Source organism: Janibacter cremeus (assembly GCF_013409205.1).
GTDB lineage: Bacteria > Actinomycetota > Actinomycetes > Actinomycetales > Dermatophilaceae > Janibacter > Janibacter cremeus.
This window is the reverse complement of the sequence record NZ_JACCAE010000001.1, coordinates 226,839-283,032: the sequence shown is the minus strand read 5'-3', so window position 1 is coordinate 283,032 and position 56,194 is coordinate 226,839. Positions and strand designations below refer to the sequence as shown.

At 69.5% G+C, this 56,194-nt stretch carries 54 protein-coding genes (2 of these 54 only partly in view); 24 read left to right on the top strand and 30 right to left on the bottom strand.

The window, feature by feature from the left end; translation table 11 throughout:
* A protein-coding gene (locus BJY20_RS01355) for an LTA synthase family protein (protein WP_185989876.1) crosses the window boundary here: on the top strand, window positions 1–307 show its end. The gene continues 1,400 nt to the left of window position 1, outside the view; the window shows 307 of its 1,707 coding nt (coding positions 1,401–1,707); the start codon falls outside the window, past its left edge; it ends in the stop codon at window positions 305–307.
* Here the strand turns inward: BJY20_RS01355 and BJY20_RS01350 are convergent.
* From BJY20_RS01350 to BJY20_RS01335, 4 genes are all read right to left on the bottom strand, one after another.
* A complete protein-coding gene (locus BJY20_RS01350; RefSeq protein ID WP_185989875.1) occupies window positions 208–984 on the bottom strand; it encodes an NAD-dependent epimerase/dehydratase family protein in 777 nt (258 codons plus the stop codon). The two genes, BJY20_RS01355 and BJY20_RS01350, sit on opposite strands and share 100 nt — an antisense overlap.
* Window positions 985–1,067: 83 nt before the next feature.
* On the bottom strand, window positions 1,068–2,264 hold the full coding sequence (gene lhgO / locus BJY20_RS01345; RefSeq protein ID WP_185989874.1) for an L-2-hydroxyglutarate oxidase: 1,197 nt from the start codon (window positions 2,262–2,264) through the stop codon (window positions 1,068–1,070).
* A 113-nt stretch (window positions 2,265–2,377) separates the two neighbouring features.
* Window positions 2,378–3,013, bottom strand: a complete 636-nt coding sequence (locus tag BJY20_RS01340; RefSeq protein ID WP_246297080.1) for a carboxymuconolactone decarboxylase family protein — start codon at window positions 3,011–3,013, stop codon at window positions 2,378–2,380.
* Between the two features lie 96 nt (window positions 3,014–3,109).
* Entirely contained in the window at window positions 3,110–3,745 is a 636-nt protein-coding gene (locus BJY20_RS01335; RefSeq protein ID WP_185989872.1) for a TetR/AcrR family transcriptional regulator C-terminal domain-containing protein, read from the bottom strand.
* Window positions 3,746–3,834: 89 nt separating this feature from the next.
* On the opposite strand from BJY20_RS01335, the gene BJY20_RS01330 reads away from it, so the two are divergent.
* Window positions 3,835–5,022: an acyl-CoA dehydrogenase family protein gene (locus tag BJY20_RS01330; RefSeq protein ID WP_185989871.1), complete on the top strand. Its 1,188-nt coding sequence runs from the start codon at window positions 3,835–3,837 to the stop codon at window positions 5,020–5,022.
* Between the two features lie 141 nt (window positions 5,023–5,163).
* Here BJY20_RS01330 and BJY20_RS15775 read toward each other — a convergent pair whose 3' ends face one another.
* On the bottom strand, window positions 5,164–6,420 hold the full coding sequence (locus BJY20_RS15775) for an integrase catalytic domain-containing protein (RefSeq protein ID WP_185989870.1): 1,257 nt from the start codon (window positions 6,418–6,420) through the stop codon (window positions 5,164–5,166).
* Window positions 6,421–6,688: 268 nt separating this feature from the next.
* Between BJY20_RS15775 and BJY20_RS15770 the strand changes: the two genes are divergently transcribed.
* On the top strand, window positions 6,689–8,443 hold the full coding sequence (locus tag BJY20_RS15770) for a SpoIID/LytB domain-containing protein (RefSeq protein ID WP_185989869.1): 1,755 nt from the start codon (window positions 6,689–6,691) through the stop codon (window positions 8,441–8,443).
* A gap of 121 nt (window positions 8,444–8,564) precedes the next feature.
* Here the strand turns inward: BJY20_RS15770 and BJY20_RS01315 are convergent, their stop codons facing one another.
* Window positions 8,565–9,947, bottom strand: a complete 1,383-nt coding sequence (locus tag BJY20_RS01315; RefSeq protein ID WP_185989868.1) for an NAD-dependent succinate-semialdehyde dehydrogenase — start codon at window positions 9,945–9,947, stop codon at window positions 8,565–8,567.
* A gap of 271 nt (window positions 9,948–10,218) precedes the next feature.
* Here BJY20_RS01315 and BJY20_RS01310 point away from each other — a divergent pair, with 271 nt between their 5' ends.
* Entirely contained in the window at window positions 10,219–10,677 is a 459-nt protein-coding gene (locus BJY20_RS01310) for a MarR family winged helix-turn-helix transcriptional regulator (protein WP_185989867.1), read from the top strand.
* Between the two features lie 271 nt (window positions 10,678–10,948).
* Here BJY20_RS01310 and glnA read toward each other — a convergent pair whose 3' ends face one another.
* Window positions 10,949–12,373 carry a type I glutamate--ammonia ligase gene (gene glnA, locus BJY20_RS01305; protein WP_185989866.1) on the bottom strand — a complete coding sequence of 475 codons (1,425 nt, stop codon included), beginning with the start codon at window positions 12,371–12,373 and terminating at the stop codon, window positions 10,949–10,951.
* A gap of 209 nt (window positions 12,374–12,582) precedes the next feature.
* On the opposite strand from glnA, the gene BJY20_RS01300 reads away from it, so the two are divergent.
* Together BJY20_RS01300 and BJY20_RS01295 are read left to right on the top strand one after the other, a co-directional pair.
* On the top strand, window positions 12,583–12,990 hold the full coding sequence (locus tag BJY20_RS01300; RefSeq protein WP_185989865.1) for an RDD family protein: 408 nt from the start codon (window positions 12,583–12,585) through the stop codon (window positions 12,988–12,990).
* Window positions 12,990–13,784, top strand: coding sequence for an SGNH/GDSL hydrolase family protein (locus BJY20_RS01295; RefSeq protein ID WP_185989864.1), 795 nt, complete (start codon window positions 12,990–12,992; stop codon window positions 13,782–13,784). The genes BJY20_RS01300 and BJY20_RS01295 overlap by 1 nt, the downstream gene beginning before the upstream one ends.
* A gap of 102 nt (window positions 13,785–13,886) precedes the next feature.
* Here the strand turns inward: BJY20_RS01295 and BJY20_RS01290 are convergent, their stop codons facing one another.
* The 7 genes from BJY20_RS01290 to BJY20_RS01260 all read right to left on the bottom strand — a co-directional run bounded on the left by BJY20_RS01290 (window position 13,887) and on the right by BJY20_RS01260 (window position 21,356).
* Window positions 13,887–14,303: a hypothetical protein gene (locus tag BJY20_RS01290; protein WP_185989863.1), complete on the bottom strand. Its 417-nt coding sequence runs from the start codon at window positions 14,301–14,303 to the stop codon at window positions 13,887–13,889.
* 168 nt (window positions 14,304–14,471) lie between these two features.
* Window positions 14,472–15,749 carry a M18 family aminopeptidase gene (locus BJY20_RS01285; protein WP_185989862.1) on the bottom strand — a complete coding sequence of 426 codons (1,278 nt, stop codon included), beginning with the start codon at window positions 15,747–15,749 and terminating at the stop codon, window positions 14,472–14,474.
* Between the two features lie 45 nt (window positions 15,750–15,794).
* On the bottom strand, window positions 15,795–16,517 hold the full coding sequence (locus BJY20_RS01280; protein WP_185989861.1) for a DUF4191 domain-containing protein: 723 nt from the start codon (window positions 16,515–16,517) through the stop codon (window positions 15,795–15,797).
* A gap of 36 nt (window positions 16,518–16,553) precedes the next feature.
* Entirely contained in the window at window positions 16,554–17,594 is a 1,041-nt protein-coding gene (gene lipA, locus BJY20_RS01275) for a lipoyl synthase (RefSeq protein ID WP_185989860.1), read from the bottom strand.
* Window positions 17,595–17,687: 93 nt separating this feature from the next.
* Window positions 17,688–19,823, bottom strand: a complete 2,136-nt coding sequence (locus tag BJY20_RS01270) for an acyltransferase family protein (protein ID WP_185989859.1) — start codon at window positions 19,821–19,823, stop codon at window positions 17,688–17,690.
* A gap of 112 nt (window positions 19,824–19,935) precedes the next feature.
* On the bottom strand, window positions 19,936–20,601 hold the full coding sequence (gene lipB, locus BJY20_RS01265; RefSeq protein ID WP_185989858.1) for a lipoyl(octanoyl) transferase LipB: 666 nt from the start codon (window positions 20,599–20,601) through the stop codon (window positions 19,936–19,938).
* Between the two features lie 23 nt (window positions 20,602–20,624).
* Window positions 20,625–21,356 (bottom strand): Type 1 glutamine amidotransferase-like domain-containing protein, encoded by a 732-nt coding sequence (locus BJY20_RS01260; protein ID WP_185989857.1) that lies wholly within the window; start codon window positions 21,354–21,356, stop codon window positions 20,625–20,627.
* 87 nt (window positions 21,357–21,443) lie between these two features.
* Here BJY20_RS01260 and BJY20_RS01255 point away from each other — a divergent pair, with 87 nt between their 5' ends.
* On the top strand, window positions 21,444–23,090 hold the full coding sequence (locus BJY20_RS01255; protein ID WP_185989856.1) for a serine/threonine-protein kinase: 1,647 nt from the start codon (window positions 21,444–21,446) through the stop codon (window positions 23,088–23,090).
* Between the two features lie 3 nt (window positions 23,091–23,093).
* Here the strand turns inward: BJY20_RS01255 and BJY20_RS01250 are convergent, their stop codons facing one another.
* From BJY20_RS01250 to lpdA, 3 genes are all read right to left on the bottom strand, one after another.
* Complete coding sequence (locus tag BJY20_RS01250; RefSeq protein ID WP_185989855.1) at window positions 23,094–24,002, bottom strand: TIGR01777 family oxidoreductase; 909 nt, start codon at window positions 24,000–24,002, stop codon at window positions 23,094–23,096.
* Window position 24,003: 1 nt separating this feature from the next.
* On the bottom strand, window positions 24,004–25,848 hold the full coding sequence (sucB, locus tag BJY20_RS01245) for a 2-oxoglutarate dehydrogenase, E2 component, dihydrolipoamide succinyltransferase (protein ID WP_185989854.1): 1,845 nt from the start codon (window positions 25,846–25,848) through the stop codon (window positions 24,004–24,006).
* Window positions 25,849–26,068: 220 nt separating this feature from the next.
* Window positions 26,069–27,469, bottom strand: a complete 1,401-nt coding sequence (gene lpdA, locus BJY20_RS01240; RefSeq protein WP_185989853.1) for a dihydrolipoyl dehydrogenase — start codon at window positions 27,467–27,469, stop codon at window positions 26,069–26,071.
* A gap of 136 nt (window positions 27,470–27,605) precedes the next feature.
* Here lpdA and BJY20_RS01235 point away from each other — a divergent pair, with 136 nt between their 5' ends.
* A complete protein-coding gene (locus BJY20_RS01235; protein WP_185989852.1) occupies window positions 27,606–28,643 on the top strand; it encodes a hypothetical protein in 1,038 nt (345 codons plus the stop codon).
* Window positions 28,644–28,714: 71 nt separating this feature from the next.
* On the opposite strand, the gene BJY20_RS01230 is transcribed toward BJY20_RS01235, so the two are convergent.
* A complete protein-coding gene (locus BJY20_RS01230; protein WP_221935206.1) occupies window positions 28,715–30,241 on the bottom strand; it encodes a leucyl aminopeptidase in 1,527 nt (508 codons plus the stop codon).
* Between the two features lie 56 nt (window positions 30,242–30,297).
* Between BJY20_RS01230 and gcvT the strand changes: the two genes are divergently transcribed.
* Window positions 30,298–31,407 (top strand): glycine cleavage system aminomethyltransferase GcvT, encoded by a 1,110-nt coding sequence (gene gcvT, locus BJY20_RS01225; protein ID WP_185989851.1) that lies wholly within the window; start codon window positions 30,298–30,300, stop codon window positions 31,405–31,407.
* Window positions 31,404–31,616, top strand: a complete 213-nt coding sequence (locus BJY20_RS01220) for a hypothetical protein (RefSeq protein WP_185989850.1) — start codon at window positions 31,404–31,406, stop codon at window positions 31,614–31,616. The genes gcvT and BJY20_RS01220 overlap by 4 nt, the downstream gene beginning before the upstream one ends.
* 69 nt (window positions 31,617–31,685) lie before the next feature.
* Here BJY20_RS01220 and BJY20_RS01215 read toward each other — a convergent pair whose 3' ends face one another.
* A complete protein-coding gene (locus tag BJY20_RS01215) occupies window positions 31,686–32,258 on the bottom strand; it encodes a DUF3043 domain-containing protein (RefSeq protein WP_185989849.1) in 573 nt (190 codons plus the stop codon).
* 65 nt (window positions 32,259–32,323) lie between these two features.
* Here BJY20_RS01215 and BJY20_RS01210 point away from each other — a divergent pair, with 65 nt between their 5' ends.
* Together BJY20_RS01210 and BJY20_RS01205 are read left to right on the top strand one after the other, a co-directional pair.
* The gene (locus BJY20_RS01210; protein WP_185989848.1) at window positions 32,324–33,691 is read left to right on the top strand and encodes a M20/M25/M40 family metallo-hydrolase; all 1,368 of its coding nucleotides are present in this window, start codon (window positions 32,324–32,326) and stop codon (window positions 33,689–33,691) included.
* Window positions 33,692–33,779: 88 nt separating this feature from the next.
* The gene (locus BJY20_RS01205) at window positions 33,780–34,277 is read left to right on the top strand and encodes an O-acetyl-ADP-ribose deacetylase (protein WP_185989847.1); all 498 of its coding nucleotides are present in this window, start codon (window positions 33,780–33,782) and stop codon (window positions 34,275–34,277) included.
* On the opposite strand, the gene BJY20_RS01200 is transcribed toward BJY20_RS01205, so the two are convergent.
* Window positions 34,253–35,263, bottom strand: coding sequence for a zinc-binding dehydrogenase (locus BJY20_RS01200; RefSeq protein ID WP_185989846.1), 1,011 nt, complete (start codon window positions 35,261–35,263; stop codon window positions 34,253–34,255). The genes BJY20_RS01205 and BJY20_RS01200 overlap by 25 nt on opposite strands.
* A gap of 85 nt (window positions 35,264–35,348) precedes the next feature.
* On the opposite strand from BJY20_RS01200, the gene BJY20_RS01195 reads away from it, so the two are divergent.
* A complete protein-coding gene (locus tag BJY20_RS01195) occupies window positions 35,349–36,386 on the top strand; it encodes a glutathione S-transferase family protein (protein ID WP_185989845.1) in 1,038 nt (345 codons plus the stop codon).
* Between the two features lie 286 nt (window positions 36,387–36,672).
* Window positions 36,673–37,608: a hypothetical protein gene (locus tag BJY20_RS01190; protein WP_185989844.1), complete on the top strand. Its 936-nt coding sequence runs from the start codon at window positions 36,673–36,675 to the stop codon at window positions 37,606–37,608.
* Window positions 37,609–37,727: 119 nt separating this feature from the next.
* On the opposite strand, the gene nadA is transcribed toward BJY20_RS01190, so the two are convergent.
* Window positions 37,728–38,921, bottom strand: coding sequence for a quinolinate synthase NadA (nadA, locus tag BJY20_RS01185; RefSeq protein WP_185989843.1), 1,194 nt, complete (start codon window positions 38,919–38,921; stop codon window positions 37,728–37,730).
* A 40-nt stretch (window positions 38,922–38,961) separates the two neighbouring features.
* Here nadA and BJY20_RS01180 point away from each other — a divergent pair, with 40 nt between their 5' ends.
* Both BJY20_RS01180 and BJY20_RS01175 read left to right on the top strand, forming a co-directional pair.
* Window positions 38,962–40,128 carry a glycerate kinase gene (locus tag BJY20_RS01180; protein WP_185989842.1) on the top strand — a complete coding sequence of 389 codons (1,167 nt, stop codon included), beginning with the start codon at window positions 38,962–38,964 and terminating at the stop codon, window positions 40,126–40,128.
* Between the two features lie 115 nt (window positions 40,129–40,243).
* Window positions 40,244–40,609: a HesB/IscA family protein gene (locus BJY20_RS01175; protein WP_185989841.1), complete on the top strand. Its 366-nt coding sequence runs from the start codon at window positions 40,244–40,246 to the stop codon at window positions 40,607–40,609.
* An 83-nt stretch (window positions 40,610–40,692) separates the two neighbouring features.
* Here BJY20_RS01175 and BJY20_RS01170 read toward each other — a convergent pair whose 3' ends face one another.
* Window positions 40,693–41,241, bottom strand: a complete 549-nt coding sequence (locus BJY20_RS01170) for a hypothetical protein (RefSeq protein WP_185989840.1) — start codon at window positions 41,239–41,241, stop codon at window positions 40,693–40,695.
* Window positions 41,238–41,582: a PadR family transcriptional regulator gene (locus tag BJY20_RS01165; protein ID WP_185989839.1), complete on the bottom strand. Its 345-nt coding sequence runs from the start codon at window positions 41,580–41,582 to the stop codon at window positions 41,238–41,240. The genes BJY20_RS01170 and BJY20_RS01165 overlap by 4 nt, the downstream gene beginning before the upstream one ends.
* Before the next feature lie 109 nt (window positions 41,583–41,691).
* Between BJY20_RS01165 and BJY20_RS01160 the strand changes: the two genes are divergently transcribed.
* Together BJY20_RS01160 and aat are read left to right on the top strand one after the other, a co-directional pair.
* Window positions 41,692–42,681: a PfkB family carbohydrate kinase gene (locus tag BJY20_RS01160; protein WP_185989838.1), complete on the top strand. Its 990-nt coding sequence runs from the start codon at window positions 41,692–41,694 to the stop codon at window positions 42,679–42,681.
* A 16-nt stretch (window positions 42,682–42,697) separates the two neighbouring features.
* Window positions 42,698–43,426 carry a leucyl/phenylalanyl-tRNA--protein transferase gene (aat, locus tag BJY20_RS01155; RefSeq protein ID WP_185989837.1) on the top strand — a complete coding sequence of 243 codons (729 nt, stop codon included), beginning with the start codon at window positions 42,698–42,700 and terminating at the stop codon, window positions 43,424–43,426.
* Between the two features lie 79 nt (window positions 43,427–43,505).
* On the opposite strand, the gene BJY20_RS01150 is transcribed toward aat, so the two are convergent.
* Window positions 43,506–44,699 (bottom strand): cysteine desulfurase family protein, encoded by a 1,194-nt coding sequence (locus BJY20_RS01150; RefSeq protein WP_343062732.1) that lies wholly within the window; start codon window positions 44,697–44,699, stop codon window positions 43,506–43,508.
* Window positions 44,700–44,801: 102 nt separating this feature from the next.
* Here BJY20_RS01150 and ctaC point away from each other — a divergent pair, with 102 nt between their 5' ends.
* The 4 genes from ctaC (at window position 44,802) to BJY20_RS01130 (ending at window position 49,164) form a co-directional block, all read left to right on the top strand.
* Window positions 44,802–45,704, top strand: a complete 903-nt coding sequence (gene ctaC, locus BJY20_RS01145; protein ID WP_185989836.1) for an aa3-type cytochrome oxidase subunit II — start codon at window positions 44,802–44,804, stop codon at window positions 45,702–45,704.
* Window positions 45,704–47,428, top strand: a complete 1,725-nt coding sequence (gene ctaD / locus BJY20_RS01140; RefSeq protein ID WP_425484106.1) for an aa3-type cytochrome oxidase subunit I — start codon at window positions 45,704–45,706, stop codon at window positions 47,426–47,428. The genes ctaC and ctaD overlap by 1 nt, the downstream gene beginning before the upstream one ends.
* Window positions 47,425–47,826 (top strand): cytochrome c oxidase subunit 4, encoded by a 402-nt coding sequence (locus BJY20_RS01135; protein WP_185989835.1) that lies wholly within the window; start codon window positions 47,425–47,427, stop codon window positions 47,824–47,826. Before ctaD ends, BJY20_RS01135 begins: the two co-directional genes overlap by 4 nt.
* A gap of 129 nt (window positions 47,827–47,955) precedes the next feature.
* Window positions 47,956–49,164: a L,D-transpeptidase gene (locus BJY20_RS01130; RefSeq protein WP_343062731.1), complete on the top strand. Its 1,209-nt coding sequence runs from the start codon at window positions 47,956–47,958 to the stop codon at window positions 49,162–49,164.
* 6 nt (window positions 49,165–49,170) lie between these two features.
* Here the strand turns inward: BJY20_RS01130 and BJY20_RS01125 are convergent, their stop codons facing one another.
* The 6 genes from BJY20_RS01125 to ctaE all read right to left on the bottom strand — a co-directional run bounded on the left by BJY20_RS01125 (window position 49,171) and on the right by ctaE (window position 55,250).
* Entirely contained in the window at window positions 49,171–49,551 is a 381-nt protein-coding gene (locus tag BJY20_RS01125) for a metallopeptidase family protein (protein ID WP_185989833.1), read from the bottom strand.
* A 2-nt stretch (window positions 49,552–49,553) separates the two neighbouring features.
* Window positions 49,554–50,819, bottom strand: coding sequence for a multidrug effflux MFS transporter (locus BJY20_RS01120; RefSeq protein ID WP_185989832.1), 1,266 nt, complete (start codon window positions 50,817–50,819; stop codon window positions 49,554–49,556).
* A 121-nt stretch (window positions 50,820–50,940) separates the two neighbouring features.
* Window positions 50,941–52,653: a cytochrome bc1 complex cytochrome b subunit gene (gene qcrB, locus BJY20_RS01115; RefSeq protein WP_185989831.1), complete on the bottom strand. Its 1,713-nt coding sequence runs from the start codon at window positions 52,651–52,653 to the stop codon at window positions 50,941–50,943.
* 2 nt (window positions 52,654–52,655) lie between these two features.
* On the bottom strand, window positions 52,656–53,768 hold the full coding sequence (qcrA, locus tag BJY20_RS01110; protein WP_185989830.1) for a cytochrome bc1 complex Rieske iron-sulfur subunit: 1,113 nt from the start codon (window positions 53,766–53,768) through the stop codon (window positions 52,656–52,658).
* A gap of 40 nt (window positions 53,769–53,808) precedes the next feature.
* Window positions 53,809–54,591, bottom strand: a complete 783-nt coding sequence (gene qcrC, locus BJY20_RS01105; protein WP_185989829.1) for a cytochrome bc1 complex diheme cytochrome c subunit — start codon at window positions 54,589–54,591, stop codon at window positions 53,809–53,811.
* Between the two features lie 53 nt (window positions 54,592–54,644).
* Window positions 54,645–55,250, bottom strand: a complete 606-nt coding sequence (gene ctaE, locus BJY20_RS01100; protein ID WP_185989828.1) for an aa3-type cytochrome oxidase subunit III — start codon at window positions 55,248–55,250, stop codon at window positions 54,645–54,647.
* Window positions 55,251–55,397: 147 nt separating this feature from the next.
* Between ctaE and BJY20_RS01095 the strand changes: the two genes are divergently transcribed.
* On the top strand, window positions 55,398–55,859 hold the full coding sequence (locus tag BJY20_RS01095; RefSeq protein ID WP_185989827.1) for a response regulator transcription factor: 462 nt from the start codon (window positions 55,398–55,400) through the stop codon (window positions 55,857–55,859).
* Window positions 55,859–56,194, top strand: partial view of an anthranilate phosphoribosyltransferase gene (trpD, locus tag BJY20_RS01090; protein WP_185989826.1) — the beginning only. 723 nt of this gene lie beyond the right edge of the window; the window shows 336 of its 1,059 coding nt (coding positions 1–336); it begins with the start codon at window positions 55,859–55,861; the stop codon falls past the right edge of the window. Before BJY20_RS01095 ends, trpD begins: the two co-directional genes overlap by 1 nt.

Here is a 56,194-nt window from a genome sequence, read left to right as displayed (position 1 = left end):
CCACCAGCCGTGGGGCCACGTCGCCGGCGAGGAGGCCGGCCACGACGTCCCGGTGTCGCTGATCACCGGGGACCCGGCGGTGCGGGACGCGATGGCGTGGTGGTTGTGGACCCCCGGGCTCGTGCCGCAGGAGCAGTCGCCGCAGTGGCGGATGGACATCGTCCGGGACCACTTCCTGCGGGCGTTCTCGACGCCACCCGCCGTAGGTCACGACCCCTTCGGCCAGCTGTCCGGGACGTCCACGCCACCCGTGACGACCGGCTCGCCCTCGGGGGCGAAGTCGGCCCACGAGTCCCGCGGACGGTAGCCGAGCTCGAGGTTGGTGTTGGTCATGCTCCAGCGGCGGTTGGGGTTGTCGGAGATCGCGTAGTAGATCCCGAAGTCGACGTCCGCCTCGATGGCGCACCGCACGACCTGGGCGGTGTCCGCCTCGCTGAGCCACATCGCGTGCAGCACGTCGACGCCGGTGATCGTGGGGTCTTGGGCCACCCAACCGATGCGCAACGCGATGACCGACAAGCCGTACTCGTCGTGGTAGTAGCGCCCGAGCGTCTCGCCGAAGACCTTGGACACCCCGTAGAACGAGTCCGGGCGCGGGGGAGTGTCCGGGTAGACCGGCCACTGCTCGTAGCGGTCGTACATGCCCATCGTGTGGTTGGACGAGGCGTAGACCACCCGCTGCACGCCGGCGTCACGCGCTGCCTCCAGCACGTTGCGGGTACCGATGATGTTCGCGTCGAGCACCGCCTCCCACGGTGACTCGGGGGAGGCGGCACCGGCGAGGTGGACGACCGTGTCGATACCGTCCATGAGACTGCGCACGGCGTCGTAGTCGGCGAGGTCGGCGCCGAGGACCACCGGGTCGGCGTCCGGTCGGGTGGTCCGGTCGTGGCCGGTGACGTCGTACTCGTCCTTCAGGCGCTGCGTGAGGATCGAACCCACTCCGCCCGTCGATCCGGTGATGAGGATGCGTCGATGGCTCATGCCACCCACTGTGCTCCCATTGGGGGTTGCCGCCAAGGGGTCCCCTTCGCCCCGACGGGGTCGACCCCCGTCCCGGCTGGCCGTCAACCGCGCAGGAGGTCCACGACGTGCTCGGCGATCGCCAGGGACGACGTGGCTGCGGGGGAGGGTGCGTTGCGCAGGGCCAGCACCGGACCGTGACGGGTGATCCGGAAGTCGTCCACGAGGGCGCCGTCCACGCCCAGGGCCTGGGCGCGCACGCCGCGCGGCCCCGGGACCACGTCGTCGCTCGTCAGCTCGGGCACGTAACGGCGGGCCGCACCGACGAAGCGTTCCCTGCTGACGGACCCGAGCATCTCGCTCACCCCGGTACGCCAGTGGCGGGCCGCGAAGCGTCGGAACCCCGGCCACCCGATCACGTCCCGCAGGTCGGTCGCGGAGACGTGGGACCAGCCGTACCCCTCGCGGGCCAGGGCGAGGACGGCGTTCGGGCCGACCATCACCTCCCCGTCGACGCGGGGCGTCAGGTGCACCCCGAGGAAGGGGTAGCGCGGATCGGGGACGGGATAGACCAGGCCACGCACCAGGTCGCGACGCTCGGGGCGCAGCAGGTGGTACTCGCCGCGGAAGGGGACGATGCGCGGGTCCTCCTCGTCCCCGGCCAGGGCGGCGACCCGGTCGGCCTGCAGACCGGCGCAGAGCACGACCTGCTCGGCACGCACCGCCTGGCCCTCGGCCCCGGTCAGCACGGTCCGCTCCCCGTCGGGGCGGATACCGGTGACCTCGAAGGACGTGCGTATCCTCCCTCCCGCCGCGGTGACCTCCTGCGCCATCGCCCGGGTGACCGCCGCGTAGTCGACGATCGCGGTGTGGGGTGAGTGCAGGGCCGCCACGCCGGTGACGTGCGGTTCGATCTCGCGCAGCTCGTCCGGGCCGATCTCGCGCACACCGGGCACGCCGTTGGCGCGCGCCCGTTCGGTGATGTCGGACAGCCGGGTCCGCTCGTCCTCGTCGAGTGCCACCAGGACCTTGCCGCACTCGTCGTAGGCCAGCCCGTGCTCGGTACACAACTCCTGCAGCAGGTGGACCCCGCGGCGGCACAGCCGGGCCTTCAGCGACCCCGGCACGTAGTACAGGCCGGCGTGCACCACGCCGCTGTTGTGGCCCGTCTGGTGGGCGGCCAGGCGCGGCTCCTTCTCGAGCACGGTCACCTCGGCGTGCGGCTGCAGCTGCAGGATCCGCCGGGCGATGGCCACCCCGAGGATCCCGCCGCCGACGACGGCGTAGGTGGTGGGGCTCATGTCCTCTCCCTGTCAATGACGGTGGCACGGCCGACGGCAGGCGGAGCGGCACCTCGCCGCGGCGAGGGACATCCACGTCCCGCCGGTGGTCATGGTGACCTCCTTCGATCGGGTCAACCGGGTGTGGCGTCAGGGGGTCGCGATGGTGCGGGGACATCTCCCACGGCGAGCAGGCCCGCCAGGGTCTGGTAGTAGCCGACGAGGACCGTCAGCTCGGTGATCCCGGCATGTCCGAGATGCGAATGAGCGCTCGCGTGCACCGCATCGTCGACACCCCGTCCGGCGAGCAACGCCGTGGCCAGATCGAGGGCGGCGGCCTCCGCCGAGGAGAGCGAAGGGCGGATCTCGCCGCGAGCGAGTGCGTCCAGCTCGTCCTCGTCCACGCCGACCTCGAGCGCCACGCGGCTGTGTGCGTACCACTCGTAGTCACTGGACAGGATGGTCGCGACGGTGCAGACCACCAGCTCCCGCGTACGTGCGGGTAGGTGTCCCCCGAACCGCAACGAGGAGCCCAGGGACTGCAGTGCCTCGCCGATGGCGGGCGCATGGAGCATGGCGTTGAAGGGGCCGGCCAGGTGACCGTCGTCGTCGACGACGAGGAAGGGGCCGTCCGTGCGGGGAGGGCGGGTGATGGTGTCGTAGAGCGACTGCTGCGCGGCGTCGAGCTGCGTGGGGTCGAGCAGCGGGAAGCGGCCCCCCACGACGCGCCCACGGGCGGGGTCCTGATCGACGGGGTGTTGGTCAGACAAGGGTGCGACCTCCGTCGACATGGGGGATCTGCCCGGCGTGGACGCGAGGACAGGTCGTTCCCTGACGCCCGCGCGATCGTGGCCCCGTCACGTGGCTCACTCTAGGTGCCGCACGCCTGCGTGTCGGGCTGCCAGGCCGTCCAGCAGGCAGGCCAGACCGAGCTCGAAGCTCTCCGAGTCGATCTCCTCGGCGAGCTCGGGCAGGCGGTGCGCCTGTGCCAGTGCGGGATAGCGCTCGAGGTAGACCCGGGCGTCGTCGGCGAAGCCGCTGGCGAAGGGGGTCGACGCCGCCCCGACGACCAGGTACTTCACCGCGCCGGCGATCTCGGTCGCGTGGCGGGCCGGCCAGCCGGCTGACAGCAGGCCGGCGTGCACCTGCTCCGACATGGCCAGGAAGTCCTCGCGTCGGCCCGCTCCCGAGGCGACGAGCGGCACGGCGTTCGGGTGGGCAGCCAGCGAGGCACGGTAGGAGCGCGCCCAGGTCTCCACCCCCCTTCGCCACCGGCCATCGGCGAAGCCGCTCGTGTCGACCTGCCGGGTGAGCAGGTTGGCGACCGCGTCGAGGACCTCGTCGCGGTTGGCGTAGTGGCTGTAGAGGGAGGGAGCCTGCACACCGAGCGCGCGGGCGAGGCCACGCATGGAGAACCCCGCCAGGCCCTCGTCGTCGATGAGCCGGAGCGCGGCATCGCGGATGCGCTCCCGGCTGAGGATCGCAGTGGTGGGGCGAGCCACGGACCATCCCTTCGTTGCAGAACCTAACGGCATAAGGTTACCGTAGGTCGAAACCTTACGCTGTTCGCCCCATCCTCGGAGGAAACCTCATGAGCTCGACCCAGACTCCCACTGCACTGTTCGGGATCGACACGCTCCTGGGCGAGGAGGAGCGTGCCATGCAGCAGACCGTCGCCCGTTTCGCCGCCGACCGGCTCCGGCCCGACCTCGCCGCCTGGTACGAGGCGGGAGACCTGCCGGCACGGGAGCTGGCCAAGGAGCTCGGTGACCTGGGCGTGCTCGGGATGCACCTTCAGGGATATGGCTGCGCCGGGACGAGCGCCACGGCCTACGGTCTGGCGTGCCTGGAGCTGGAGGCGGCCGACTCCGGTCTGCGCAGCCTGGTGTCGGTGCAGGGGTCGCTGGCGATGTTCGCGATCCACCGCTGGGGCAGCGAAGAGCAGAAGCAGGAATGGCTGCCGCGGATGGCCGCGGGCGAGGCCATCGGGTGCTTCGGGCTGACCGAGCCGGACTTCGGCTCCGACCCGGGCGGGATGCGCACCCGAGCCCGCCGGGACGGGCAGGACTGGGTGCTCAACGGCACCAAGATGTGGATCACGAACGCCCCGATCGCCGACGTCGCCGTGGTCTGGGCCAACACCGACGAGGGGGAGGGCTCCCGCGGCGTGCGTGGGTTCCTCGTCCCCACCGACACCCCCGGTTTCTCCGCTCCCGAGATCGCCCAGAAGCTCTCCCTGCGCGCCTCGGTCACCGGTGAGATCGTGCTGGACGACGTGCGCCTGCCCGCCTCGGCGATGCTGCCCGAGGCGGCCGGCCTCTCCGGCCCGCTGTCCTGCCTCAACGAGGCCCGCTTCGGGATCATCTTCGGCGCGGTCGGCGCGGCCCGTGACTGCCTCGAGGTGGCCCTGTCCTACGTCGGCGACCGCGAGATCTTCGACAAGCCCCTGGCGGCGTACCAGCTCACCCAGGCCAAGCTGGCGGACATGAGTCTCGAGCTCGGCAAGGCGATGCTCCTGGCGATCCACCTCGGCCGCCTGAAGGACGCCGGGACGCTGCGGCCGGAGCAGGTCAGCCTGGGCAAGCTCAACAACGTGCGCGAGGCCATCGCCATCGCCCGCGAGTGCCGAACCCTGCTCGGCGCCAACGGGATCACCCTGGAGTACCCGGTGCTGCGCCACGCCAACAACCTCGAGTCCGTCCTGACCTACGAAGGCACCTCGGAGGTGCACCAGCTGACGATCGGCAAGGCGCTGACCGGGGTGGGAGCCTTCCGCTGAGGGTGGCGGCGTCTGGCCGCACCTGCTGAACCAGGCTGGATGTGCATCAAGGGCCTTGGGGGGCGTAGTGCCTCACGTCAAGATGCCCGCGAAAGTGGACCCGTGCCTCAGATAGGAATGCCCGCGAAGGAGGGGCCCGGGTCAGCTGGCTTGTACGCGGATGCCTCGACGGACGTCGGGTAGGGCTGAGGGGAAGCTGGCGAGGTAGAGCTGTTCGGTCTTGTCCTTGGCCAGCAGGACCAGTCGGTCTTGCAGGTCGCCGATCCGCCGGGCCAGGTCGGCGGGGTTGAGGATGTCGCGGTAGGCAGTCAGCTCGGCTTCCTGCGCGGGGGCCAGCACGCCTGCCGCCAGGAGCCGGTCGAAGGGCGTGCGCGGCTTGTCGTAGAGGCGGGTGCGCCGACCGTTGCGGTCGGTGCCGTACCCGACCGGCTTCTTCGTCGGGGTCAGGTAGTTCAGGCGGTCGTTGACCAGCGGCCACAGCCGGGCCAGGACGGCACGCTCTTCGGGAGTGTCGTAGCGATAGTAGAAGGCGTACTTGCGCACCAGATGGTTGTTCTTCGACTCGATGGTCGCCTGGTCGTTCTTCTTGTACGGACGCGAGCGGGTGAAGTAGATCCCCAGGTCGCCGGCCCAGGTGATCACGGGCTTGTTGAGGAACTCGCTGCCGTTGTCGAAGTCCAATCCCGTGACGGCGCAAGGGATTTCATTCACCGCAGCCTGCAACGCGGTCAGGATGTGGGTGTGCGCGTTGTTGCGGATGGTGCGGGTGAATACCCACCCGGTGTGCACGTCGGTCAGGTTCACCGTGCGCGCGAACTCGCCCTTCAGCGTCGGGCCGCAGTGCGCGACGGTGTCGCCCTCGAAGAACCCCGGCTCGTCCTCGACCTCATCCCCGGCCCTGCGGATCGTGATCGATGAGCGCAGCAACGGCGAGGGCTTGGTCGTCGATATCCCACCGACCGCGTCCTTGGCCCTGATCGGGGCCAGGTATCGATCGATCGACGCGGCGCTGATCTTCAGCAACTCAGCCCGCACCGCGGCGCTGTAGCGATCGACTCCTTCGACGAGTTCACCGTGGCGCTCCAGCGCGTCCAGATGCGCGCGCATCGAGACCACCAGGTACTTCCCGCACTGCCCGCCCGAGGCGGCCCACACTCGCTGCAGCACCTTGCGCGCGTCGTAGGAGAACTTCGGCGCCCGCGGCTTGCGTACCGACCTGGCCACCGCGTGACCGGCCCCGGGCGGGGTCGTGGCCGCCGCCACCAGACGTCGACGAGCGTTGTCGCGCGACCAGCCCGTCACCGAGACGACCTCATCGAGCATCAAGCCCTTATCGGTCTTGCTCGCCTTCGCGTACGCCTTGGCGTACTTGTTCGTCACGTCCGCACGAGAGGCCATCGAGAGCTCACTTCCCATGCCCCAACAGCATCCACCGATTTCGCGGGCATTTCTTCGTGAGGCACCGAGGGTGGTTCGCGGGCACTCTTCGTGAGTCTCGTCGGGGGGTAGCGGTCCGGGGAGGCTTGGGGGATGATTCCCCGTGCGGGGAGGAGGGCGCAGTCGCGCCCGCACCTGTTGTCGTGGTCTCCCTGCGGCAGCCGCCGGTGGCGGCATCTCGTTGTTGTCCCCTGCTGCGCTTGTGGCGCGAGAAGGTTGGTCCGTCGTGGTGGTGGTTCGGTCCGTGCGTGTTGCTGGTGTTGGTGCGCTGCTGTCGGGGATGGTGCTCGGTGGCGGGTCGCTCCCGGCACACGCCGCCCCGACCGCGTCGGAGCCATCTTGGGTCTTCTCCGGCTCGGGCTTCGGCCACGGGGTGGGGATGTCGCAGTACGGCGCGAAGGCGATGGCGGATGACGGCAAGAGTGCCGCGCAGATCCTGAAGTACTACTACCGGGGCATCTCGGTCGACCGAGTGCGCGACGACCAGATGGTCCACGTCAACGTCGCCTCGTCGCGTTCGTCGGTGACGCTGCGGAGCTCGGCGGAACGTTCCGGCGGCGGCGCGTTCACGGTCACGGTGGGTAGCAGGACACTGAAGGCGTCGAACAGGTCGAGCGTGAAGGTGGTGCGTTCCGGCTCGAAGGTGAAGGTGTCGCACACGCTCGGCAAGAAGACCGTGCATGCGACCGCCTCATCGGCGGAGGTGACCTTCGATGACGGGAAGACGCTGTTGTCGATCGACGGCAAGAAGTACCTGTCGGGGTCGGCGCGGGTGGTGCCCGCCTCCGGTGGAGGGGTGCACGCGGTGATGAAGGTGCGCCTGCACGACCAGTACCTGGACAACGTGGCTGAGATGCCGTGGTCGTGGCCGGCGGCGTCGCTGCAGGCGCAGGCGGCAGCAGCCCGTGGGTATGCGCTGCGCAAGGTCAACCGCGGCATCCGCTCCGCCTGTGAGTGCCACGTCCACGACAGCACCAGCGACCAGGTGTTCGGCACGTACCCGGGCGCGGGTGCGTACGGGTGGGACCGATGGAAGGCTGCGGTGCGGTCCGGCGGTACGAGCACCACGGGGATGGTGCCGCGGTACCGGGGTGACCTGATCGACGCTGTCTACTCCTCCAGCAGCGGCGGCCGGACGCAGGCCAACGAGGACGTGTTCGGTGGCCGGCCCCTGCCGTACCTGCGCTCGGTCAACGACCCGTACTCGCTGCGAGCGGAGAACCCGCGCAGGTCGTGGAGGACGACTGTCCCGGAGGCGAAGGTCGCTTCGGCATTCGGACTGCCGGACGTCGTGGCCGTGGAGATCACCCGCCGTACCACCGGTGGTGGCGTCGCTGAGGTGGTCGCCACGTCCGCCAAGGGCAAGCAGGCGTCGATGACGGGCGAGCAGATGCGACGTGGGCTCGGCCTGTCGAGCTCGTACGTGGTCTCCCCGATCAAGGGGCCGGGGCCGTTCCCGGATGTGACTCAGGCGACGACCGACTTCACCAGGGCCATCGCCTGGCTCAAGAGCGAGGGGATCACGACGGGGTACGCCGACGGGACCTTCGGCCCGAAGCACAACATCTCGCGTGAGGCCATGGCGGCGTTCCTCTACCGGGCGGCGGGCAGGCCCGCCGTGAAGAGTGCGCCCGACTTCACGGATGTCGACTCGTCGAGCAAGTTCGCCAAGGAGATTGCCTGGCTGCAGGATGAGCGGATCACCACGGGCTTTGCCGACGGCACGTTCGGTCCCACGAAGAGGATCACCCGGGAGGCGATGGCGGCCTTCATGACGAGGTTCCTCCTCGAGGGGAGGGTGCCCGACGCCACCGCCCCCTACGAGTTCAGTGACGTCGCCGGGACCCAGTTCGAGGACCACATCGCCTGGATCGCGGATCAGGGCCTGACCACGGGCCACGCCGACGGGACGTTCCGCCCGAAGAGCAAGATCACCCGCGAGGCGATGGCGGCGTTCCTGTACCGCTCGCGCAACATGCTGTAGTGGACCGGCCCCGAGTCGGTCCACGAGCGGACTTCCTCAGCCAGCGGTGATCAGATGTCAACGCACGACGAAGGGCGGGACCCCCGTGAGGGGAGTCCCGCCCTTCGCTCGCGGTCGTCCTCTACTTCTTGACGTTCGAGGTGCGGCGCAGGCGGGTGTTGACGAACTCGCCCATGCCCCAGCGGCCGAGCTCGCGGCCGAAGCCGGAGCGCTTGACCCCGCCGAAGGGCAACCCGGGCAGGGTCGTGCCGTGCTCGTTGATGTAGGCCATCCCGACCTCGAGCTGGTCGGCGACCTGCTGGGCGCGGGAGATGTCCGAGCCCCACACCGAACCGGACAGGCCGAAGCTGACGTCGTTGGCGAGGGTGACCGCCTCATCGGGCGAGTCGACGCCGTAGACGACGGCGACGGGGCCGAAGATCTCCTCGCTGTAGGCGTCCATGTCCTTGGTGACGCCGGTCAGCACCGCCGGGCGCATGAAGGCGCCGTTGCCGTCGATCGCGTCGCCCCCGGTGTGCAGTGTCGCGCCCTGCTCGACGGCGCGCTGGACCTGTTCCACGACGGTGTCGCGGGCCGTGACCGAGGACAGCGGTCCCACCGTCGTCTCCGGGTCGGTGGGATCCCCGATGTGCGCGGACTCGAACGCATCGACGATCGTGGAGACGAAGTCGTCGACGTGATCATTCGGGACGATCATGCGCTTGGGCGAGTTGCATGCCTGCCCGGTGTTCGACAGTCGGGCGGTCGCGGCGATCTTGGCGGTGGTCTGGACATCGCCGTCGTCGAGCACGATCAGCGCATCCGAACCACCCAGCTCGAGGACGGCCTTCTTCAGGTTCCTGCCGGCCGTCTCGGCGACGGAGGATCCCGCGCGCTCGCTTCCGGTCAGGGAGATGCCCTGCACCCGGGGGTCGGCGATCATCTGCGCGATCTGGTCGTTGGTCGCGAAGACGTTGATGTAGGCGTCCTGGGGGACCCCGGCCTCGTGGACGATCTCAGCCATGACCTCGGCAGAGGCCGCGCAGATCGGGGCGTGCTTGAGGACGATGGTGTTTCCGGCCATGAGGTTCGGGCCCACGAACCGGGCAACCTGGTAGTACGGGTAGTTCCACGGCATCACCCCGACGAGCGGGCCGATCGGTGCGGTCTCGACGAGCGACTCTTCGGAGCCCTGCGGATCGAGAACCTCGTCGGCGAGCAGGGCCGGGCCGTTGTCCGCGTACCAGCGGTAGATCGCTCCGGCGAGGTCTACCTCGCCCTGCGCCTCGGCCAGGGGCTTGCCCATCTCGGTGGAGATCACGGTGGCGAGCTCGTCCCGACGCGCGTCGTAGGCATCCGCGACGCGGGTCAGCAGCTGCGCGCGCTCGGTGGCCGAGGTGGTCCGCCACGAGGCGAACGCGTCGGTCGCTCGGGCGAGGATCTGGGGGACTTCGGCGTCGGTCAGCTCGTCGAACTTGCGCTCGGTCTCACCGGTGGTCGGGTTTGCTGTCATGTATGCGGACATGTGTGGTGCCTTTCCTTGGACGGCATGGGTGTGATCCTCATGCCAGGGCTCCGCGGCGAGCCGTCGATCGGCCGTCGTAGGGAGTCACGCCCTCGGCGAGAGGGCTTGTGCGCCCTCGTGGTGTTCAGCTGCGCTCGCAGCCTCTGGGCGCGGGGCGTCGAATGATTCGGTCCTCAACACTGTCTGGTCAACTCAACGATTCCGTCGAGTACATCTCGACTCTATCGTGCACGATCAGATACGCCAAGATTTAAACCGGTACGCTGTCTCCATGAGATCCACTCCCGCCCTTGATCTCGAGCTTGACCACCAGCTCTGCTTCGCCCTGTATGACGCCAGCCGGGCGGTGATCAGGGCGTACGGGCCGTTGCTGAGCGACCTGGGTCTGACCTACCCGCAATACATCACGATGCTGGTGCTGTGGGAGGCGCCCGATGCCGTGCCGGTCGGGTCGATCGGGGCTCGCCTGCACCTCAGTTCGAGCACCCTGACCCCGCTCCTGAAGCGACTGGAGAGCCTTGACCTCGTGAAGCGCGATCGCGACCCGGACGACGAGCGGCGCGTCCTCGTCTCGTTGACCACCGCGGGTGTGCAGATGCGTGATCGTGCCTCGACGATCCCGTGTCAGATCGCGCCACAACTGGGCCTGGACCTTGCCGAGGAGGAGCGACTTCGTGACACCCTGCACCAGGTCACCCGCGCTCTCGACGGCAACCTTCCGCCTGTCTGACCCCGCCGGTCGCTCCGGTTGCTCGGCTGCGGGGAGGGTGGGTTGCCTGCGGTGATCTGACGCCGACGCACGACGAAGGGCGGGCCCCCTCTGGGAGTCCCGCCCTTCGTGGCTTCGAGACGGTCGCTGCGCGACCTCCTCAGCCACCGTTGACCAGGTGCCGCTCGGCTCAGATGTCACTGCGTTGTTGTTCGACATTTGATCCGGGCTCCGCTCCGGCCGGGCGCACTGCTCGTCCCTCACAGCACGCCCGACCTCCGCTACACGCGGATCAAATATCGAAGTACATCTCGAACTCGTGCGGGTGGGGGCGGATCTGCAGCGGGAGGACCTCGTTCTCGCGCTTCCACGCGATCCAGGTCTCGATCAGGTCGGCGGTGAAGACGTCACCCTCGAGCAGGAACTCGTGGTCGGCCTCCAGCGCCTTGAGCACCTCGGGCAGGGTCGTGGGGACCTGCTCGATGGCCTCGTGCTCGTCCGGCGGCAGCTCGTAGAGGTCCTTGTCGATCGGCTCCGGGGGCTCGATGCGGTTCTTGATGCCGTCGAGCCCGGCCATCAGCTGTGCGGCGAAGCACAGGTACGGGTTGCTCGAGGGGTCCGGGATGCGGAACTCCACGCGCTTGGCCTTGGGGGAGTTGCCCGCGATCGGGATGCGGATGCACGCGGAGCGGTTGCGCGCCGAGTACACGAGGTTGATCGGGGCCTCGTAGCCCGGCACGAGCCGGCGGTAGCTGTTGGCCGTCGGGTTGGTGAAGGCGAGCAGCGCGGGGGCGTGCTTGAGCAGGCCACCGATGTACCAACGGGCGATGTCGGACAGGCCGCCGTATCCCTTCTCGTCGTAGAAGAGCGGCTCGCCGTCCTTCCACAGGCTCTGGTGGGTGTGCATGCCCGAGCCGTTGTCGCCGTAGATCGGCTTGGGCATGAAGGTTGCGGTCCGACCGTCGTCCCACGCGGTGCTCTTGACGACGTACTTGAACTTCATGATGTCGTCGCCGGACTGCTGCAGGGTGTTGAACGTGTAGTTGATCTCCTGCTGGCCGGCGGTGCCGACCTCGTGGTGGCTGCGTTCGACCTGCAGGCCGACGTCCTTGAGGTTGAGGCAGATCTTGTCGCGCAGGTCGGCGAAGTGGTCGACCGGCGGGACGGGGAAGTACCCACCCTTGAAGGCCGTCTTGTAGCCCTGGTTGCCGCCCTCCTCCTTGCGGCCGGTGTTCCACGCCGCCTCGATCGAGTCGAGGAAGTAGTAGCTGCCCTGCGGCTGGGTGTCGAAGCGCACGTCGTCGAAGACGTAGAACTCCGCCTCGGCGCCGAAGAAGGCCGTGTCGGCGATGCCCGTGGACTTCAGGTACGCCTCCGCCTTCGCCGCGACGTTGCGCGGGTCGCGGCTGTACTGCTCCCCGGTGAAGGGATCGACGATGGAGAAGTTGAGGACGAGCGTCTTCTCCGCCCGGAAGGGGTCGACGAAGGCCGTCCCGATGTCCGGCACGAGCTTCATGTCGGACTCGTGGATGGCCTGGAAGCCGCGGATCGAGGACCCGTCGAACATCTGGCCTTCGATGAAGAAGTCCTCGTCGACGGTCTCGGCGGGCACGTTGAAGTGCTGCATGATGCCCGGCAGGTCACAGAATCGGATGTCGATGAACTTGACGTCCTCGGCCTTGATGAAGTCAAGAACCTCGTCAGGGGAGCTGAACAAACTTTCCTCCTGGGTGGGGCGGCAGCCCACGGTGACCTGCCGCAACTGGTGTCGGCCATGACACTAACCACGGCTGGTTTCCCGACCATGACCCAGATGTTTCACCGGTGTTACGCGCGTCCGGCGTCACGTCTGCTGCGTCACAACACTACCGAGTGGACGCCCCGGGCGGTGGGAGCGACCACGATCGGGACACATAGGCTGCTCGGGTGAGCAGCACAGGGCACCATCGCGGACCGACCTCGGGCGAAGGGGGAAGTCGCGCCTCCTTCGGGCGTCGCCTCATCGCCCTGATCATCGACTGGGCCGCCTGCCTGCTCATCACCAACGGGCTGATCAGCCAGCTCGTCGACCTCAGCCCGGCCGCTTTCTCCTTCCTCCCGCTCGGGCTGCTCTTCCTCGTCCACCTCGTCGGTGTCACCCTCGGCGGGGCCTCCTTCGGGCACCGACTCCTGGGGCTGCAGGTGGTGCCGATGCACGGGGAGTGGGTCACCCCCCTTCGCTCGGCCGTGCGCGCCGCCCTGCTGTGCCTGGTGATCCCGCCGATCCTCGTGCTGTCCGAGGACGGCCGGGGCCTGCACGACCGAGTTGCCGGTACCCGGATCGTCCACGTCTGATGAGTGCCGTGCGGACCCTGCGTTATGTCGCGATCGGCGACTCCCTCTCCGAGGGCGTGGGCGACCTCCCGTGGCCGGACGGCACCCCGCGTGGGTGGGCCGACCGCCTCGCGCAGGTGCTGGCCGACCACCACGGTGGGCTCGACTACGCCAATCTCGCCATCCGCGGGCACCGGACCGTGGAGGTCCTCGCGACCCAGGCGCAGCCCGCCCTCGCCCTCGACCCGGACATCGTCACCCTCACCGCGGGGATGAACGACATCCTGCGTCCGCGGCTGGACGTGGCGGCGCTGCGGCAACGGCTGGTGGACATCGTCGCCCCCTTCACCGCGAAGGGGGTCCGCGTCGCCGTCGTCCCGATCCCCGATCTTCGTGGTGTCACTCCGGCCGGACGGCTGCTGCAACGGCGACGTCTGCTGCTCAACGAGCTCTACGACGGCTTGGCGCAGGAGCACGAGATGATCCCGCCGACGGTGACGACCGGCACGGTCTTCGAGGACCGACGCGCCTGGGCCGAGGACCGCCTGCACCTCTCCGAGCTCGGCCACACCCGCCTGGCGGTCGCCGCGGCCGAGCTGATGGGGGTGCCGGCGACGACCGACTGGGCCGGCCTGCCCGACGGGCCTCCGCCGCGGCGGACCGTGCGCACCGAGGTGGCCTGGACCAGGGAGTACGTGTGGCCCTGGACGTGGCGGCGTCTGCGGGGGCGCTCCACGGGGGACGGGCGCACGGCCAAGCATCCCGATCTCGTGCGTCAACGCAGCCGCGGCCCGGGCCGCATGGTGGAGTCATGACCGAAGCACCGGCACGCGCGGCCACGGGGCGCAGCTGACTCTCGGCGAGGGTGCCGCCGCGGAGACACTCGGGGTCGTCCCCGCGAAGGAGGCGCTCGACGCTCAGCGGGAACGGATGAGGTCCCGCTCGCGCCGCCGCTCCGACCGCAGCCAGGACGGATAGACCCACAGAGGCATGATGTCCCGGTAGACGGTCGCGACCAGGAGCACGTTCCACAGGATCACCTCGGCGATCACCGCGATCGGGATCAGCACCGTCGCCCCGGACTCCCGCAGCACGTCCACCGAGAGAACCCCCGCCACGAGCCCCCAGACGAGCAGCGTCTGCGCCAGGAGCGGGAGGACGACGAGCACCGTGATCTCGCGGTAGTCGTAGCCGCTGGGGTGGTCCAGGCCGTACGTCCGCGCCCAGAACCGGGCACGCCTGCTGCGTCCCCGCCGGCACAGGGCCGCCGCCAGAGCCAGCACTGCTCCGGCGCACAGTGCGATGAGCGCGGTCAGGGCGTTCCCAGGGTCCATGCCGAGATCGTCGCATTCGTCGACACCCGCGGGTACGGCAGGGCTGGGCGGTGCCCGGAACAGCCGCCGCGACCCGCGCACGGCTGCAGGCACTGTACGCCTTCCGGCCGGCAGACCTGCCGACCCACGGCTGAGCGTGGGCCGTGCCGATCAGGACGAAAGGCCCGTTCAGCCGCGGAAGAAGGTCTGCGCCACGTGCGTCAGGTCGAGCAGGTCGCTCGTGCCGGCGAGCTCGCGCGCCGAGTGCATCGACAGGATCGGGATGCCCACGTCGACGGTGCGGATCCCCAGCCGGGTCGCGGTGATCGGGCCGATCGTCGACCCGCAGGGCACGGTGTTGTTGGAGACGAAGTCCTGGCTGGTCACCCCGGCCGCGTCACACCACCGGTGCCAGGCGGCGGATCCGGCGCCGTCGCTGGCGTAGCGCTGGTTGGCGTTGAGCTTCAGGATCGGCCCGGAGCCGAGCAGCGGCCGCACGTGGGGGTCGTGCTTCTCGGGGAAGTTCGGATGGATCGAGTGGCCGACGTCGCTGGAGACGCACCACGACGAGGCGAGCGCGCGCATCCGGTCGGCCCGGTCCGCACCGAGGGCCAGCCCCACGCGCTCGAGCACGTCCTGCAGGAAGGGTCCGGCGGCGCCCGACCGGGTCGCGGAGCCGACCTCCTCGTGGTCGAAGACGGCCAGCATCGGGATGTGGTCGGCCGCGATGTCGTCGCCGAGAGCGGTGATGGCCACGGTGCCGGCGTGGACGCTCGCGAGGTCGTCGAGGCGACCGGCTGCGAAGAACGCGTCATCCCGACCGAAGACGGCACCACGGGCGCTGTCGGCGGTGACGAGGTCGTACCCGCGAATGCGGGAGGCGTCGACGTCGGCGGACGCGGCCAGCTCGGCGAGCAGGTCCGCGGAGTCGGCGGCGCCCACACCCCACACGGGCTGCGTGTGTGCCTGCTTGTCGAGGGCGAAGCGCTCGTTTGCCTCGCGGTCGAGGTGAATTGCCAGCTGTGGCAGCCGCAGCAACGGCCCCGAGTCGGCCAGTGCCTCGGTCCCGTCGTCCAGGACCAGCCGGCCGGCCAGACGCAGCTCACGGTCGAGCCATGAGTTCAACAGCGGGCCGCCATAGACCTCGACACCCGCCTGCAGCCAGCCGTGCCGGCCGGTGCTCGGCTGCGGCTTGAGCTTGAAGCCGGGGGAGTCGCTGTGCGCGCCGAAGACGTGCACGGGCGTCGTCCCGCTCGCCGACGCGGGCATCACCCACGCGATGAGGGCGCCGTCGCGCAGGACGAAGTACCTGCCGGCGGTGTGCGGCCAGGCGCTCGTCTCGTCCAGGGCCGTGAAGCCCGCGTCCTGCAGGCGGCGGGCCACCTCGGCCGCTGCGTGATAGCTGGACGGGGACGCGTCGACGAAGGCGGCCAGGTCCTCGGCGTGGGCGATCGGTGCTGTGGGCACGGGTGCTCTCCTGGAGGGTCGGGCGGGTGCGGTCGTGCTCGCCGGTCAGCGTCCGCGCAGTGCCTTGCGGTCCATCCGGGCCTTGTTCGGGTCGACGCCGGCGGGCACGCCCTGGCGCAAGCCGGGGAGGGACTTCAGCCGCTTGTTGACGACCGACATCTCCTCCTTCGACAGCTGCGGCTTCAACCGGATCAGCGTGGTGCGGATCTTGCGGGCGGGCAGCTCGCCGTCGCCGGTGCCGACGATGTAGGTGTGGACCGGCACGCCCGGGGCGACCCGGCCCACCTTCTTGGCCTCCTTGGCGAAGAGCTTGTCCACGCGGTGCTTCGGGCCCTCGCCCAGCAGCACGACACCCGGGCGGCCCAGGGCGCGGAAGACCATGGCGGCGGTCTGGATGTCGTTGGGCTTGGTCGCGTCGGCGGCGACGGGCTCCTGGTCGTAGTACCAACCGCGCTTGATCGCCGACAGACCCCCGATCGCGGCGCCGCGCTGACCGTCCATCTGGTTGAACGCGGCACGCTCACCGCGTCGGGAGAGCACGATCATGGCGGCGAGCAGGCCGATCGGCAGGGCGATGAAGAAGGAGGACCAGAAGTGGCCCAGCAGCAGACCGATGACGGCGCCCACGGCGAGGACACCGACGAAGGCAAGCAGCATCCACAGGTTCACCTGCGGGTCGATCTGCTTGATCGTCTTGTAGACGGACCAGAACCTCTTGAAAGGGTTCTCGCGCTTCTGCTTCTTGGGCTTGTCGGACTTTCTGGCCATGGGGGGTGAGTCTAGTTCCTTCCCGGGGTGACCCGGTCAGCCGTCCGTGCCGGTGGCCTGCTGGGCAGCGGCCTTCGCCACGAGGGTCGAGGCCTCCTGACGGGCAGGCTCGTCGATCGCGTCGGCGAGGTGGGAGAGGTGCTCCGGGATCTCACGACCCCACTTGCGCATCGCCGTGGCGTAAAGACGACCGGCGCGGTAGCTCGACCGCACCAGCGGGCCGGCCATGACGCCCTTGAACCCGATCTCCTTGGCGAACTCGCTCCAGTGGACGAACTCCTCGGGCTTGGCCCACCGGTCGATCGGGTGGTGCAGCTTGGAGGGGCGCAGGTACTGGGTGATGGTGAGGATGTCGCAGCCGGCGTCGTTGAGGTCGCGGATGGCCTCCTCGATCTCGGCCTCCTCCTCGCCCATCCCGAGGATGAGGTTGGACTTGGTCACCAGCCCGTCGTCACGGGCCATGGACAGCACCTTCAACGACTTCTCGTAGGTGAAGGCGGGGCGGATCGCACGGAAGATCCGCGGCACCGTCTCGAGGTTGTGCGCGAAGACCTCCGGGCGGGCGTCGAAGACCTGCTGGACCAGTTCCGGCTTCGCGCCGAAGTCGGGCGGGAGGATCTCGACGCCGGTGTTGGGGTTGAGCGCGTGGATCGCTCGGATCGTCTCCGCGTACAGGCCCGCGGCGCCGTCGGGCTGGTCGTCCCGGGCGACGCCGGTGACGGTGGAGTAGCGCAGGCCCATCTCCTGGACGGACTCCGCGACACGGCGCGGCTCGTCCATGTCCAGGCCCGTCGGGCGGCCGGTGGCGATGTCGCAGAAGTCGCAGCGACGGGTGCACACGTCCCCACCGATGAGGAAGGTCGCCTCGCGGTCCTCCCAGCACTCGAAGATGTTGGGGCAGCCGGCTTCCTCGCACACGGTGTGCAGGCCCGCTCCGCTGACGCGGCCCTTCATCGCGTTGAACTCGGGGCCCATCTTGGCAGTGGTCCGGATCCACTCCGGCTTGCGCTCGATGGGGGTCTGCGCATTGCGCGCCTCGACACGCAGCAGACGACGTCCTTCGGGTGCGACGGTCACGCAACTCTCCTGGCACTGATCGACGGCCCGGAAGGTGGCCGGGCTCACTCCCAGCCTACGCCGCGGCCCACCGGGGGGACGAACGGGTGGCCGTCAGCCCGCCTGCTGCAGGGCCTTCTCGATCGGTCCCGCCATGTACGGGGCCATCGTCTTCACGTACGTCGCCGAGAGGTGTGAGTCGTCGTAGTAGGTGATCACCCCACCGGTCACTCCGCGGCACCGGTCGGAGTCGCAGACCAGGTCGTCGAAGCTGACGTGGTCGACGTTCTCGCGATCGACGCTCTCGACCGCCTCGATCAACGGGTCCGGCTGGATCTTCCAGTCCTCGGGCGAGCCGGAGCACGCCTGGACGTCGTCCGGGTTCTCCGCCACGCACTCGGGCACGTCGATGCGCGGGTAGGTCGGGTCCTTGATGGCCAGCACGTTGGTGTCGGCGTCCGCCCACTTCTGCAGGTAGCTCTCGTAGCCGGTGACGGCGGGCGGACCGCTGTCGGTCAGGCTGTACCCGTCGATGGGGGCGGCCTGACGCTCGGAGGTGATCACGAGGTCGTACGCGTCGCCCTTGGTCTCGTCCAGGGCCCACTGGCCCCAGTCGTGGCAGTTGGAGGTCATCGTGTCGGTATCGAACTCCTGCTCCGCGTCGGTCGCCGTGCACCGGGAGATGATGTACGTGTCGATCGTCCATCCCTTCTCCTTGCCCAGCTCGCGCAGCGCTGGCAGCCAGTGCCGGGCGTGGGAATTGCCGACGAGGGCGATCCGCGTCTCCCCGGACCCGAAGGAGCAGGACAGCTGCTCGTCGTAGCTGCCTCCCGGGAAGCACTTCTTCTCGTCGATGTCGGCCTTGTCGTTCTTGGCCAGCTCCGGGCTCGGGACGATCTCCCCATCGGCGTCCGGGTCACAGCTGTCGGTGCCCTTCGCCAGTGCGGCGGCCCCGAGGCACGGGGTCTCCTCGTGCTCCACCGCGGCCAGCTCATCCTTCGCCACTTCCTTGCGCACTCCCGCCTCGGTCCACTGCAGGGAGGCCAGGAGCACGACCGCGATCATCCCCACGGCGGAGAACTGGTAGCTGTACCGCACGGGGGCGTGCGGCCTGGCGAAGCGGAACCGGTCCTCGACATGGACCTTGCTCAACCCGGAGAGCACCACGGTGGCCACCACGATGGCCGACTTGTCGAGGATGCCGAGGCTGCCTCCGCTGACATACGGCAGCAGGGCGATCAGTGGCCAGTGCCACAGGTAGACCGAGTAGGACACGTCGCCGAGCCACTGGACGGGCCGGTTCCTCAGCAGCCCCGTGGGGGAGAGCGGGTGGTCGGTGTCGGCGATGATCACTGCGGCAGCGCCGAGCACCGGCAGCAGTGCGGCTGCGCCGGGGAAGGGGGTGGCAGAGGTGTAGAGGTAGGCGGCGGCGAGGATCGCCGCGATCCCGGCCCACGCCACTGCGGCTCCCGTGATGCCGCCGGGCCGGCGGCTGCCAACGCTCGCGACGGTGGCGATGAGCCCACCCAGGGCGAGCTCCCACATGCGCGTGGGGGTGACGAAGTACGCGGCGGCCGGCTGGACGGCGGTGAACCACACGGAGAAGGTCAGGGAGGCGACGACCACGGCGGCGATCATGGTGCGAGTCAGGCGGATGCGTCGCAGATCGTCGGCACCGGGGTCGGCGTGGGCACCGACGAAGCGGCCGCTGAGCCGTACGGCCACCCACGTCACGCCGAAGACCAGCAGCGGCCACACGAGGTAGAACTGCTCCTCCACCGACAGCGACCAGAAGTGCTGGACGGGGCTGGCCATGGCCCCCGCGTCCATGTAGTTGACCGAGCTGGAAGCCAGCGACCAGTTCTGCACGTAGAGGGTCGAGGCGATGATCTGCCGCGAGATCTCCTCCCAGGCCGTGCTCGGCGCCACGAGCCGGGTCGCGACCGCGGTGGTCGCCAGCACCGTCAGGGCCGCCGGCAGCAACCGGCGCAGTCGGCGTGCCCAGAACACCCACAGGTCATGGCCGGTGCGCGGCGGCTTCTTCAGCAGGTGGGTGGTGATGAGGTACCCGGAGATCACGAGGAAGACGTCCACTCCCACGTACCCGCCGCTGATGGTCCCCGGCCAGAGGTGGAAGAGCACGACCAGGGCGACGGCAAGGGCCCGCAGGCCCTGGATGTCCTTGCGCAGACCGGCGGATCGGGCCGGCGGTGTCGTGGGTCGTGGTGGAGCCGTGGTGGCGGCGGTCATCCGCGGAGGTCCTTCGGATTGCGGTCGGGGGCCGTCGAACCATCGACGTTACCGCGTCGTTATAAATACGCCAGTCGGGCTCGTGTGACACCACCCACACGGAGTGAGCCCCTCAGGCCCCCTTCGTCAGGGGCAGGTCCTGGGTCATGACCTCGGTGAGGTGCGCCTTGGCCGAAGGGAGGATGTCGGCCACGGTGATCTCGCGCCCGGTCTCGAGGGCGAGGGTGGAGACCTGCGCATCGGGGATACCGCACGGGACGATCGTCTGCGTCCACGACAGGTCGCAGTTCACGTTGAGGCTGAAGCCGTGCATCGCCACGTCCCGGGAGACCCGGATACCGACCTGGCCGAGCTTGCGGTCCTGGTCACCGCCGGTGCCCGGCACCCAGATGCCGGAGCGGCCCGGTACGCGTGTGGCGGTGACGCCGACGTCCGCGGCGACGCGGATCATCATCTCCTCCAGGCGCCGCACGTGGGCGATGACGTCGCGACGGCCGGGCAGGTGCGCGATCGGGTAGCCGACGAGCTGCCCGGGACCGTGCCAGGTGATCTTGCCGCCGCGGTCCACGTCGATGACCGGGGTGCCGTCGAAGGGCCGCTCGTGCGGCTCGGTGCGCTTGCCCGCGGTGTAGACCGCGGTGTGCTCCAGCAGCAGGGTGGTGTCCTCGAGGTCACCGGCGACGACTGCTGCATGCACCTGCTTCTGGTGCTCCCAGGCGGTCAGGTAGTCGACGGTGTCGGGGGCGAAGCCGAGCTCCTCGAAGCGCATGGTCGTCACCCTACGCCGGGCCCGACCACTGCTCAGCGGGGGAGCCGGCGGGTGTCGAGGGGAGTCTCGACCACCCGGCCGTCATCCCCCTTCGCCACGATGTAGCCGCTCTTGCCGTCCTGCTCGGTGACGGCCTCGACCAGCTCGCTCCCGCGGTAGACCAGGCCGACGCCGTCGTCGGTGCAGTGCGTCTCGCGCAGCGTGCCGTCCTCGACGAGCGCGTGCACGGTCGGGCGGCGACACTCCTCGCTGTCGTAGTGGATGCCGTTGTCATAGGGGAGCAGGCCGAGGCCGTTGGTGACGGCCCGCAGCTCGGGCCCGAAGGAGTCGGTCGTCCCGCCCCGGTACCAGCAGATCGAGCCGGCGCTCACTCCGGCGAGCACGACTCCCGCCTCCCACACGCGACGGAAGATCGTGTCGAGATCGTGCACGCGCCACACGGCGAGGAGGTTGGCGACGGAGCCGCCATTGACCCACACGACGTCCTGTGCGAGCAGATGACCCTCGATGTCCTCGATGCTCGGCATCGGGAAGAGGTTGAGGTTCGTGACGTCGTAGCCCGCCACGGCCCCGGCCTCGCAGAAGGCGGCGTTGAAGGGGCGCGGGTCGCCACTCGCGGTGCCGAGCTGGCAGACCTTCGGCTGCGAGGTCGTGCCCGACAGGTCGACGGCGTGGTGGACGAGACCGGCGAAGGCGAGGTCACCGCGCTCGGGCCGGAGGTAGCCACCGGAGGTGGCGAGGATCGTGGGGGAGTCCGCAGGCATGAGCGCAGGCTAGGCGACTCGGGCTCCGTCGACCGCCGCTGTGGACAACTCGGCGGGCGGACACGCGATCTGCGCCATCGTGGATCCATGGACGAGATCCCACCCGAGGTCCCCGGCTACCACCTGAGCGCACTGCTGGGCACCGGTGCGACGTCGCAGGTGTGGCGGGCGAGACGGACCGTCGACGACTCGCTCGTGGCCGTGAAGATCCTGCCGGGCGAGGCCGACGAGGCCGCCGTGCGCGAGTTCGCCCTGCTGCAGCAGGCGGCACACGAGCACGTCGTCGCCCTCCACGAGACCCTCGCCATCGAGGGCCCGCACGGACCGGCCACCGCACTCGTGCTCGAGCTGCTCTCCGGTGGGAGCCTCGGTCAGGTCGTCGCTGCCCGCGGCCACCTCACGCCGGGGGAGACGGTCACGATCATCGCCCCGATCGCCCAGGCGCTCAGCGGCCTGCACGACCTGGGCATCGTCCACGGCGACCTGAGTCCCGGCAACGTCCTGCTCACCTGCACCGGGCGGCCCGCACTCAGCGACCTCGGCTTCTCGCGCCTCACCGGCGAACCTCCCGGGGAGGTGCACGGTACCGACGGCTACGTCGCGCCAGAGGTCCTCGAGGGCGGCGAGCCGAACCGGGGGAGCGACGTCCATGCGCTCGGTGCGCTGGCGTGGTTGTGCCTGACCGGCGCCCCGCCCGGGCACATCGTCGAGCGCGGCGACCTGCAGGTCCTCGTCCCCGACGCCCCGGAGTTGGTCGACGTGATCCAGTCGTGCCTCCTCGGCCACCCGACATCGCGGCCCGAGGCCGACGAGGTCGCGCGGGCCGTCTTCGACTCCGTACCCGCCGAGCCGATACGTATGACCTCACCCGGCGATGTCGCCAGCGGTCTGACGCGTCGCATCCGTGAGTCGGCGGCCGCCGGTTCCCTCGCGGTGCCGCAGTGGCAGCGAGAACTCTTGTCCCCGCCGCAGGCCACGCACGCACGACGCTGGTGGCAGCGCAGGCCGCGAGCGAAGGGGGCACCACCCGGCACTCCCCGGCCGGCTCGCCACGCATCACCGAAGCCGGACGCAGCATCGACGGTAGGTGGGTCGCGCCCGGCACCGGCCCGGGGGGAGAACCCGCTGAGTCCACCCCGCGCGCTGAGTCCACCCCGCGCGATCGCCCGCGATGCAGTAGAGCAGTCGGGGCCGGGACGGGTGCCCCTGCTCCTCGCCATCGGCGTCGGGCTCGTCCTCGCGGTGCTCGTGCCGTGGCAGCTCGCCAGTGCCGGTGACGCCCAGGGCGAGGCCACCCCGCAGACCTCGGTGGCGACCGCCACCGATGACCAGGACGCCGGGGTCCTGGCCGACAGGTCGGCGCCGGACACGTCACCGACGCAGCTCGCCCGGGAGCTGACCGCGACCCGCGAGCAGATGATCCGCGAGCTCGACCACGACCTGCTGGAGCGGCTCGACGAGGCAGGATCCCCGGCGGCCGAGCGCGACCGGGAGATCCTCGAGACGCTCACGGCCAGCGGGTCGCACTACCGCGGTGTCGACCTGCGGGTGCGCTCGACCCACCTCCAGCGCTCGAAGGGGCGGGTCGCGGTGCTGAGGATGACCAGCGATGCCGACGCCTACACGGTCGTCGGCCCGGAGGGGAAGGAACAGCGACCGGCGACGCACGGTCGGCAGGTCGAGCTCGTGCTCGTCTGGGACGAGGGGGCCTGGCGGGTGCGGGAGGTGCGCTGAGGATCAGGTGCGGCTGAAGAGCCAGTCCATCGCGTCGTCGAGTCGAGGGTGGGCGTGCTCGAAGCCGGCACGCAGGAGCCGGTCCGGCACGACCCGGGCGGAGGCCAGGGCCTCCTCGGCGAACTCCCCGAGGGCGAGGCGGATCGCCGCGCGCGGCGTCGGCAGCACCGCCGGGCGGTGCAGCCGCTTGCCCAGCGCGCGGGCCAGATCCCGCTGGCGCACGGGATGGGGAGCGGTGAGGTTGACCGGTCCGGTGATCGAGTCGTCCTCGATCAGCCGGGTGTACGCGGCGACGACGTCGGCGAGGGTGACCCACGGCATCCACTGTCGGCCCGAGCCGAGCGGGCCACCGATGCCGAGCCTGCCGACACGAAGCATCGGAGTCAGGGCACCGCCCGTCCGGGTCAGCACGATGCCCGTACGGGCGTGCGCGACGGGTATCCCGGCGTCCTGCGCCGGAGTCGTCGCGCCCTCCCAGTCGCGCACGACATTGGCCAGGAAGGTCGCGGCCCCGAGCGACTGCTCGGTGAGGATCTCGTCGCCACGGTCGCCGTAGATGCCGATCGCGGAGGCACTGACGAGTCGGGTCGGCCCGGCGCCCTCGGCGACCACCCGGGAGATCAGGTCCGTGCCGTCGACGCGGGAGGCGTGGATCGTGGCCTTGTACTCCGGTGTCCAGCGGTGATCGCCGACTCCGGCGCCGGCCAGGTGCACGACGGTGTCGACGTCCGCGAGGTGACCGGGGGTGAGGTGACCTGACTCCGGGTTCCATCGGCGCTCGTGGGCGGCGGTGGGCTCCCGGCGCACGAGGTGGAGGACGTCGTGGCCGCGCTCGCGCAGGGAACGCGACAGCGCGCCACCGATCAGACCGGATGAACCGGTGATGGCGACGCGCTGCCGGGGTGTGGGCATGTCAGGCCTCGAAGTTCCCCTCCTCGAGGCGGGCCTTGATCGTCCCGAGGAAGCGGGCGGCGTCGGCGCCGTCGACGATCCGGTGGTCGTAGGACATCGCCAGGTACATCATCGAACGGATGGCGATGGTCTCGCCGCCGTCCTCCGAGTTGACGACGACCGGACGACGCACGATCGAGCCGGTGCCGAGCATGCCGACCTGCGGCTGGTTGAGGATCGGCGTGTCGAAGAGCGCCCCGCGGCTACCGGTGTTGGTGATGGTGAAGGTGCCACCAGCCAGGTCGTCCGGCGTGATCTTCTTGTTGCGGGTGCGGTCGGCGACGTCTGCGATCGCGCGGGCGAGACCGGCGATGTTGAGGTCACCGGCGTTCTTGACCACCGGGGTGATCAGACCACCTTCGGTGTCCACGGCGATCGAGAGGTTCTCGTCCTTGTGGTAGACGATCTCCTCGTCCTCGACGCTGGCGTTGACGCCCGGGTGTGCCTTGAGCGCCTCGGCCGTGGCCAGGGCGATGAAGGGCAGGAAGGACAGCTTCGTGCCCTCGCGACGCTGGAACTCCGCCTTGGCGGCGTCACGCACGCGCGAGACCTTGGTCATGTCGACCTCGACGACCGTGGTCAGCTGGGCGCTGACCTGCAGCGACTCGACCATCCGCTTGGCGATGACCTTGCGCAGGCGCGACATGGGCTCACGGGTGCCGCGCTTGGACTGCGGGACGCTGGACTCCAGACCCGCGGGGACGGCGTTGCCACCGGAGGGAGCCGCCGGTGCGGATGCGGCCGGGGCCTCCTGCGCGGCCGGAGCCGCCTCCTGCGGCTGGTTCTTGGCCTTGGCTGCGTCGAGGACGTCCTGCTTGCGGATGCGACCGCCGATGCCGGTGCCCTCGACCTGCGCGAGGTCGATGTCGTTGTCCCCGGCGAGCTTGCGCACCAGCGGCGTGACGTAGGCGGCAGCGTCGGAGGACCCGCTGCTCGTCGGCGGGGACTCCTGCTTGGGAGCCTGCTCCTTCGGCTCGGGCTTGGGCTCTTCCTTCGGCTCGGGCTTGGCCTCGGCCTTGGGCTCGGGCTCGGCCTCTTCCTTCGGCTCCTCGGCCTTGGGCTCTTCCTTCGGCTCGGGCTTGGCCTCCTCCTTGGGAGCGGACCCACCACCGGAGCCACCGACGACCGCGAGATCGGCGCCGACCTCGACTGTCTGGTCCTCCTCGACGAGGATCTTGGTCAGCGTCCCGGCCACGGGGGAGGGGATCTCGGTGTCGACCTTGTCGGTGGAGACCTCGAGCAGCGGCTCGTCGACCTCGACCTCGTCGCCCTCGGCCTTCAGCCAACGCGAGATGGTGCCCTCGGTCACGGACTCACCCAGGGCCGGCATCGACACGGTCGTGCCGTCGCCACCGTCACCGTCGGACTCCTGTGCGGCGGGTGCGGACTGCGACTCGTCGGCCTCGTCGGAGGACTCGGACGGGGCCGGCTCCGCCTGCGTGTCGTCAGAGGACTCCTCGGCCGGGGCCTCATCCTCGGACTTCTCCTCGGACTCGGACTCCTCGGACTCCTCGGCCTGCTCGTCCTCGGACTCGCCGGCGGAGTCGTCACCGGACGAGGCCGGTGCGTCACCGTCACCGATGACCGCGAGGTCGGCTCCGACCTCGATGGTGTCGTCCTCCTCGGCAAGGATCTCCTGGAGGGTCCCCGCCACGGGCGAGGGGATCTCCGTGTCGACCTTGTCGGTGGAGACCTCGAGCAGAGGCTCATCCACCTCGACCGTGTCGCCGACGTTCTTCAGCCATCGCGTCACGGTGCCCTCGGTCACGGACTCACCCAGCGCCGGCATGGTCACCCGCTCAGACATGCGCCTCTGCTCCTTCTATCGAGATGGGGTACGTCACAGACTCTCACGAGTCCTGGTCCAGATGGTCTGCGGGCCCGCCACGTGTCGGCCCGATCCCGGTGTCGCCAGAGGACGCGGCCGACCGTGACCTGATGCACCCGCACGCGGGCGCTGCCCGGGTGGGTGGAGCAGGTCTGCGTGCTCATGTCTCTCCGCGTCGCTCGTGGTGTTCTCGTACAGCCTATGCGTGCGCGTGCAGCGGATGCCCGGCAGCGAGCATGGCGGCTTCGCCGAGCGCCTCGCTCTGGGTGGGGTGCGCATGGACCATCGGGGCGATGTCCTCCGGGTGGGCCTCCCACCCGACGGTCAGCTGGGCCTCGCTGATCAGCTCGCTGACACCGAGGCCGATCATGTGCACGCCCAGCACCGGGCCATCCTTCTCGCGCACGAGGACCACCGATCCGCTCGTGCCGCGGATGAGGCTGCGGCCGTTGCCCCCCAATGGGTAGGTGACGGTCTCGACCTCCATGCCGGCCCCCTTCGCCGCGTCCGCCGTCAGGCCCACGGAGGCGATCTCCGGGTCGCAGTAGGTGACCTTGGGGACGCTCACGTCCTCGATCGGTGCCGGCTCGAGCCCGGCGACGTCCTCGGCGACGAAGATGCCGTGCGCGAAGCCGCGGTGCGCCAGCTGCAGTCCCGGGACGAGGTCACCGACCGCACGTACGCCCTCGACGTTGGTGCGCAGCCGCTCGTCGGTGGGGACGAAACCGCGGTCTGTCGCGACGCCGGCCTCCTCCAGACCGATGCCCTCGCTGCGGGGGCCACGCCCGACGGCGACGAGGACGAGGTCCACCTCGAGCGGGTCACCCTCCTCGAGGTGGACGAGCGCACGTGCGTCGTCGGCCTCGACCGAGGCGACCTTGGTGGAGGTCAGGGCCTTGATCTTGCGCTTCTTGAACTCGCGCGTGAGCTGCTTGGACAGGGCCGGCTCCTCGGCCGCGACGATCCGGTCGAGCGCCTCGACGATCGTCACCTCGGCTCCGAAGCTGCGCAGCATCGAGGCGAACTCCACGCCGATGACCCCGCCGCCGAGGACGGCCACGCGCTGCGGGATCTCGGCGAGGTCCATCGCCTGGTCGCTGGTCATCACCCGTGGCCCGAGCTCGATGCCGGGGATGGTCTTCGCGTAGGAGCCGGTGGCCAGCACGAGAGTCGTCCCGGTCACCTCACGGGTTCCGTCGGCTGTCTCGACCGAGACGGTGTGGGAGTCCACGAGGCGCCCGCGACCCGTGACGACCTCGATGTCCGCCTGCCCGACGAGCCCGGTCAGACCCTTGTGCAGCTGCCCGATGATCTTGTCCTTGCGGGCGTGCAGCGCCTCGGTGTCGATCCCCTCGAAGGTCGTGCGCACCCCGTGTGCGGCTCCGTTGCGGGCCCCGTCGGCGATCTCGGCGGCGTGCAGCAGCGCCTTGGTCGGGATGCACCCGCGGTGCAGGCAGGTCCCGCCGATCTTGTCCTCCTCCACCAGCGCGACCTTCAGGTCGAGCTGGGCTGCGCGCAGGGCGCAGGCGTACCCGCCGCTGCCGGCGCCGAGGATGACGAGGTCGAAGGGGGACGAGGACGAGTTCGTGGGGTCGGCCACGGGGTGCTCCTTATGGGTGGACTGTGTCCGGGGTCACGGATGGCCCCAGCGTAAGCGCATGTGCTCACGCGCGGAGGCACAGGGCGACGTATTGTCGTCGGGGCTCCCTTGCCCTTACCCCAGATGAGGAGATTTCATGACTGCAGAACCCGGCACCCAGCCGTCCGGTGGTGTCCCACGACGGACCGTGGCGAGGACGGCGGCGTGGTCGGTGCCCGTCGTCACGACCGCGCTGGCGGCGCCCACCTTGGCGGCGAGTACGAGTGAGACGGTCGACCTGGATCTACAGGGGCACCAGTCCGGGAGCGTCATCCCGGCCTACAGCCCCGACAGGCTCCAGATGTACGAGTTGAGCATGACCAGTGGATTCGACGCCGTCAACGTGGGAGCTGCGCCGGTCCCGACGGGCACCATCGTGACGCTGTCGTTCGACTCGCGCATGATGGGCGAATCCACGGTGAATGCGGATGGCGCGGCGCTCGAGTCGGCCGGGACCCGGACTGACGGGAACGCCACCGTGGCCTCCTTCCTGCTCCCCGTCGAGATCCCGGCCGGCGGCATGGTGTCCCTCGATCCGGACTTCACTTTCGCCGACCCGCTCCCGTGGGCCACGAACATCGAGCCGTACACGGTGACGATCTCGCCTCCGGCGGGAATCGAGGACGCCAACCCCGGTAACAACAGCTCGTCGTCGGCGGCCCGCTACCACGACACGGTTGATGCAGTCCTGTCCGCAACCTGGCGGGAGCACACCCTGTTCACTGCCGAAGGCGACCCACTGCCTCTCAACGTGCAGGACACCGTCACCATCACGGCGAACTCACCCGGGGACGTGCCCTCAGGAGGCGGCCTGTACTTCAGTGCCGGCACCGTCTATGACGGAAGTGCGTACACCTATGACGTCTATGACGAACTGCGGATCGTCAGCGCCACCCTCGATGGGCAGGACGTCCTCGACTCGATCATCGACGAGACCTCCAGCGACCCCCAGGACAGCTACTCGTGGCGGGTCAATGTGGCGATCGCTGGTGGGCAGCAGTTGGTCGTGGGCGTCGAGGCCGACGTCAGCACCAGGACTCGCGAGTACGTCTACAGCGGTCCGTCAGTGTCCTTTTCGACCTCGCGCGACAGGGATGACACAAACAACAGAGCGTCGGCCGGTCCCACGCCCTGACGGCGCGCATGCACGAGACCCCTGTCCGACAGGACGGGCAGGGGGTCTCGTGCGTGCGTCCGAAGGGAGGATCAGGCCAGGCCGGCGAGGTGCTCCAGGAGGGTGCCGACGGCGACGCCGGTACCGCCCTTGGGCACGTGGCTCCACGGGCTGCCCTCGTTGAAGGAGGGACCGGCGATGTCGAGGTGCGCCCAGGGGATGTTCTCCCCCTTCGCGTCCTTGGCGAACTCCTGCAGGAACAGGCCGGCGGTCAGGGCGCCGCCCATGCGGTCACCCTTGTGGGCGATGTCCGCGACGGCGGAGTCCAGCGTGGCGCGCAGGTCGGTCGGCAGCGGCAGCGGCCAGCTCGGCTCGTCGGCACGCTCGGAGGCGCTGGTGATCGACTGGCGGACCGTGTCGTCGTTGCTCATCACACCGAAGATCTTCGGGCCGAGGGCGACGACGCAGGCGCCGGTGAGGGTGGCGACGTCGAGGATCTGGTCGGGGCCGGACTCTGCGGCCAGGGCCATGCCGTCGGCGAGGACCATGCGGCCCTCGGCGTCGGTGTCCAGGATCTCCACGGTCGTGCCGTTGCGCATGGTGACGACGTCGCTGGGGCGCTGGGCGTTGGCGCCGGGCATGTTCTCGGCGAGGCAGAGGTAGCCGGTGACGGCGACGGGCAGACCCAGCTCGGCAGCGGCGACGACGGTCGCGGCGACGGCGGCAGCGCCGGCCATGTCGGACTTCATCGTCAGCATGCCTGCGGAGGGCTTGAGGCACACGCCACCGGTGTCGAAGGTGATGCCCTTGCCGACCAGCGCGACGTGGGGAACCTTCTTCGAGCGGGGCGTGTAGCTCAGGGTGACGATCCGGGGCGGACGCGTGCTGCCCTGGCCGACCCCGGTGATGCCGCCGAAGCCGCCCTCGGCCAGTGCCTTCTCGTCGAGCACCTTGACGGTGAGCTTGCCGGAGGAGGCCTTCGCGACCTTCTGCACGGCCTCGGTGAAGGACTGCGGGTAGAGCAGGTTCGGCGCGGTGTTGACCAGGTCGCGGGCCCAGGAGACGTTGCGCGCGACTGTGGTCGCGTGCTCGATGACGTCCTTGGGGGAGGCCTTGCGGTCGAGGTCGGAGAAGACCGTGATCTCGCGCTCGGCGCCCTCGTCATCGGCGGACTTGTGCGCGGTGAAGGTGTAGGCACCGGAGGCGGCGCCCTCGGCGATCGCGGCCAGACCGGCCGCGTCGTCGTGGGGGAGGGCAAGCGCGACGGAGCCCTTGCCGGCACTGCGCACGGCCGCACCGGCAGCGCGACGAAGTGCCTGCGTGCCCCCTTCGCCCGCCTCGTGGGAACCGAGGCCGACGAGGACGACCTTGTCCGCCTTGAGGCCGGGGACGGCCGGGATGATCGTCGTGGTGGCGACCTTGGCGTCGAGGTCGAGCGAGGGCAGGACGGCGTCCAGGTGCTTCGCGGCGGTCTTCGGCACGGCGGACGAGGCGCGTACGGCCACCTCGCCCCCGGAGCCGACGACACCGATCACCAGAGATCGCCCGGACCAGGCGGAGTAGGAGCGGGTGCCGAGCATCAACGAGGTCACGTCGGAGGAACCTTTCGGTCGGGTCATGGTGGTTGTTCCAACAGGAAGGTTATCCCGTAGTGCGAGACGGTAGCGTGCGTCACATGAGCGAATCTTCCGCACTGCGCACGTCACCGATCCATGACCGGCACGTCGCCCTCAACGCCAAGATCGCTGATTTCGGCGGCTGGGAGATGCCGATCGAGTACCCCGGCGGCGGCGTCGTCGCCGAGCACGCGGCCGTCCGCGAACGGGTCGGCCTCTTCGACGTCAGCCACCTGGGCAAGGTCTTCATCCGGGGTGAGGGCGCGGCCGAGCTGGTCAACACGACGCTGACGAACGACCTCACCCGGATCGGCCCCGGGCAGGCGCAGTACACGATGTGCTGCAACGACTCCGGGGGTGTCATCGACGACCTGATCGTCTACCTGCGCGGCGTCGGCGACCTCTTCCTCATGCCCAATGCAGCGAACTCCGCCACCGTCGTCGACAAGCTGCGGGCCGAGGCGCCCGAGGGTGTCGAGGTCGAGGACCATCACGACGACTTCGTCGTCCTGGCAGTGCAGGGCCCCAGGAGCGATGAGGTCCTCACCGCTCTCGACCTGCCCGTCGACCACGACTTCATGTCCTACGACACCGCTCGCTGGCGCGACCACGAGCTGACGATCTGCCGCACCGGCTACACGGGTGAGCGTGGGTACGAGCTCGTCGCGCCCGCCGCCGCCGGCCTGGAGCTGTGGGACGCGCTCGTCGAGGCGATGGCCCCGTACGAGGGCCTGCCCTGCGGTCTCGGCTCGCGCGACACCCTGCGCACCGAGATGGGCTACCCGCTGCACGGCAACGACCTCGGCCCGCAGATCACCCCGGTCATGGCCCGCGCCGCGTGGGCGGTCGGGTGGGACAAGGAGCGCTTCTGGGGCAAGGACGCGCTCGTCAGCCAGCGCGTCGCGAAGTCCTCGCGCTTGCTGCGTGGCGCCAAGGTGACCGGTCGCGGCATCCCGCGCCCCGGCTGTGCGGTCCGCGACAGCGAGGGCACCGAGGTCGGTGTGGTCACCTCCGGCACCTTCAGCCCGACCCTGAAGCAGGGCATCGCGCTGATCCTGGTCGACCGGGTCGTCACCTGGGACGACGAGATCGTCATCGACGTGCGCGGTCGCGACGTCGCTGCCACCGTGACCAAGCCCCCCTTCGTCGAAGTGCAGGTGAAGTCATGACCGACGCATACCGCTGGCGACTCGAGGACGCCTCGGGTCAGGCGCTGACCGACCGTCCCGAGCACTCCGTGCCCTTCCCGACCCAGGCCGACGCCGAGGCGTGGTTCGCCGAGTCGTGGGAGGACCTGGCCGGGGCCGGCGTCGCCCAGGTGAGTCTGCTGTGCGAGGCCGAGGTGGTCTACGGGCCGATGCCCCTGTCCGCCGAGTAGTTGCCGCATTGACGAAGGGCCGCACCTGCTGGAGCAGGTGCGGCCCTTCGTCACTGCGGATGCGCTCGATCAGACCTTGGCGCCCCGGTCGACCTTCGGCTTGGGCAGGCGGGTACGGCGCATCTGGAAGGCGCGCATCGCCTGGTACATCCCGACGCCGCGCAGCTCGGTGTCCTCACCGAAGCGCGCGAGGATCTTGGGCTTGGTGCGGCGCCACAGGAACCAGGCGTCGAGGATCGCGATGATGATCAGCACGTAGACGGCGAGGAAGACGAACGTCGCCCACGAGCCGGCGAAGAGGCTGAGGACGAGGACGGCGAGCATCAGCGGCAGCAGCAGCTCACCCAGGCTCCAGCGCGCGTCGACGATGTCGCGGGCGTAGCGACGGACCGGTCCCTTGTCGCGCGGGGGCAGGTGCCGGTCGTCGCCGGTGACCATCGCCTGGCGGACCTTCTGGCCCTGGGCGCGACGGGCCTCCCGGTCGGCGGCCTTCGCGGCCTTGCGGTCGTTCTGCACGAGGGGCCGCTTGCGGGCCGCCTCCTGGTCCTTGCGCTTGGGAGTCGGTCGGTTCTTCGCCCCCTCGCGGTGCTGCTGGTCCTGCTGAGGGGCGGTGGCCTTGTCATCCTTCTTGCGTCCGAACACGAGGTGCACTCTAGGCGTATGCCCTCCGGCAGTGGTTGTCGGCCGTACGCGATAGCGTCGGGGCCGTGACCGACACCACTCTCACCGCAGACCAGATCGAGACCGTGCGCGGCCGCGTCCGCGAGCTGATGCCGCAGGTGCGCGCCGACCTCGAGGACCTCACCCGGATCCCGAGCGTCAGCCTCGACTCCTTCGACCAGGCCAACGTGCAGGCCTCCGCCGAGCGCACCGCGCAGCTGCTGCGCGCGGAGGGCCTCGACGTGGAGATCGTGGAGGAAGGGGGGCGCCCGGCCGTCATCGGCCACGTCGACGGGCCGAAGGGAGCGCCGACCGTCCTGCTCTACGCGCACCACGACGTCCAGCCGCCCGGGGAGCGGGCGGACTGGGACACCGACCCCTTCGAGCCGACCGAGGTCGACGGACGCCTCTACGGCCGTGGTGCGGCCGACGACAAGGCCGGCGTCATGGCCCACATCGCCGCCCTGCGCGCCCACTCGGGTGAGTTGCCCGTGGGGGTGACGGTCTTCGTCGAGGGTGAGGAGGAGATCGCCAGCGAGTCGTTGCCGCGGATCCTGGCGCGCCACGGCGAGAAGCTGACCTCGGACGCGATCGTCCTCGCCGACTCGCTCAACTGGGCGATCGGGACGCCCGCACTGACGACCACCCTGCGCGGCTCCCTTCGCGCCGTCGTCACCGTGCGCACCCTCGACCACGGCGTGCACTCGGGGATGTTCGGCGGGGCCTGCCCGGACGCGATCACCACGCTGTGCCGCCTGATGGCCACGCTCCACGACGACCAGGGCGACGTCGCGATCGAGGGGCTCGTGCACACCGACGCCCCGGAGATCGAGTACGACGAGGCGCGCCTGCGTGAGGAGTCCGGCCTGCTGCCCGACACCGAGCTCATCGGCACCGGCTCGATCCCCTCCCGCCTGTGGACCAAGCCCGCTGCGGTCGTCATCGGCATCGACGCCCCTGCGGTCGACGAGGCCGGCAACGTCCTGGCTGCCAGCGCCAGCGCCAAGATCAACCTGCGCCTCAACCCGAGCCAGGACCCGCTTCAGGCGTGGGCCGCGCTGCAGACGCACCTGGCCGACTACGCCCCGTGGGGCGCGACCGTCGAGGTCGAGCTCGACGAGCAGGGCTGGGGCTTCGCCGCCGACGCGAACGGTCCGGTCTACGACCAGGCCCGCGCCGCTTTCGCCGACGCGTGGGGCACAGACCCCGTCGACGTCGGCATCGGCGGATCGATCCCCTTCGTCCAGGCCTTCGCGGAGAAGTTCCCCGACGCGGCCATCCTCGTCACCGGGGTCGAGGACCCCGACACCCGCGCCCACGGCGCCAACGAGTCGCTGCACCTGGGCGAGTTCGAGAAGGTGTGCGTCGCCGAGGCGCTGCTGCTCGCGCGCCTGGGCGCGATGCCGCGGAGCTGAGCCGAGGGCGGCGTCAACGGGTGGACGGCCCCTGACCCACCCCCTTCACGCCCTTGAGCGCAGATGCGGACCGCGGGAGACTGGATCGATGGTCATGCCCACTGCCGTCCGGGGAGACATCACCACCCAGCAGGTCGACGCCATCGTCAACGCCGCCAACAGCGCCATGCGTGGGGGTGGGGGAGTGGACGGCGCGATCCACCGCGCCGGCGGGCCGGCCGTGCTCCGGGACTGCATCGATCGATTCCCTGACGGGCTGCCGACCGGGGAGGCCGGGTGGACGACCGGCGGGGACCTCCCTTCGCGCTGGGTCATCCACACCGTCGGCCCGAACCACCGTGCCGGGCAGACCGACCGGTCACTGCTGACCTCGTGCTACCGACGCTCGCTCGAGGTCGCCGACGAGCTCGGGGCGCGCAGCATCGCCTTCCCCTTGATCAGTGCCGGGATCTACGGCTGGCCCAAGGACGACGCGATCGCCGCAGCGGTCGAGACGATCTCGGGTGCGCGGACCGCGGTTCAGGACGTGCGCATCGTGGCCTTCGACGAGGGGACGTTCGATCAGGTCTCGCGTCGACTTGCCTGAGGGCGGGCAGCGGGCATCCGGATCACGACCGAGCCCACCTTGCGGCCGGAGTCGACGTAGGCGTAGGCGTCACGGAGCTCGTCGAAGTCGTAGGTGCGATCGACCACGGGACGAAGTGCGCCGCTGTCCATGAGCTGGCCCACGTGCGCCGCCAGGGTGGCGTTCGCACGCGGGAGAGGGAACCGGACATGACGGTGCCCCAGCGCCCTTGCAACCGGGCCGACCGCGGCGAGCGCGAGGTTGACGCCCATGGGCCCCAGGTCCGAGGAGGCGAAGGTGCCGCCGGGTCGGATCAACCGCCGGGCGGTCTCAAAGGACAGGTGCCCGGTCGCGCTGACGGCGGCGTCGAAGCCGCGCCCCGCCGACTGCAGATCGTCCCGGTCCAGGGCGACCACCTGCGAGGCGCCGAGGTCGGTCAGCAGTCCGAGGTCGGGTGGCGGGCGATCACACACGGCCACCACCTCGACGCCCTCGGCGTGCAGGAGCTGGACGAGCGCTACGCCGATGGCCCCGGTGGCCCCGTGGACCAGGGCGCGGTCACCTCGGGCGACCCGCGTCACCCGCAGGCAGGCGTGCGAGTAGAGGGCGCCCTCCATGATGGGCGCGGCCTCCGCCAAGTCCCACGTCGCCGGTACCCGGGTGATCAGACCGTCCGCCGCGACCGCGACCAGCTCGGCGTGCGCTCCGGGGCGACCATCGACGAAGCCGCACACCCGGTCACCGGGAGTGAAGGAGTCGACGTCCTCCCCGACGCCGACCACGACCCCCGCGTACTCCGAGCCCAGGACCAGCACCCGTGGCCGTGGCCATCCACACACCAGTCGGTTCACCCATGGTCGTCCCGACCGGTAGGCGCAGTCCGTGCGGTTGACGGTGGTGGCGTGCACGCGCACGAGGATCTCGCCACGGCGTGGCTGCGGGTCCGGGACATCGTCGAAGGTGATGACGTCCGGAGCGCCGTATCGTCGCCGAATGGCTGCACGCACACTCCCATGGTGTTCCCCCTGCCACGTGGCGCACCAGACCGCGGCAGGGTGGATTGCAGTATAAAGTTCAACTACTGTGCTGGTCATGACGCAAGGCACGTACGTGGACAAGGAATTCCAGCGCGACACGACCTACATCGAGGACCGGATCACCTCCGACGGCACCGGCGAGTGGCCCGTCGAGCCGGGGCGGTACCGCCTCGTGGTCTCCCGGGCATGCCCGTGGGCCAACCGCACGATCATCGTCCGGCGTCTGCTCGGTCTCGAGGACGTCATCTCCATGGGCGTCACCGGGCCGACCCACGACGCCGACAGCTGGACCTTCGACCTGGACGAGGGGCACCTCGATCCGGTCCTGGGCATCCCGCGGATCAAGGACGCCTACCTCGCGCGTTTCCCCGACTACTCCAGGGGGATCACCGTCCCGGCGCTCGTCGACGTGCCCTCCGGCGAGGTCGTGACCAACAACTTCCCGCAGATCACCCTCGACCTCTCGACGCAGTGGCGCGAGTACCAGCGCGAGGGTGCACCGGACCTGTGGCCCGAGGATCTGCGCGAGGAGATGGAGGCAGTCAACGAGCGCGTGTACACCGAGATCAACAACGGCGTGTACCGCTGCGGCTTCTCCGGCGACCAGGCGGCCTACGAGGCCGCTTACGACCGGCTCTGGACGGCCATGGACTGGCTCGAGGAGCGCCTGTCCACCCGGCGCTACCTGATGGGCGACCACATCACCGAGGCCGACGTGCGCCTGTTCACCACGCTCGCGCGCTTCGACGCGGTCTACCACGGGCACTTCAAGGTCAACCGCTCCAAGCTGAGCGAGATGCCGGTGCTGTGGGCCTACGCCCGTGACCTCTTCACCACGCCCGGCTTCGGCGACACCACCGACTTCACCCACATCAAGAGCCACTACTACGAGGTCCACCTGGACATCAATCCCACCGGGATCGTCCCCGCCGGGCCCGACTACTCGAACTGGCTCGAGCCGCACGGCCGCGAGCGCCTGGGCGGATCCCCCTTCGGCAATGGCACCGCGCCCGGTGCGCCGAGCGAGGGCGAGCGCGTGCCCGCCGAGCACAACCCGCTGCTCGACGAGAGCGGAATGGTCCGCACGCGCTGACCGTGAGGTGCACGCGGACGGGGCGGGCGCCGCCCCTGCTGGGTGGAGGTGAACGCGCCGACGACTCACGGGCGAGTCGGCATCCAACCGCGAGGCCCATCTCCTGGTGGAGGTGAACGCGCGGGTCTGTCGCCGGCGAGTCCCCTTCCCCCGAGGGGGGCGAAGGGGGGGAGACCGTTCGGTTGTCGTCCACACGCGCATCCCCACCCTCGGTGCCGGGGATGTCCGTGTCCACAGCCTGGCGCGGTCCCTTTCGTCGGCTCGGTCCCGTCGGTGGGATGGGGCGATGGACAGGCGAATACTGGGAATCCACGACCGAGCCGCGGCCGCAGCGGTCGCCTACGGGGGCGTCATCAGCCGCCGACGGCTCCGCGATCTCGGTATCGACCGCAACGAGGTGCGTCTGCAGCTGCGCCAGCGCCGATGGGTCGCCCACGGTCGTTGGACCATCGCCACCCACACCGGCGAGCTGGGCGAGCTGGCCCGACGGTGGCGTGCGGTGTGGGAGGTCGGCCAGCGCATCGCCGCGCTCGACGGGCCGACAGCCCTGCAGCATGCGGGTCTCCGGAGGTGGAGTGACGATGCCATCCACGTGTCGGTCCCGCACACCGCGCGGATCCACCGGGTCGAGGGCGTTGTCGTGCACAAGGTCCGTTCGCGTCCGATCGAGACTCTCGGGCCCGGCGAGCTCCCGGCCGTTCGCCCCGCCCCGGCCGCGGTCCGTGCAGCCCACTGGGCCGTCTCCGATCGGCAGGCGGCCCTCGTCATGGTCATGCCGGTGCAGCAGAGACTGTGCACCGGGTCAGCGATCCTCAAGGCGGCGGAGCTGGTGCGCGGCCGGACCCGTCGAGCCTTCGTCGCTCGGGTGGCAGCGGACATCGCCCTCGGTGCCCAAGCGGTCGGGGAGCTCGACTTCGCGGAGCTGTGCCGACGGTACGGACTGCCGGAGCCCAGCCGTCAGGTGGTCCGACAAGGTCGGCGCGGGCGCGTGTACCTCGATGTGCGGTGGCCCTGCGGCCTCGTCGTGGAGATCGACGGCGCGGGACACCGGTGGGGACTGTCGGTCATGGACGACAACCTCCGGCAGAACGCAGTGGCCCTCGGCGGGGACACCGTCCTGCGCATCGACCTATTCGGGCTGCGGATCGCAGAGGAGCAGTTCATGACGCAGGCCGTGACCGCTCATGCTCGGCTGACCGTGGGCGCCCAGCCCGTCGGTTGACCTCGAACTCGCCGGCGTTTCCTCCGCGCGTTTACCTCCACCGGTGATTGGGCGGCGCCGAGTGGACGCAGACTCGCCGGGGAATCGTCGGCGGGGACACCTCCACCGAGTGAGGGGGCTCAGGGCAGGGCGAGCATCCGGTCCAGCGCCGTGCGGGCCTGATCGGCGACGTTCTCGTCGACGACGATCGGGTTGACCACGCGGCCCTCGACGAGTGACTCGAGCGCCCACACGAGGTGCGGCAGGTCGATCCGGTTCATCGTCGAGCAGTAGCAGACGTTCTTCTCCAGGAAGCTGATCTGCTGCTCCGGGTGCTCCTTCGCCAGACGCTGCACGAGGTTGAGCTCGGTGCCGATGACCCACTTCGTCCCCGCAGGGGCGGACGAGACGGCCGTGATGATCTTCTCCGTGGAGCCGACCTCGTCCGCGAGCTCGACGACCTCGTTGCGGCACTCCGGATGGACGATCACCTTCACGCCGGGGATCTCCCGTCGCGACGTCTCGACTGCCTCGGGGGTGAAGCGTCCGTGGACCGAGCAGTGGCCGCGCCACAGGATCATCCGCGCGTCCCTGATCTCCTCGAGAGTCAGGCCACCCATCGGCTGGTGCGGGTTCCACACGACGCAGTCGTCGAGGTCGCGACCGAGGTCCCGGGCCCACGTGTTGCGGCCGAGGTGCTGGTCCGGCAGGAAGAGGACCTTGCCCTCGCCCTCGACGCCGCCGACCTCGTCGAAGGCCCACGTCAGGGCGCGCTCGGCGTTGGAACTGGTGCACACGGTGCCGCCGTTGCGGCCGGTGAAGGCCTTGATGGCCGCGGAGGAGTTCATGTACGTCACCGGGACAGTCGACTCCGCCACGCCGGCCTCGACGAGGTCGTCCCAGCAGTCCTCGACCTGGTGCAGGGCGGCCATGTCGGCCATGGAGCAGCCCGCTGCCAGGTCGGGCAGCACCACCGTCTGCTCGTCGCTGGTGAGGATGTCGGCGGACTCGGCCATGAAGTGCACGCCGCAGAAGACGATGTACGGCGCGTCCGGCCGAGCGGCTGCCTCCTTGGCCAGCTTGAAGGAGTCACCGGTGGTGTCCGTGAACTCGATGACCTCGTCACGCTGGTAGTGGTGCCCGAGGACGAAGACGCGGTCGCCCAGCGCCTCCTTGGCCGCGCGAGCACGCGCGACCAGGTCGGGGTCGGAGGGCTCCGGCAGGTCACCGGGGCACTCGACACCTCGCTCGGAGTGCGGGTCGCTGCCCTGGCCGAGGACGAGCAGCGACAGGGGTGCCGGTCGGGTCTGGGTCGTCTCGCTCACGTCAGGCATGCTGCCACAGCGTCGTCGGCACGCTCGGTAGAGTCCATGCGTGCACGTGCTCATCGCGCCGGACGGCTTCACCGGCACCCTCACAGCGACCCAGGCGGCCCAGGCGATCGCGGCCGGGTGGCGCCGCAACGCACCCGACGACCTGCTGACCCTCGTCCCGCTCAGCGACGGTGGCCCCGGATTCCTCGACGTGATCACCGCGTCGTGCCCCGGCCAGTCCTCGATCGTGACCGTGACCGGGCCCCGCGGCGGGTCCGTCCCCGCCGCCGTACACGTCACCGTGGACGAAGGGGGCCGTCGCACCGCATGGGTGGAGTCGGCCCAGGCCATCGGCGTACATCTGCTGGATGCGTCCGAGCGCGACCCCGGCGTCACCTCTACCTGGGGTCTGGGTGAGCTGCTGGCAGCGGTCCTCGAGCAGGACGTGCAGCGGATCGTCGTCGGTCTCGGCGGGTCCGGGACCAACGACGGCGGTGCCGGGATGCTCGCCGCCCTGGGCGCAGGGCCGCGTGACGTCCTCGGTGGTGGGGGAGCAGGGCTGATCGCCACCCGTGGGGGGGACCTCACCGGGCTGGCGGCCACCCGCGAGCGCTTCGCGGGGGTGGAGATCATCGCTGCGACGGACGTGGCGTCGCCGCTGCTCGGCCTGAAGGGAGCCAGTGCCGTCTTCGCCGAGCGCAAGGGCGCCACGCCCGAGCAGTCACAGCTCCTCGAGGGCTCCCTGGGCCACTTCGTCGACCAGGTCCGTCGGGTCCTGCCCGCTGGCTCCGACCTGCTCACGGGGCAGGAGCGCAGACTCGACCGCGAGCCGGGCGCGGGTGCGGCCGGCGGCGTCGGCTATGGGCTGATGCTGCTGGGCGCCCACCGCACCAGTGGCGTCGGGACCGTCCTGGAGGCCGTGGGGCTGGCTCCCCTCCTGGCCGCTGCGGACGTCGTCATCACCGGGGAGGGCTGCCTGGACCACCAGAGCATGGTGGACACGGTCGTCGCCGGTGTCGCGGAGCTCGCGGCGACGTACGCGACACCCGTCGTGGCACTGGCCGGGCGGGTGGTCATCGGCCGGCGCGAGGCAATGTCCCTGGGACTGAGCGGCAGCTACGCGGTGGCCGAGCGGTACGGGGACGTCGAGCGGTCGATGGCCGACCCGGTCGGCACCCTCAGCGACCGCGCCGCACGGGTCGCCACGACGTGGTCACCCCGCCGTTGACACCCACACAACTGGCGTATGGTGAGCACACGGGAACAACCGGCGTCACCGTCGCGTTTGCCCCGATGTGGCGGGACACCGCCACTGCCACACCCCCGAGCCACGAGGACATCGCATGAGCGTCCAGGACACTTCTTCCGACGTTGCCACCGACAGCCACGAGGTCATCCTCACCGATGTCGCTGCGGGCAAGGTCAAGTCGCTGCTCGAGCAGGAGGGGCGTGACGACCTCCGACTGCGCATCGGCGTCCAGCCCGGCGGCTGCTCCGGGCTGATCTACCAGCTCTACTTCGACGAGCGCTCCCTCGATGGTGACCTCGTCAAGGACTTCGACGGTGTCGCGGTCGTCGTCGACCGGATGAGCGCCCCGTACCTCACCGGCGCCACGATCGACTTCGCCGACACGATCGAGAAGCAGGGCTTCACGATCGACAACCCGAACGCCGGCAGTTCCTGCGCCTGCGGCGACAGCTTCGGCTGAGCCGATCCGGCAGCCGATGGGCCCCTCGACCGCACCCGCGGTGAGGGGCCCATCGTCGTCCCGGAGCGGCCGTGAGGCGCAGGTCAGACCCGCCCGGCCGTCACCGGCGCCGACCGGCGACGGCGGCGACGCAGGCGCCACGGCTGGGAGACGAGCAGGAAGGCCAGCAGCGGCAGGCCGAGGACGTAGTACTGGACGTTCCGCGCACCGGCTGCGATGCCGCCGTGGCCCGGCTCGACCCGGGCGGAGTACTCGACGCCGAACCACGGGAAGACGGCACCGCGGACGGTCTCCCCGGTGACTTCGGCGGCCTCGACGCCCGCCGTGAACGTCGTGGCCGTGTACATCATCGCGAAGACGACGAGCCCGAAGACGAATGTGGCAGCGAGGGCGCCGCGTGCCCACAAGGGGCGTGACGGGTCGTTCTGTGTCGCGGCGTGGGCCAGCTCCTTCGGTGAGCCGATCCCGAACAGCGCCCGGGTCATGCCGACGTCGGCACTCGCCTCGGCGAGGTTGGAGCGCAGCTCGCGCCGCAGCTCCTTGCGGCGCCGTCGCGCGACGCCGCGCATCTCGAGCCAGAAGTCGTAGCGCTGGACGGCGTTCTCGGTGCGGATCCACTGGGTCAGCGTCATGATGGTCCCCCTGGAGCGGTGGTGGTGGCGGTCGCCGTCCGGACGGCACGCTGCAGGTGCTCCCAGGCCGAACGGCGGCCATCGAGGTCGTCCCGGCCAGCGGCGGTGATCCGGTAGTACTTGCGGGCCGGTCCGGAGTGGCTAGGGCGGAGGTAGGACTCGAGGAAGCCGGCCTGCTCGAGCCGGGTCAACCGTGGGTAGACCGTTCCCTCCGCGAGGTCGTCGAAGCCTGCGCCGCGCAACCTCACGACGAGTCCGTATCCGTAGTCGTCGTCGGCAGCGAGGGCGCTGAGCAGCAGCAACCCGAGTACCCCCTTGAGCATCTGCGGGTCGTGGGTCATGAGTACAGGCTCTATCCCAGTACTAAACAAAGTCAAGTACTCTGATTCGCGTAGATGCCGGGGGTGTGCGGCTCTGTCGGCTCGCCCCGGTCTCTGTAGGGTTGCGGGCGTGCCCATCGCCATCGCCGGATCCATCGCCACCGACCACCTGATGTCCTTCTCGGGTCGCTTCGCCGACTCGCTGGTCGTCGACCAGCTGGACAAGATCTCCGTGAGCTTCCTGGCCCACAAGCTGGAGATCCGGCGCGGGGGAGTCGCAGCGAACATCGCCTTCGGTATGGGCAACCTCGGTCAGCGGCCGGTGCTCGTCGGTTCCGTCGGTCAGGACTTCGCCGACTACCGCAGCTGGTTGGAGCGCCACGGCGTCGACTGTGATTCGGTCAGGACCTCCGAGACCCAGCACACCGCGCGCTTCGTGTGTACGACCGACGACGACATGGCCCAGATCGCGACCTTCTACGCCGGTGCGATGAGCGAGGCACGCGAGATCGAGCTCGCCCCGATCGCGGAGCGCGTCGGCGGCCTCGACCTCGTCCTCGTCGGCCCGGACGACCCGGACGCCATGCGTCGCCACACCCAGGAGTGCCGCGACCGGGGGATCCCCTTCGTGGCCGACCCGAGTCAGCAGCTGGCCTTCGGTGGGGGCGACCTCATCCGGGACCTCATCGATGGCGCCGAGTACCTCATCACCAACGAGTACGAGAGTCACCTGACCGCGCAGAAGACGGGCTGGAGCCAGGACGAGATCGACTCGCGGGTCGGCTACCGCGTGACGACCCTCGGCAAGGACGGGGTGCGCATCACGGGTAAGGACCTCGACGAGCCCATCCACGTCGCGGCCGCCCGCGAGGTCACCAAGGCCGACCCGACCGGAGTCGGCGATGCCTTCCGGGCCGGCTTCCTCACCGGCATCGCTGAGGGCCTGCCTCTGCGCGAGTCGGCAGAGCTGGGTTCGATGCTCGCCACCTACGTCATCGAGACGGTGGGCACCCAGGAGTACGAGGTGGGCACCGCCCGCTTCCTGGAGCGACTCACCCAGGCCTACGGAGCCGAGAGCGCCGGGCTCATCGCCGACCACATCCACTGCCGGCGTCCCTGACGGAACCGCGACCGGGATGACCGCCCCCTTCCCCCCGATCGAGCCCCCCGGCGGAGCCACCCTGTGGGCGAACTACCTGCGCGCCGGGATCGGTGCCGCGGATGCCGGCCAGGGGGACGCGGGCGAGGTCGTGGGCGTCGGCGGACGACTCGACCCGCTCTCCGTGCTCACCGCCTACCGCCTCGGCGTCTTCCCGATGGGTCTGGGCGACAGGGGCGGCCCCCCGATGGGGTGGTGGTGCCCCCGGTGGCGTGGTGTCCTCGTCCCCGGGCAGGCGCATGTCTCACGCTCCCTGCGGCGGTCGTTGCGCGGGTTCAGTGTGACGGTGGACCAGAGCTTCCGCGAAGTCGTTGCCGCCTGCGCCGATCCCGACCGGGACGGCGCGTGGATCAGCGATGCCGTCGCCGAGGTCTACGCGGACCTGCACGAGCTCGGCTGGGCCCACAGCATCGAGGTTCGCGACGACACCGGTGCGCTCGTCGGTGGCCTCTACGGTCTGGCCGTGGGTGGCCTCTTCGCGGGGGAGTCGATGTTCCACCACGCGACGGATGCCTCCAAGGCCGCTCTGGTGCACCTCGACCGGATCATCGCTGCCGCCGGTGACCAGCGTCGGATCATCGACGTGCAGTGGCGCACCCGGCACCTGGGGACGCTGGGGATCCAGGAGATCCACCGTCGCGAGTACCTGATGCGGCTGCCGGGAGCACTGCAGGCCCCGGCGATCGACTTCGGTCGGGTCGGGTAGGGACCGCCCCCTTCGAGGCTCCGCCGTCGCACCGCCCACGCGGAGCGTGGGACCCAAGGACACCGCCTTCACCACGGTCCTACAGGTCGGTGATCCCCAGGCGCCCGCGCGCCTCGCGCACGACTCCCGGGAGGACTGCGCACAGTCGCTCGACGTCGTCCTCGCGACCGGGGGAGACGGCCGCGAGGGGGAGGGTGATGCGCACGTTGCCCTGGGTGAGGGCGCCCATCGCCGCGAGCACATGGCTGGGTTCCACCGTGTCGGACGTGCACGCGGACCCGGAGGCGACGGCGAGCCCGTGCCGGGCCAGCTCGTCGACGATGGTCTCGCCATCGACGTAGAGCACCGAGAAGGTGCACACGTGCGCCAGCCGGTCCAGTGGGTCGCCGACGACGTCCACCGCCGTCACGTCACCTGCCGCGGTCCGGATCCGGTCGATCAGCTCGCCGGCCCGCCGGGACTCCTCCACCCGGTCGGCCGAGACGTGCTGCCACGACTCCGCCGCCGCGAGCGCCGTGGGCACGTCCACCGGGTCCAGCGCGAAGCCCCTCTCGTGGGGGCTCGGCGGGGCGTGGGGCGAGAAGCGGGTTCCGGTGCGCACGACCAGCACGCCCAGCCGGGGCCCGCCCCATGAGGTGGCGTCCGCCACGAGGACGTCGAAGTCCCTCGGCACCGCGTCCCGGCCCAGGCAGGCACGGGCATCGACGAGAAGGGGGACGCCCTTCGGGGACGCGCTCGATCGGGCCGCGGCCAGGGGCTGGCGGGTCCCGACCTCCTGGTTGGCGGCCTGCAGGACGGCGAAGGGGGTCTCCTCGGTGATCGCGACACGCCAGGCCGGCAGATCGAGCGCGCCGGTGGGGGAGACGGCCACCTCGACGGGCTCCACGGCGCCCGCACGCAGCCACCGCAAGAGGCTGGAGTGCTCGACGCAGGAGGCCACGGGAGGCCCGGTGCGGCGTCGTCGCCCTCTGGCCAGCCCTTCGAGCGCAGTACGGGCCGCTTGGTCACCACTGGCGTGCAGCGTGACCTCGTCCGGTCGCACGCCCAGACCCTCGGCGATGACGGCCCGGGCGCGGTCGAGCAGGGTGGCGCTGTGACGCCCGGCAGCGTGTCGCGCGGTGGGGTCGGCCCAGGCCAGGCCGCACGCGGCGCGCCAGGCCTGCAGGGCGGACGGGTGGACCGGACCGGGGGAGGCGTCGAGCAGTCCCGCAACCCCCTCCGCGAGAGCGGTTGAGCGGGTGTCCGGTGGGGTCGAATCCATCTGTGGCGCCACGCATGCAGGCTAGTGCCACCCTTCGTCGATGGGGCCACCCTCCTGCGGTAATGTGAGCACCGTCTTCTGAAAACTTCGGCCAGTAGTAGGTGCCCCTTGCCTGTGTCTTCGAGCACAACGTCTCCGCGCATACGTCGCGGGATCGGTGCGATCGGACTCGTCGCCGCCTTGTCGGTCGTCTCGGCCTGCAGCGCGGTCGGCGTCCACACCGACCCCAAGAACGGGTACCTGCCCGAGGGAGTCACCGAGGAGTCCGTGCTCGTCGAGAACCTGTGGATCTGGTCGTGGGTCGCGGCCCTCGCCGTGGGTGTGCTCGTCTGGGGCCTGATCCTGTGGTGCATCGTGGCCTACCGCAAGCGCAAGGACGACGACGGCTCGCTGCCGGTGCAGCTGCAGTACAACGTGCCACTGGAAATCCTCTACACCGTCGTGCCGATGTTCATGGTGGGCGCGCTCTTCTTCTACACCGAGCAGGCGCAGTCACAGCTGATCGACGTCTCGCAGGAGCCCGACGTCACGGTCAACGTCGTGGCCAAGCAGTGGAGCTGGGACTTCAACTACGTCGAAGCGGATGTCCACGAGGCCGGGCACATGGCCCCCCTGGACGGCGAGCCCGGCCACGAGAAGAACCTGCCGACCCTGTACCTGCCGAAGGGCGAGCGGGTCGAGTTCATCCTCACCTCGCGTGACGTCATCCACTCCTTCTGGGTCCCGGCGTTCCTGGAGAAGATGGATGTCAACCCGGGCATCGTCAACCGCTTCCAGGTGGTCCCGTCGCAGACGGGGACCTTCCAGGGCAAGTGCGCGGAGTTGTGCGGCGCCTACCACTCCCAGATGCTCTTCAACGTCAAGATCGTCGAGCCGGCCGAGTACAAGGCGCACATGCAGGAGCTCCGGGACAAGGGCCAGACCGGGCTGCTGGGCAACGACCTCAGCCGTGAGGACATCATCCAGCGGGATCGTGACCTCGTGCCCGATCTCACCGACGACGAGGAGACGAACTGATGTCGACGATGTCCGGTGCCCTGAGCCGGAACACCAGTGAGGCAGAGGTCTCGGAGAAGACCCTCGTTCGGCGGGAGAAGGCGGGAAGCCTGTTCTTCCGCATGATCACCTCGACGGACCACAAGGTCATCGGCAACCTCTACATGGTGACCAGCTTCGTGTGGTTCCTGCTCGGTGGCCTGATGGCGCTGGTCATCCGGCTCGAGCTGTGGGCCCCGGGTCTGCAGGTGGTGGACAACCCCGAGCAGTTCAACGAGATGTTCACGATGCACGGCACGATCATGTTGCTGCTGTTCGCGACCCCGGCCTTCGCCGGCTTCGCAAACGCGCTGATGCCGCTGCAGATCGGGGCGCCGGACGTCTCCTTCCCGCGGCTGAACATGTTCGCCTACTGGCTCTACCTCTTCGGCGGCATCATCGCCGCGGCCGGTCTGCTCACCCCCGGTGGCGCAGCGGCCTTCGGCTGGACGGCCTATGCCCCGCTGTCCGACCCGACGTACAGCCCCGGCGTGGGCGGTGACCTGTGGGTCTGGGGTCTGGCCCTGGCCGGTTTCGGCACCATCCTGGGTGCGGTCAACTTCATCACCACGGTCATCTGCATGCGGGCCCCCGGCATGACGATGTTCCGGATGCCGGTCTTCACCTGGACCGTCCTGATCACCTCGGTGCTGATCCTGATGGCCTTCCCGGTCCTGGCGGCCGCGCTGATCGGCCTGGGTGTCGACCGCCGCTTCGGCGGGGAGATCTTCGCTGCCGACAGTGGTGGTGCCCTGCTGTGGCAGCACCTCTTCTGGTTCTTCGGCCACCCCGAGGTCTACATCCTGGCGCTGCCGTTCTTCGGCGTGATCTCCGAGATCCTCCCGGTCTTCTCCCGCAAACCGATCTTCGGGTACAAGACGCTCGTCTTCGCCACCATCGCCATCGCGGCCCTGTCGGTCTCCGTGTGGGCCCACCACATGTACGGCACCGGTCAGGTCTTCCTGCCCTTCTTCGCGGTCATGACGATGGCGATCTCCGTCCCGACGGGCGTGAAGTTCTTCAACTGGGTCGGCACGATGTGGGGCGGCAAGCTGTCCTTCGACACACCGCTGATCTGGGCCCTGGGCTTCTTGTCGACGTTCCTCTTCGGTGGTCTGACGGGCATCATCATGGCCAGCCCGGCGATGGACTTCCACATCACCGACACGTACTTCATCGTCGCCCACTTCCACTACGTGCTCTTCGGCACGATCGTCTTCTCCTTCTTCGGCGGAATGTACTTCTGGTGGCCGAAGTGGACCGGCAAGCTGCTCAACGAGTTCCTGGGCAAGGTCCACTTCTGGCTGCTGTTCGTCGGTTTCCACATGACCTTCCTCATCCAGCACTGGTTGGGTGTGGAGGGGATGCCGCGTCGCTATGCGGACTACATGCCGGAGGACAACTTCCAGCTGGCGAACCAGATCTCCACGGTCGGCTCGCTCATCCTGGCGGTCAGCTTCCTGCCCTTCTTCTACAACGTGTGGAAGACCCACGTGAGCGCACCGATGGTCGGGGTCGACGACCCGTGGGGCTACGGGGGGAGCCTGGAGTGGGCGACCTCCTGCCCGCCGCCGCGGCACAACTTCACGTCGATCCCGCCGATCCGCTCCGAGCGTCCGACCTTCGACATGAACCACCCCGAGTACGCACCCAAGGCGCTGCAGGCACGATCCGCCGTCACCGCAAAGGAAGAGGTCACCCGATGAAGACCGAGATCGGATTCTTTGCCGGCATCGGCGTCTTCTTCGTCGCGGTCGGGATGCTCTACGGCTTCTGGAGTGACTGGGTCGAGCCGGTGGGCTGGGTGGCGCTGAACCTCTGCGGCGGTCTGGGCTTCATGATCGCCTTCTTCCTCTGGGCGGTCGGCCGCAAGCTGCCGGCCCGTCCCGAGGACGACGAGCACGGGGAGATCGAGGAGCAGGAGGGCGCCTACGGTGCCTTCTCCCCGTACTCCTGGTGGCCGCTGTGGCTGGCGCTCTCCGGCACGCTGATTTTCCTCGGCGTCGCGGTGGCTTACTGGATCGCTGCGTTCGGTCTGATCATGGGGGTCTGGGCCGTGTGCGGTTGGACCTTCGAGTACTTCAAGGGAGAGTTCGCCCACTGAGCAGGGCGTACACTCTCGGAGGGGCCTGCGGCGTGGACAGGGCCGGGGCTCCTCCGACGTCTTGACGGGGTGCGTCGCCGCTGCAGCGCGGCGTGGCCACCACTTGTTTCCATGGGGGTACGCGAATTGGTGAAGGGACCAACACCCGCAGCCACGGTCCTGGGCCTGCTCGTGACGGCCGCACTCATCCTGGCGGGGTGCTCGAGCAACTCTGGCCCAACGGATCCGGACCCCTCCTCCGAGGCGTCGACGTCGACGTCGACGTCGACGGCGCCTCCTCAGGCCGAGATCACGGTCGACCCGGCGGGGGGCACCGACGAGGTCATGCCCGACGACACGATCACCGTGCAGGCCGTGCGCGGAGAGATCGACGACGTCACGGTCGTCGGGGCCGGCGGGGATGAGATCGACGGAGCGGTCGAGGGACAGACGTGGACCTCCAGTGCCCGGATGAAGCCGTCGACGAAGTACACGGTCACGACCACCGCTCAGGGCCCCGAAGGCGGTACCACGACCGACAAGAGCACCTTCACCACGCATGACCCGGAGGTGACCGCCACCTACGGGATCGTCTACAGCGGCCGGACCGTCGGCGTCGGGATGCCGGTGAGCATCCAGTTCGACTCCGCCGTCACCGACGAGAAGTACCGTCGGGCCATCGAGCGGGCTGTCTCGGTCGAGACCACGCCGCAGACCGAGGGGTCGTGGGGCTGGCTGGACAACCGGCAGCTGATGTGGCGACCCAAGGACTTCTGGACGCCGGGCACGACCGTGACGATCGATGCCCCGATCACCGGCTACCAGACCGGTGAGGACAAGTGGGTTGCCCAGGGCGCCAGCGGTTCGATGACGATCGGTCGCCGCCAGATGGCCACGGTCGACATCAACGCCCACGAGATGACCGTCTCGCAGGACGGTCAGACGCTCAAGACCTTCCCCGTCAGCAGTGGCAAGCCGGGTCGGGAGACCGAGACCCGGTCTGGGATGAAGGTCGTGATCGGCAAGCAGCGCGAGATGACGATGGACTCCTCGACGATCGGGGTCGACAAGGGCGAGAAGGGCTACTACAAGGTCGACACCGACTACAACGTGCGGGTGACCTGGACCGGGGAGTTCGTCCACTCCGCGCCGTGGTCCGTGGGTGCGCAGGGCAGCACCAACGTCTCCCACGGGTGCGTGAACATGGCCCCCCAGAACGCCAAGTGGTTCTACAAGCACTCCTTGGTCGGGGACCCGGTGAACTTCACTGGCTCGGACCGCGAGTTCCTGCCCACCGAGGGGATCGGTGTCTGGCAGTTCTCGTGGGCGCAGTGGCAGAAGCAGAGCGCACTGGCCTGACGACCGTCAGGCCCAGCCCAGGTCGTGAAGGCGTTGCTCGTCGATGCCGACGTGGTGACCTGCCTCGTGGACGATCGTGATGGTGATCTCCTCACGCAGCTCGTCGATGTCGGCACACATGCGGGACAGGGGTCCGCGGAAGAGCACGATGCGGTCCGGGAGGGCGCCGGCGGTCCAGCCACTGTCCCGGTCGGTCAGGGGCGTGCCGACGTAGATCCCGAGGAGCTCGGCGTTCTCCTCGACGGACATGGCTGGCTCGGCGTACTCGGGACCCGGCTCGTCCTCGACGAAGAAGGCCACGTTGTCGAGCATGCCGAGCAGGCCCGACGGGACCTCGTCGAGGGCATCACGGACCGCCGACTCGAAGTCCTCTTCACTGATCTGCATCGTCAGGACACCTCCGGCTGACAAGTATGGGTGCGGGACTCTCTGCGCACTCCGGCACGATGGAGATGGAACAAGGCGATGCCCAGCACCAGCAGCGTCAGGCTCGTCGCCGCCAGACGGCCGAGCGATGTCGCTGCGACGGGGGCGATGACGCTGGCAAGCACGGCATTGAGGATGAGCACGGCGAAGGTGGAGACCGAGGCGGCCGTCCCGCGCGCATGTGGGACCGCGTCCAGCAGGGTCAGCTGGTAGATCGGCAGCGCGATACCCGTCCCGAAGGCGATGGCCGTGGGGCCCACGACTGCCCAGGGCAAGGTGGCCGCCCCCGGACCGAAGGCGAAGAGCATGCCGACCACGGCACCGGTGATGGCGACGCACTGACCGCCCGTGATGAGCACGTGCCCACTGACACGCCCGGCCAGTCGGGCATTGGTGAAGGATCCGAGCACCATCCCGCCGACCATCGGGACGAAGAAGACCCAGAAGTCCTGTGGCCCCTTGCCCAGGAGCGAAACCACGAATATCGGTGCCGCTGCGATGTAGAGGAACTGCCCGGCGAAGGAGAATGCCTGGGCAGCGGCGAGGACCTGGAAACTGCGTACACGGCTGACGTCGGCGACGCTGGCGAGGATGGAGCGCACCCGCAGGGGAGTGCGGTTCTCGGGCGGGTGGCTCTCGGGCAGGAGGGCGAGCACTGCGATCGCGATGGCGGCGCCGAAGAGGGTGAGGAACCAGAAGATCAGTGGCCACGGTCCCAGGAGCAACAACCAGCCACCCATGATCGGGGCGATTGCCGGGCCGAGGGCGAAGATCATGGCGACTATGCTCATCAGCTGCTGGGCCCGCGCTCCTTCGAACAGGTCCCGGACCACAGTGCGGGAGACGATCGTCCCCGCACCGGCGGACATGCCCTGCAGGACCCGAAAGACCAGGAGTAGCTCCAGCGAGTTCGAGAGGGCACATCCGATCGACGCGAGCGCGTAGATCGCGGCGCCGGTGACCATGACCGGCTTGCGCCCCACTGCGTCGCTGATCGGACCGTGGAAGAGGCACATGGCGGCGAACGAGGCCAAGTAGGCGCTCACGACGAGCTGCATCGCCGCGTCGGAGACCTGGAACTGCTCGCCCATGGCAGCGAACGCGGGGAAGGGCGTGTCGATGGAGAAGGGGCCGAACATGCCGAGCAGCGCCAGCAGGACCGTCGTCATGGCCAGAGAGGCAGGACGAACCGTCTCGGCCGGGCGTCGGGAGGCGAGCGGAGGCGTCATTCTCGGAACATCTTCGCACCGTCGCCCGGGGGGAGAGTCGGGTGGGTCGACTCGGTGTCGAGCACGACGAGGCGGGCCCCGAAGGAGTCCTCCGGGGCCCGCCTCGATCGGCTGACCGGGGTCAGTGGGTGGAGACCTTCTCGTCCTCGCCCGCCTCGATCTGCTCGTGGCCGTGCTCGTGGTGCGCGGCCTCGAGCTCTGCCGGGGTGGGCGGCTCGACGCTTCCACCGAAGTAGAAGTCGTGCAGCTTGGCACGCAGCTTGTTCTTGCGTGCGCCCTTTCTGTTCTCGACGCCGTTCTCGTCGACGGCTGGCTCGAGCTCCAGCGGGGGAGCACCCTCGTGCTGGACCATCGTCCAGCGCGTGTACGGGTCGAGCGGCTCGTGGACCTCGTGGAATTCGCCGTCGGCGCTCCGCTCGATCCGACCCGTCTCCCGTCCGTGGAGGACCGTGTCCCGCTCGTGCCGTTGCATGCTCAGGCAGAGGCGGCGGGTCGCCCAGAAGGCGATGACCGGGCCGACGAAGGTCAGCACGCGCAGCGTCCAGGTGATGTCGTTGATCGACATCCCGAACTTGATCGCCATGATGTCGTTGCTCGCGGCGAACATCAGTACGCCGTAGAGCGTCAGCGCTGCCATGCCCAGACCGGTACGGGTGGGGGCGTTCCGCGGGCGGTCGAGCAGGTGGTGCTCACGCTTGTCACCGGTGACCCAGGCCTCGATGAACGGGTAGGCGATCATGCCGCCGTAGAAGGCCGGGATGACCAGCAGGGCACCGATGATGACCGGGAAGGCCCACGTGAACCCGAAGGTCTCGAACTCGAGGAAGCCCGGCAGCAGACGCAGGGCACCGTCGGGGAAGCCCATGTACCAGTCAGGCTGGGCGCCGGCGGTCGTGGCGTTGGGCACGTACGGACCGTGGACCCAGACCGCGTTGATCTGGATCAGCGAGGACATCAGCGCGATGCCACCGAAGACGATGAAGAAGAACCCACCGGCCTTGGCCGCGTACACCGGCATGACGGGGAAGCCGACGACGTTGTCGTTCGTCTTGCCCGGGCCGGGGTACTGCGTGTGCTTCTGCAGCGCCACGAGGACGATGTGCACCGTGAACAGACCGATGAGAAGGGCCGGCAGCAGCAGGATGTGGATGGAGTACAGCCGCGGGATGATGTCCAGGCCCGGGAAGGTGCCGCCGAACAACGCGTAGCTGAGGTAGCTGCCGATGACGGGCGCGGCCACCATGAAGCCCTGCGCGGCGCGCAGGCCCGTACCGGAGAGCAGGTCGTCCGGGAGGGAGTAGCCGGCGAAGCCCTCCACGAGAGCCAGCAGGGACAGCACGCAGCCGATGACCCAGTTGAGCTCACGCGGCTTGCGGAAGGCACCGGTGAAGAACACGCGGAGCATGTGCACCGACAGCGCGACGATGAACAGCAGCGCCGACCAGTGATGGATCTGGCGGATGAGCAGACCGCCCTTGACGTCGAACGAGATGTTCAGCGTCGAGGCGTAGGCCCGCGACATCTCCACGCCCTGCATCGGGACGTAGCTGCCCTCGTAGGTGGTGTGGACCATCGATGGGTCGAACCAGAAGGTCAGGAAGACCCCGGTGAGCATGCACACGATCATCGAGTACATGGCGATCTCGCCGAGCATGAAGGACCAGTGGTCCGGGAAGACCTTCTTCATCAGGTAGCCGACGCCCTTGGCGGCGCCGGTCCGGTCATCAATCCACCCGGCGACGCCGCCGACCTTCTTCATGCCGGCAGAGGTGGGCGCCGTGGCCGGTGCGTCATCCGCACGCAGGCCGTCAGCGGGACGAGCAGTGCTGGTCATGATCAACCACGCTCCCAGAAGCTCGGGCCGACCGGTTCCTGGAAGGGCTGGTCAGCGATGAGGTAACCCTCGCTGTCGACGCCGACCTTCAGCTGCGGCAGGGGGTGCCCGGCCGGGCCGAAGACGATCTCGCAGTCGTTGGTGACGTCGAAGGTGGACTGGTGACACGGGCAGAGCAGATGGTGCGTCGTCTGCTCGTAGAGGCCGACGGGGCAACCGACGTGGGTGCACACCTTGGAGTAGGCGACGATCCCTTCGTGACCCCAGGAGCGCGCCTTGCGACCCCTGTCCGTGTCCTGGAAGTCCTTCGGGTTCAGACGCATGAGGAGCACGGAGGCCTTGCTCATCTGCTCCAGCTTGCCGTGGTGCAGATCCAGCAGGCCTTCCGGCTGGATGTGGAAGACCGAGCCGATCGTGACGTCGGCAGGCTTGATCGGGGTGTTCTCCGGGTCGCGCATCAGACGCAACTTGTCGGACTTCCCGTTCTCGCTCTTGTCCCAGAACGTGACCGAGAGGTCGTTGCGGGGAAGTGGCCCGAGGGAGCCGACGAGCTGGACGAGCAACGGCAGTGCGAACAGGCCCATGGCGCCACCGAAGGTCGCCTTGAGCAGGGGACGACGCGTCAGCTGCGAGGACTCACCGCCCTCGAGCATCGTGTCGACGAAGTCCTGGCGGTCCTCGTCCTGCGAGCGCATCGGGTGACGCATCTCGACGACCTCGGTGTCGGGCATGAGCGTCTTGGCCCAATGGACCGCACCCAGGCCGATACCCAGCAGGCTCAGCGACAGGCCGAGACCCAGCAGGAGGTTCGACAGGCTCATCTCGTTGGTGAACGGCACCCAGACCTGGGTCCCGGTGTCGACGAGCAGGTAGGCGACGATGAACAGCACCGTGCCGAAGATGGACACGAGGAAGAGCAGTGCCACCTGGCGCTCAGCGCGCTTCGCGGCCTTCTCGTCGAGGTCTGCGTTGCGCAGCACGTGCGGAGGGAGGCCGGGATTGGCGAACTGCTCCGGGACACCTCCGGTGCCCTGCACGTGGCCCTGGTCGAGGCGCACGGGCTCGGAGCCGCTGGGCTCCTCCGGCTGCGCCCCTGTCGGGGTGTGCTCACTCATCTGTCGTCGATCCTGTCTGTGTGGCGAGTTGTCAGGTGGGTCAGGCGGACTTCTGGCCGAGCCAGACGGCAGCGGTGACCAGGAGGCCGAGGCCGATGGTCCAGACGAAGAGGCCCTCGGGAACGGGGCCGTAACCGCCGAGGGGGTTGCCTCCGGGGCTGCCGGCGTCCTCCATGGCCTCGATGTAGGCGATCACGTCACGCTTGTCCTGGGGGTCGAGGTTCGTCTCGTTGAAGACGGGCATGCTCTGCGGGCCGGTGACCATGGCCTCGTAGATGTGCTTTCCGGAGACGCCGATGACCGGCGGGGCGTCCTTGCCGCGGGTCAGCGCACCACCGACACCGGCGCTGGAGTGGCACATGGCGCAGTTGACGCGGAAGATCTCGCCGCCCTTGCCCGGGTCACCCTTCGAACCGTCGGTGTACTCCTGCGGCGGGACTGCCGGGCCGGCGCCGAGGGTGGCCACGTAGGCGCCGACGTCAGCGATCTCCTCGTCGGAGAACTTCACACGGATGTTGCCCGGGGCCTGCACGTCCGGAGCGGCCATCGGCATGCGGCCGGTGCCCATCTGGAAGTCGACCGAGGCCGCACCGACACCGGCCAGGCTCGGGCCGGCCCCCTCGATGCCCAGACCATTGGTGCCGTGGCAGTTGGCACAGTTGGCCGTGAAGAGCTTCTTGCCCTGCTCGACGCTGTCGGATGCGGCGACGCTGGCCTGTGCGTCCTTCGGCGCGACGGCCGAGTAGGCGGTGCCGGTGACCAGGAGGCCCAGCAGGAGCAGCAGGGCGATCGCCGCGGGGTGGCGGCGAGAGAGCTTCGGCATGGAAAGTCCTGTCGTGCGGTGTCGGCGGGGGCGGGTCGTGCGGCTCATCTGCGTCAGGCTCCGAGGAGGTAGATGGCGGCGAAGAGTGCGATCCACACGACGTCGACGAAGTGCCAGTAGTAGGAGGTGACGATGGCACCGGTCTGCTGCGCGTGGCTGTAGCTGCGGGTGGTGTACGTGCGACCGATGATCAGCAGGAAGGCGATGAGCCCGCCGGTGACGTGGATGCCGTGCAGGCCCGTGGTCAGGAAGAAGATCGACGCCCAGGCATCGGTCGAGATGCTGACGCCCTCGGAGACGAGGGTGGCGTACTCCATGATCTGGCCGGAGACGAAGATGGCGCCGAAGATGTAGGTGAGGACGTACCACTCGCGCATGCCCCAGCCGGCGACGTTGAGCAGCGACCCGGTGCGCGACTTCTGGCCGTGCTCGGCCTTGAGGACGCCCAGCTGGCACCACACCGAGGAGATCACGAGGATCAGGGTGTTGGCGGCGGCGTAGGGCACATCGAGGATCGCGATGTTGTGCTCCCACAGGTCGGGTCGCATCGACCGGACCGTGAAGAAGATGGCGAACAGCCCGGCGAAGAACATCAGCTCGCTGGAGAGCCAGACGATCGTGCCGACGGAAGCCATGTTCGGTCGACTCACGGGGCCCATGAGGGGGTCCGCGATCGGGTGCCTGGACGTGTCTGAAGGCAGAGAAGTTGCAGTGGCCACGCGCCCCATTATGTATCCCCTGTCCACCGGATGTGCGCCACCCCCCTCCGCGAGTCCTGTGGTGCCTGCAAACGCTACGATCTGGGCATGACCGGTACCCCTCAATCGCACAGTTCCCGGCCCGCAGTGGGCGCCAGCCCCGAGGCCTCGAAGGTCGCACCGACGGCCGTGCGGATCCTGCTGTACAGCGACAACATCACTACGCGTGACGCCGTGCGCGCAGCAGTGGGCCGTCGCCCCGCGCGCGATGTCGAGGTGGAGTCGTGGCTGGAGTGCGCCACGGCCGACGCCGTCTTCTCGGCCGTGGAGGAGGGGGGCATCGATCTCCTCGTCCTCGACGGCGAGGCTGCCAAGGTCGGCGGGCTCGGTCTGTGCCGCCAGCTGAAGCTCGAGGTCTACAACTGCCCCCAGGTGCTCGTGCTCACCGGCCGCCCGCAGGACGGGTGGCTGGCGACGTGGTCGATGGCCGAGGGGTCGGTCCCACACCCGCTGGACCCGATCGCGGTCGCGGACGCGGTGGCCGATCTGGCCCGGGGCGTGGCCCGCTGATGAACGGCGCGGCCACCCACGACTGGCCACAACTGCTCACCAGCCTCCTGAACGGGAGCGACCTCAGCGCCGATGCGACCTCCTGGGCGATGCGGCAGATCATGTCCGGCGACGCCGCGCCCACCCAGATCGCCGGCTTCCTCGTCGCGCTGCGGGCGAAGGGGGAGACCGTCACCGAGCTGCGCGCGCTGGCCGACGTCATGCTCGAGCACGCTCGGCCGATCTCGGTCGCGGGCCCGACGCTCGACATCGTGGGCACGGGTGGTGACATGGCCGGTACGGTCAACATCTCGACGATGTCCTCCATCGCGATCGCCGCGACGGGGGTGCGTGTG

Excerpts from the sequence above, each read along its gene's own strand:
- BJY20_RS01250 (WP_185989855.1), bottom strand. The coding sequence starts at position 24,002 with ATGCCCACACCCCGGCAGCGCGTCGCCATCACCGGTTCATCCGGTCTG.
- BJY20_RS01270 (WP_185989859.1), bottom strand. The coding sequence starts at position 19,823 with ATGACCGCCGCCACCACGGCTCCACCACGACCCACGACACCGCCGGCC.
- BJY20_RS01170 (WP_185989840.1), bottom strand. The coding sequence starts at position 41,241 with ATGACGCTGACCCAGTGGATCCGCACCGAGAACGCCGTCCAGCGCTAC.
- BJY20_RS01120 (WP_185989832.1), bottom strand. The coding sequence starts at position 50,819 with ATGACGCCTCCGCTCGCCTCCCGACGCCCGGCCGAGACGGTTCGTCCT.
- BJY20_RS01230 (WP_221935206.1), bottom strand. The coding sequence starts at position 30,241 with ATGACCCGACCGAAAGGTTCCTCCGACGTGACCTCGTTGATGCTCGGC.
- BJY20_RS01205 (WP_185989847.1), top strand. The coding sequence starts at position 33,780 with ATGGTCATGCCCACTGCCGTCCGGGGAGACATCACCACCCAGCAGGTC.
- qcrC (WP_185989829.1), bottom strand. The coding sequence starts at position 54,591 with ATGCCGAAGCTCTCTCGCCGCCACCCCGCGGCGATCGCCCTGCTGCTC.
- BJY20_RS01125 (WP_185989833.1), bottom strand. The coding sequence starts at position 49,551 with ATGCAGATCAGTGAAGAGGACTTCGAGTCGGCGGTCCGTGATGCCCTC.
- BJY20_RS01280 (WP_185989861.1), bottom strand. The coding sequence starts at position 16,517 with ATGGCCAGAAAGTCCGACAAGCCCAAGAAGCAGAAGCGCGAGAACCCT.
- BJY20_RS01195 (WP_185989845.1), top strand. The coding sequence starts at position 35,349 with ATGACGCAAGGCACGTACGTGGACAAGGAATTCCAGCGCGACACGACC.
- BJY20_RS01235 (WP_185989852.1), top strand. The coding sequence starts at position 27,606 with ATGACTGCAGAACCCGGCACCCAGCCGTCCGGTGGTGTCCCACGACGG.
- BJY20_RS01220 (WP_185989850.1), top strand. The coding sequence starts at position 31,404 with ATGACCGACGCATACCGCTGGCGACTCGAGGACGCCTCGGGTCAGGCG.
- ctaE (WP_185989828.1), bottom strand. The coding sequence starts at position 55,250 with ATGGGCCCCGTGAGTCGACCGAACATGGCTTCCGTCGGCACGATCGTC.
- BJY20_RS01330 (WP_185989871.1), top strand. The coding sequence starts at position 3,835 with ATGAGCTCGACCCAGACTCCCACTGCACTGTTCGGGATCGACACGCTC.
- BJY20_RS01260 (WP_185989857.1), bottom strand. The coding sequence starts at position 21,356 with ATGCCTGCGGACTCCCCCACGATCCTCGCCACCTCCGGTGGCTACCTC.
- aat (WP_185989837.1), top strand. The coding sequence starts at position 42,698 with ATGACCGCCCCCTTCCCCCCGATCGAGCCCCCCGGCGGAGCCACCCTG.
- lhgO (WP_185989874.1), bottom strand. The coding sequence starts at position 2,264 with ATGAGCCCCACCACCTACGCCGTCGTCGGCGGCGGGATCCTCGGGGTG.
- gcvT (WP_185989851.1), top strand. The coding sequence starts at position 30,298 with ATGAGCGAATCTTCCGCACTGCGCACGTCACCGATCCATGACCGGCAC.
- BJY20_RS01095 (WP_185989827.1), top strand. The coding sequence starts at position 55,398 with ATGACCGGTACCCCTCAATCGCACAGTTCCCGGCCCGCAGTGGGCGCC.
- ctaD (WP_425484106.1), top strand. The coding sequence starts at position 45,704 with ATGTCGACGATGTCCGGTGCCCTGAGCCGGAACACCAGTGAGGCAGAG.
- BJY20_RS15775 (WP_185989870.1), bottom strand. The coding sequence starts at position 6,420 with ATGGCCTCTCGTGCGGACGTGACGAACAAGTACGCCAAGGCGTACGCG.
- nadA (WP_185989843.1), bottom strand. The coding sequence starts at position 38,921 with ATGCCTGACGTGAGCGAGACGACCCAGACCCGACCGGCACCCCTGTCG.
- BJY20_RS01295 (WP_185989864.1), top strand. The coding sequence starts at position 12,990 with ATGAGTGCCGTGCGGACCCTGCGTTATGTCGCGATCGGCGACTCCCTC.
- sucB (WP_185989854.1), bottom strand. The coding sequence starts at position 25,848 with ATGTCTGAGCGGGTGACCATGCCGGCGCTGGGTGAGTCCGTGACCGAG.
- BJY20_RS01290 (WP_185989863.1), bottom strand. The coding sequence starts at position 14,303 with ATGGACCCTGGGAACGCCCTGACCGCGCTCATCGCACTGTGCGCCGGA.
- BJY20_RS01135 (WP_185989835.1), top strand. The coding sequence starts at position 47,425 with ATGAAGACCGAGATCGGATTCTTTGCCGGCATCGGCGTCTTCTTCGTC.
- qcrB (WP_185989831.1), bottom strand. The coding sequence starts at position 52,653 with ATGACCAGCACTGCTCGTCCCGCTGACGGCCTGCGTGCGGATGACGCA.
- BJY20_RS01310 (WP_185989867.1), top strand. The coding sequence starts at position 10,219 with ATGAGATCCACTCCCGCCCTTGATCTCGAGCTTGACCACCAGCTCTGC.
- BJY20_RS01165 (WP_185989839.1), bottom strand. The coding sequence starts at position 41,582 with ATGACCCACGACCCGCAGATGCTCAAGGGGGTACTCGGGTTGCTGCTG.
- BJY20_RS01175 (WP_185989841.1), top strand. The coding sequence starts at position 40,244 with ATGAGCGTCCAGGACACTTCTTCCGACGTTGCCACCGACAGCCACGAG.
- BJY20_RS01190 (WP_185989844.1), top strand. The coding sequence starts at position 36,673 with ATGGACAGGCGAATACTGGGAATCCACGACCGAGCCGCGGCCGCAGCG.
- BJY20_RS01315 (WP_185989868.1), bottom strand. The coding sequence starts at position 9,947 with ATGTCCGCATACATGACAGCAAACCCGACCACCGGTGAGACCGAGCGC.
- BJY20_RS01350 (WP_185989875.1), bottom strand. The coding sequence starts at position 984 with ATGAGCCATCGACGCATCCTCATCACCGGATCGACGGGCGGAGTGGGT.
- qcrA (WP_185989830.1), bottom strand. The coding sequence starts at position 53,768 with ATGAGTGAGCACACCCCGACAGGGGCGCAGCCGGAGGAGCCCAGCGGC.
- BJY20_RS01255 (WP_185989856.1), top strand. The coding sequence starts at position 21,444 with ATGGACGAGATCCCACCCGAGGTCCCCGGCTACCACCTGAGCGCACTG.